A 55,706-nucleotide genomic window follows, 5' to 3' on the forward strand; every position below is an offset into this window, starting at 1 on the left:
CGGCGACCTCGCTGCAGGCGTCGGGCACCTGGCAGGCCGGCAGCTCGTCCGGGGACTTCGCCTGGTCGTATCCGATGCGGGTGCCGCCGGCGATCGGCGGGCCGGCCCCGGCGCTGGGCCTGGCGTACTCCTCGCAGAGCGTCGACGGGCGCAACGAGGCCAGTAACAACCAGCCGTCCTGGGTCGGCGAGGGCTTCGAGACGACCGTCGGCGGCTTCATCGAGCGGCGGTACCGCGCCTGCGCCGACGACATGGGCAGCGGCGCCAACAACGCCGACGAGACCGGCGACCAGTGCTGGGCGACGGACAACGCGACGCTGTCACTGTCCGGGCACGCCGGGGAGCTGCTCTACAACAGCGGTGACGGCACCTGGCACCTGCGCAAGGACGACGGCACCCGGGTCGTGAAGCTCACCGGCGCCGCCGGCACCGACAACGGCACGTACAACCGCGAGTACTGGAAGGTCACCACCCTCGACGGCACGCAGTACTTCTTCGGCCTCAACCGGATCCCCGGCTGGACCGCGGGGCGGCCGGAGACGAACTCCGCCGCGACCGTGCCGGTGGCCGGCAACAACGCCGGCGAGCCCTGTCACGCCAGTGCGTTCAAAAGCTCATTCTGCCAGCAGGGGTACCGCTGGAGCCTGGACTATGTCAAGGACATCCACGGCAACTCGATGTCGTACTGGTACACGAAGGAGACGAACCAGTACGCGAAGGCCGCCGATCCCGATGTGCTCGCCTCCTACGACCGCGGCGTGTTCCTCAACCGGGCCGACTACGGCACCCGCGGCGACGCCGAGTTCGGGACCGCGCCGTTCCAGGTCCGCTTCGACCACGCCGACCGCTGCGAGTCGAACTGCGCCACGCACGACGGCGATCACTGGACGGACACGCCGTGGGACATGGAGTGCACCGCGACGCCGTGCCACGTCGGGTCGCCCACGTTCTGGTCGACCCAGCGCCTGTCCGCGGTGACGACCAGCGTGTGGGGCGGCTCCGCGTATCGGGACGTCGACTCGTGGACGCTGCACCAGACCTACCCGGACCCCGGCGACCACACCCGGGCCGGGCTCTGGCTGTCCGCGATCACGCACAGCGGCCTCGTCGGCGGCACCAAGACCCTGCCGGACGTGAAGTTCGCCGGCATCCAGCTCAACAACCGCGTCGACACCAGCTCCGACGGCAAGCCGGCGATGAACTGGTGGCGCGTGCACACGATCACCAACGAGTCCGGCGGTGACGTCACCGTGGACTACTCCGACCGGGAGTGCGTCACCGGCAGCCACATGCCGGCCTCGCCGGACACCAACACGATGCGCTGCATGCCGGTCAAGGGCGACTTCCCGGGCCAGCCGGACCGCATCGACTGGTTCCACAAGTACGTCGTCACCGCGGTGATCGAGACCGACCACAGCGGGGCGAGCAAGCAGCACATCGTCAGCAAGTACAAGTACACCGGCACCGCGGCCTGGCACTTCGCCGACGACGACGGCCTCGTCAAGCCCAAGGACAAGACGTGGTCGGTGTGGCGCGGCTATGACCGGGTGCAGGTGCTGCGCGGCGACGCCGTGCTCGACCCGGGCCGCCAGACCCTGGTGGAGACCCTGTTCTACCAGGGCATGGACGGCGACCGGCGGGCCGACGACACCACCCGCCACGTCAGCGTGCAGGCCTCCGAGGGCCCGGCCGTCCCGGACTCCGACTGGTATGCCGGCATGCCCCGCGAGACGCTGTCCTACGACACCGTCACCAACACCGTCGTCGGGGGCAGCATCCAGGACGCCTGGGTGTCGAACCCGACCGCGACACGCACCATCAACGGCTTCACCGTCGACTCCCGGTTCGTCAACACCAGCGGCGTGCGCACCCGCATCCTGCTCGACGGCAACCGGGGCTGGATGCGCGGCGAGGCCAAGACGACGTTCAACGACTACGGCCTGCCGGTCACCATGGAGAACACCGGCGACCAGGCGGTCGCCGACGACACCCGGTGCACCCGATACACGTACACGCCGAACACCGACCCGAACGTCTGGCTGCTGGCCACGCTGTCCGAGGTCCGCATCGACGCGCTGGCCTGCTCGAGCCAGCCGGCGAGCGCCGCCGACGTCATCGACGACACCCGCAGCGTCTACGACGAGCAGGCGTTCGGGGCGACGCCGACCAAGGGCGACAAGACCTCCGAGCAGATCCTGTCGAAGTGGCAGTCCGGCGGCTCCCCGGAGTACTTCACCACCGGCGTCTGGAAGTACGACGGCTACGGCCGCGTCGTGGAGAGCACGGACTCGCTGCAGCACAAGACGACCACGGAGTACACCCCGAAGGTCGGCGGCCCGGTCACCCAGATCAAGACGATCGACCCGAAGCTGTTCACCACCACGGTCACCAGCGAGCCGGCCTGGGGCCAGCCGCTGACCACGCTCGACGCCAACGACAAGCAGACCGACGTCACCTACGACCCGCTGGGCCGGATCGCACAGGGCTGGCAGCCGGGCTATTCGAAGGCCGCCCACCCGACGCAGCCCAACGCGTCGTTCGACTACGACTACCACACCGACAAGCCGACGGTCGTCACCAGCCGCAAGCTCAACGCGGCCGGCAACTACGTCACGGCGTACACCTTCTACGACTCGTTCCTGCGCGAGCGGCAGACCCAGTCGACGTCGCCCGTCGCGACCGGCGGCCGGATCATCGCCGACACGTTCTACGACTCGCTGGGCCGGGCGAACCTGACCTACGGCGCCTACTACAACTCGGCCGCGGCCGGGCCCGCCCTGGTCGAGCCGGCCGACGCGGCGCTCGTGCCGACCCAGACGGCCACCATCTACGACGGCGCGGGCCGCCCGACGGCCTCGGTCTTCCAGCCCGGGGGCGTGGAACGGTTCCGCTCCACCACGAAGTACGGCGGCGACCGCACCGACTACCTGCCGCCGCTCGGCACCTCGGCCCACTCGGTCGTCACCGACATCGGCGGACGCACGGTCGCGCTGCGGCAGTACCACGGCAACACGATCAGCGGCTCGCCCGACGTCACGCTCTACGGGTACAACCGCCAAGGTCTTCTGGAAAAGGTCACGGACCCGTCGGGCAACATCTGGAAGACGGTCTACGACGTCCGCGGCCGGGTCAGCGAGACCCAGGACCCCGACAAGGGCAAGACGACGTTCGGCTACGACGACGGCGACGAGCTGACCAGGGTCACGCTCGGCGTGGACACCACCGGGCAGAAGAGCCTCGCCTACAAGTACGACGAGCTCGGCCGGGTCACCGGCGTCTACGACGGTGTGGACACCACCGGCCACCAGCGCGCCGGCTGGACCTACGACACCCTGGCGAAGGGCCAGCTCACCTCCTCGTCGCGCTTCGACGACAACAACAACGAGTACAAGTCCGCCGTCACCGGCCTCAACGACCAGTACCAGCCGACCGGCACCGCGGTGACGATCCCATCGGTCGAGGGGGCCAAGCTCGCCGGCACCTACTCCTTCGCGGCCAGCTACAACGGCATCGACGGCAGCCCGGCCTCGGTCAGCTACCCCAGCGCCGGCGGGCTGGGCGCGGAGACCGTCCAGTTCACCTACGACACCGCGCTGGGCGTGCCGAAGACGACCAAGACCACCTACGGCGGCGTCGCCAGCACCTACGTCGCCGACACCACCTACTCCGAGCTCGGCCGGCTGCTGCAGGTCAAGCTCTCCACCGGCACCGGCGGCTCGCTCTACGAGTCCTACACCTACGAGACCGACACCGGCCGGCTGCAGAACGCGAAGGTCCTGCGCACTCAGGTCAGCCCGAACACGATCACCGACACCACATACAAGTACGACGACTCCGGCAACGTCATCAAGCTCGTCGACGCCCCGGCCGGCGGCACCACCGACACCCAATGCTTCCAGCAGGACTATCTGGGCCGCCTGACCGAGGCGTGGACCCCGGCGTCGGGCAACTGCACCACCGCACCGTCGGCCACCGCCCTCGGCGGCCCGGCCCCGTACTGGCAGTCGTTCGAGTACTACCTCAGCGGCGACCGGAAGAAGCGCACCGACCACGCCCCGACCGGCACGGTCACCACGACGAACTACACGGTCAAGGGCCCCGGTGCCGCCCACCCGCACGAGCTGACCTCGACGTCGACCACGCAGACCGGCAGCAGCACCACCCAGACCGCCAACTACGGCTACGACGACCTGGGCAACCTGACCAGCCGCCCCGGCACCACGGCCGGCAGCACGCAGAACCTCACCTGGGACGTCGAGGGCCACCTCACCCAGGTCTCCGAGCCGGGCAAGACGACCAGCTTCGTGTACGACGCCAGCGGCAACCGCCTGGTCCGCCGCGACGGCACCGCCACGACGCTGTACCTCGGCTCGATGGAGCTGCGCCTGGACAAGGCCACCGACACGGTCAGCTGCACCCGTTACTACGCCGGCCCCAACGGCGCCGTCGCGGTCCGCACGAAGGCCGGCCTGACCTGGATCGCCACCGACCCCGCCGGCACGAGCTACGTCCAGGTCAACGCCACGACCCAGCAGGCGAAGGTCCAGCGCCGCACCCCGTTCGGGGCCCCCCGCGGCAGCGCCCTGTCGGGCTGGATCGGCGAGAAGAGCTTCGTCGGCGGCGACGACGACGCCGCGACGGGCCTGGAACACGTCGGCGCCCGCTACTACGACGCCAACCTGGGCCGGTTCATCTCGGTCGACCCGGTGCTGGACATCGGCGACCCCCAGCAGATGAACGGCTACGCCTACGCCGGCAACAACCCGATCAACCGGGCCGACCCCACCGGCCTGCGTGACTGGAACGCGATCTTCCACGAGATCGAAGTCTTCACGTTCATGCTGATGGTCTTCGGCGTCTGCGAGGCCGCCGTCGGCGCGGCGGGCGGCATCTTCGGCGCCATGGTCTGCGGCGGCGTGGCGCAGGTCGCCGTGTACATGGCCGAGGTCCTGGCCGGCAACAAGAAGTTCAGCATGGACGACCTCATGAAGGAATTCTTCACGGGGATGATGTGGGCCCTGGGCGGCGAGATCGCGGGCCAGTTCATCGGCATGGCGCTGCGCTACGGGGCCCGGCTGATCCGGTGGATCGGCAGCAAATGCTTCGGTAAAGGCGCCGAGGCTATCGCCGATGACATGGGGAAGCTCGCCAAGGAGAAAGACCCGTACGGCGGCGACCCCGCAGGTGAAGGTGGCGGGTCGACCGCCGACGAGTATCAGAAGAACAAACGCACGGGCGGCTCCGATCCGAACGCCAAACCCGGCGACCCCGTCACCACCGAGATCCCGGCCGAAACTCAGTCCGGCGGCTCGGCCGAGACGAGCGTCGGTGGGGACGGCGTCCGCGGCGGGACCGGTGGCGCCAACGGCGACGTCACGTACAAGTTGCCGCGGACACCCAGACAACGGGCGCAGATCAACCCGAACGGCTACCGGAACAACTGCGGGCAGTCGTCGCTCGCTGGAGAAAGTCGCTGGGCCGGCAACGAGTCCGCGACGGCCAAGGGTCGCGGCGCCATGACGGTCTCCGACATGGAACGCGCTACCGGCTGGAAGGCCCCGAGACGCCGGAGTACCTTCGACGCCGTCCTGGATGAAGTGAAGTCGTGGGGCGACGGGGGGCGCGGCATCATCGGCGGATTCCCCGACGAAGGCATGGGCCACTGGTTCAATGTGCGGAACCAGGGCGGGGTGGTGTGGTTCTACGACTTCCAGATAGGCTCGGCGGCGGGGCATGCCACGACCTGGGACAAATACACGATCTTTAGGATGAAATAGATGCTGGACCGTGCGGAAGCCCTGAAAATCGCCGCCGCGTTCTTGGAGCGGGATGCGCAGGAGTGGACCACGAAACATGAGGTTCGCACGATTCCCGACAGTGCGTTCACCGACGGTCCGTTCCTGATCGTGCCCTACAACTCGGTGGCGCTGCTCGACCATGGGGACCGCAGCGCCCAGCTCGCCGGCAACGCGCCGATCCGGGTGGATCTTGCCACCGGCGAGTGCGACCTGCTCGACGTCATCGAGGTGATCGGCTACCGCAAGCGCGGCTTCAAGGTGTGAGACCGGCCCCGCCTGACCGCCTGGCTCTGTCCGCGGTCAGGCGGGGTCGGTTCAGATGACCTTGCACGTGATGCCGACGTCGTCGACGTGGATGCCGACCACGCCGAACTCCTGGCCGACGAGCACGAAGCGGACGACCACGTCGCGTGTCCCAGGGGTCCAGGCGCCGGTCGAGTAGCGGTGCCACGTGCCGACCTGGCTCAGATCGGTCAGCTGGAACGTCTTGAGGGTCTCGTACGTCCAGCCGTCGACCCGGATCACCTCAAGGTTCATGGTCACCGGGGTGCTCCGGGCGTAGTCGACGTTGATCCAGGCGCCCATCGTGCACTGGGCCGCGCCGGCCGTGAGACGGACCTGGCGGCCGAGGGACAGCCAGTTGGCGCCGTATCCGGAGTTGTTGAGTATCGAGGCGTACCCGCTGCCGCGGTAGGCCTGGTCCGCGTCGTCGACGACCTCGGCGGGGTTGCAGGTGCGGTAGCGCGGGCAGTCCTGCGGACCGTCGCCGTCGTCGTACCACAGGGACGCCGTGGTTTCGAAGCCGTCGCTGAAGGACCAGGTGGTGGCCGCCTCGGCGGGGGCGCCGGGGCCGAGGACGACGGCGCCGACGGTCAGGAGCGCCACCAGTGCTTGCCGGAGACCGTGGCTCATGGACGCGGACGGTAGGCAGCGGGGCGTGTCGGCGGCAACGTGTGAGGGGCGCGCGGACGGGGCGACCTGCGCACTGCCCGTGAAACTTCCGGCGCGGGCGGTGATCAGGTGAGGTCGGGGCAGACGTTGTGGATGGTGGCGTGGATCAATGTGATGGTTTTGAAGCCCGTCGCACTGACCTCCACGCGGGTGAGGCCGTTGATGGCGTAGATGCCGCGGGGGAGGTTGCTGGTGTCCGCGCGGACCAGGGCGATGACGGGCCCGACCGTGTGGATGGTCCGGGAGCCGTCGGTGTCGTGGTCGGTGACGGCGGTGTCGCTGGTGTCGACCACGGTACTGCGGCCGGTGTCCGGGTTGGTGAGCCGCAGGAACAGGGCGCCGGTGGCGAGTTCGCGTTTGGGTGAGCCGTCGGGATAGGCCTGCACGACCTTGGTCATCGCCCGGTTGACGATGGCGTCGTAGTGCACGGGGACGTCGCACAGGACGCCGGCGGGGGCGTCGAACGGCGGGATGGGGACCGGTGTCCAACCGGCCGGGGTGGCGGCGGCCGGGGTCGCGGTGGTGGCGAGTACTGCGGCTGCGGCGGCGGCGATCGTGACGGTGCGGCGCACGGCTGGTCCCTTCGCGCGTAGGTGACGGTCCGCTACCTGGGCGTTCCACGCATAAATACGGCCTCAACAAGTACCCACATATCTGGATCTTTCGACGAGATCGTCCGCTCGCCGTGCGGTGTCGTTCAAACCGGTTTAGGGTCCGATCAAACCGGTTTAGCGATGCTCGGGGAGGAAGTGCGATGACCAAGATCGGACGGCCTACGATCCGGGATGTCGCGGCCGCCGCGGGGGTCTCCAAAGGCACCGTGTCGTTCACGTTGAACGGGCGGCCGGGAGTGGCCGAGGAGACCCGGCTGCGGGTGCTCGAGGCGGCCGAGGCGCTCGGCTGGACGCCCAGCCACAAGGCCCGTGCGCTGTCGGCCTCGCGGGCGTTCGCCGTCGGGCTGGTGCTCGCCCGGGAGCCCGAACTGCTCGGCGCCGACCCGTTCTTCCCCGCCTTCATCGCCGGCGTCGAGCGTGCGCTGTCCGACGTCGGCCAGGCGCTCGTGCTGCAGGTCGTGCCGGACGCCGAGGAGGAGGCCGGCTACCGGCGGCTGGCCGCCGACGGGCGGGTCGACGGGGTGTTCCTGCTCGACCTGCGGGTCGGTGAGCCCCGGATCGCGCTGCTGCGCGAGCTCATGCTGCCGGCCGTCACGATCGCGCGGCCGGACGTGCCCAGCGGTTTTCCGGCGGTGCTCGTCGACGACCGGCCGGGCATCGCCGCCGCCGTGCGGCACCTCGTCGAGCTCGGGCACCGCCGCATCGCCCACATCGCCGGACCGGGCCGGTTCCTGCACGGCGCGAGCCGCCGCCAGGCGTTCGAGGACGTCCTGGCCGCGGAAGGCCTGACCGCCACCGCCGTGGTGGAGGCCGACTTCTCCGCCGCCGGTGGCGCGCGGGCCACCCGGGAGCTGCTGGATCTGGCCGAGCCTCCGACCGCCATCGTCTGCGCCAACGACCTGATGGCCATCGCCGGGCTGTCCGTCGCGCTGGAGTACGGCATCGCCGTGCCGTCGCAGCTGTCGTTCACCGGCTTCGACAACACCGAACTGTCCGGATACATCGCCCCGCCGCTCACCACCGTCAGCACGGACCCCTACCTGTGGGGCCGGCTGGCGGCCGACACCCTGTTGAGTTCCATCGCCGGTGAACCGGTCGACGACGTGGCCGTTCCGCCGGCCGCGCTCGTCGTCCGGGGCTCGACCGCGCCGGCACCTTCCGCACGTTGAACGGAGTCGCAATGAAGCGCATCCTCCCCGCCGCCGTCATACCACTCGCGCTCGTCCTCGCCGCCGGCTGTGACGGCCAGGGCGGCGGCGACGCCTCCCAGGCCAACGCGGCCAAGGGTGAGATCAATATCTGGCTGTCCAACAATCCGGACGAGCTGGCCTGGGGCAAGGCCATGGTCGAGCAGTGGAACGGGGCCCACGCCGATCAGAAGATCACCGCCCAGGAGATCCCGGCCGGCAAGACCTCCGAAGAGGTCATCGGGGCCGCGATCACGGCCGGCAACGCACCGTGCCTGATCTTCAACACATCGCCGGCCGCCGTGCCGGGCTTTCAAAAACAAGGTGGTCTGGTACCGCTCGACACGTTCGACGGCGCCGCGAAGTACATCAGCGATCGCACCGGGGCCACGGCCGACCAGTACAAGTCGCCCGACGGCAAGTTCTATCAGCTGCCGTGGAAATCCAACCCGGTCATGATCTTCTACAACAAGGACCTCTTCGCCAAGGCCGGCCTGGACCCGGAGAAGCCCGCGCTGGCCACCTACGACGACTTCCTCGCGGCCGCCCGGAAGATCAAGTCCAGCGGGGCCGCCCCGGCCGCCATCTACCCCGCGCCGTCGAGCGAGTTCTTCCAGCCGTGGTTCGACTTCTACCCGCTCTTCGCCGCCGAGACCGGTGGCAAGCAACTGGTGGAGAACGGCAAGGCCCAGTTCAACAGCCCGGAGGGGCAGAAGGTCGCCGCGTTCTGGAAGACCCTCTACGACGAGGGCCTGGCGCCGAAGGAGACCTACAACGGCGACTCGTTCGCCGACCAGAAGGCGGCCATGGCGATCGTCGGCCCCTGGGCGATTCCGGTCTACAAGGACAAGGTGAAGTGGGGCGCGGTGCCGGTGCCGACGTCCACCGGCAAGCCGGCCGAGCAGATCAAGACCTTCAGTGACGCCAAGAACGTCGCCATGTACAGCGCCTGCAAGAACCGGGCCACCGCGTGGGAGGTCATGAAGTTCGCCACCAGCAAGGAGCAGGACGGCGAGCTGCTGAACAAAACCGGTCAGATGCCGCTGCGCAGCGACCTGCAGGCGGCCTACCCGGACTACTTCACCAAGAACCCGGCCTACACCCAGTTCGCCGCGCAGGCCAGCCGCACCGTCGAGGTGCCGAACGTGCCCAACTCCGTCGCGATCTGGCAGGCGTTCCGCGACGCCTACTCCAACGCGGTGATCTTCGGCAAGCAGCCGGTGAACGACGCGCTGTCCGGCGCCGAGTCCAAGGTCAACCAGCTGGCCAGCGGGTCATGACGACCGCCGCCCGCGCCGACGGTGTCGCGGGCGGCAAGGTTCGTAGCCCCGGCAACCGGGTGGCGACCGTCCTCGGCCGCCACCCGGTGGGCATGATCCTGGCCGCACCGTACGCCGTCTACATCGTCGTCATCTTCGCCTACCCGCTCGGGTTCGCGATCTGGATGAGCTTCCACGACTACTTCTTCGCCGCCCCCGGCGCCGTCGTCGACACCCCGTTCGTCGGCCTCGACAACTACCGGGCCGTGCTCAGCGACCCGGGCGTGCGCAAGGCGTTCTGGAACATCCTGGTCTTCTGGGTCATCAACGTGCCGCTCACCACCGCGCTCGCGCTGATCCTGGCCAACGCCCTGAACCGGGTCGTGCACGCCCGCACGTTCCTGCGGATCGCGTTCTACGTGCCGTACGTGACGGCCAGCGTCGCCGTCGTCGGCGTGTGGCTGTTCCTGTTCAACTCCGGCGGCCTGGTCAACAAGGTCCTCGGCCCGCTCGCCCCGGACCCGTCGTGGCTGGTCAACGAGCGCCTGGCGATGCCGGTCATCGCCGTGTTCGTGACCTGGAAGCAGCTCGGCTTCTTCATCCTGCTGTACCTCGCCGCGCTGCAGAACGTGCCGAAGGAGCTCTACGAGGCGGCCTCCGTCGACGGCGCCTCGGCCTGGCAGCGATTCTGGTCGGTGACCGTCCCGGCGGTCCGCCCGGCCACGGCCCTCGTGGTGATCCTGGCCATCATCACCGGCGGCAACCTCTTCACCGAGCCCTACCTGCTCACCGGCGGCGGCGGCCCGGACGGGGCGTCGGCGTCACCGGTCCTGGTGATGTATCAGCGCGGACTCCAGCAAGGCGAACCCGACTTCGCCGCCGCACTCGGCGTGCTGCTGGTCATCGGCGTGCTGCTGGTCTCCTGGATCAGCCGGCGATTCATCGAGAGGGACTGACATGACCAGGGCAAGTGCATTTCTCCGGTACGGCCTGCTGCTGCTCGGCGCTCTGGTGTTCCTGTTCCCGTTCTACTACATGCTCATCGGCTCCCTGCAGTCCGAGCCGGACACCTCGGTCGCCGGCGCGTTCCCGTCGTCCGGGCTGACACTGCACAACTACGCCGACATCAACTCCCGGGTCGACCTGCTGCGCTCGCTGCTCAACTCCGGCATCTTCACCGGCGGCGTGCTGCTCGGCACGGTCGTCTTCGGTGTCCTCGCCGGCTACGCCCTCGCGCGCCTGCAGTTCCGGGGCCGCGGGGCGCTGTTCGGTCTCGTCCTGCTGATCCAGGTGATCCCGTTCCAGCTGCTGCTGATCCCGCTCTACGTGCTCATCGTGCGCGGCTACGGGCTGGCCGACTCCTACCTGGGCATGATCCTGCCGTTCGCCATCAACACCACCGCGGTGTTCATCTTCCGCCAGTTCTTCCTCCAGCTGCCCGACGACCTGTTCGCCGCCGCCCGCCTCGACGGCGCCGGCGAGCTGCGGATCCTCTGGTCGGTCGCCCTGCCCCTGGTGCGCCCGGCCCTGCTGACCGCGGTCCTGCTCACGTTCATCGGGCCGTGGAACGAGTTCCTCTGGCCGTTCCTGATCACCAAGGACGCGACCATGCAGCCCCTGGCGGTCTCCCTCGCGAACTACATCAGCAACGTGTCGGCCCGGGCGGCGAACCCGTTCGGCGCCATCCTCGCCGGCGCCTGTGTGCTGGCCGCCCCGGCGGTCGGCCTGTTCATCGCCTTCCAGCGCCAGTTCGTCTCCACCGACATCAGCTCCGGGGTGAAAGGTTGACATGGTTCCATACACGATGACCCGGCTCGGCATGGTGATGGCCCCCGATCCCGGCGAACCGCTCGAGGCCGAGGGTGTGCTCAACCCGGCCAGCGGGCGGACACCGGACGGTCGGCTGCACCTGCTGCCGCGCATGGTCGCCACCGGCAACGTCTCGCGGGTCGGCCTGGCCGAGGTCGAGGTGCGCGACGGTGTCCCGGCCGGGGTACGCCGCCAGGGTGTCGTCCTGGCCCCGGACGAGGGCTGGGAGCGCGGCCTGCACAACGCCGGCGTCGAGGACCCGCGCACGACCTGGGTGCCGAGCCTGGGCCGGCACCTGATGACGTACGTCGCGTTCGGCCCGCTCGGCCCGCGCCTGGCCCTGGCCGTCTCGGCCGACCTGCGCACGTGGCAGCGCCTCGGGCCGGTCCAGTTCGCCTACCAGCCGGGCCTGGACACCGACCTGAACCTGTTTCCCAACAAGGACGCGGTCTTCTTCCCCGAGCCGGTCCCGGGACCGGACGGGCGGCCGAGCTACGCGATGCTGCACCGGCCGATGTGGGACCTCGGCTGGTTCCGCCCGGGCGAGGGAGTACACCTGCCGGCTGGGTTGTCCGATGAGCGGCCCGGGATCTGGATCTCCTATGTCCCGGCCGATGAGGCTCAGGCTGATCTCGGCGCGCTGGCCCGGCCGCGCGAGCACCGGTGCGTGGCCCTGCCGCGGTTCGAGTGGGAGGCCCTGAAGATCGGGGCCGGTCCGCCGCCGCTGCGGGTGCCGGAGGGCTGGCTGCTCATCCATCACGGGGTCAGCGGATACATCCCGCCCGGGTTCGATCCGGAGGGGCAGCGGGCCACCTACGCCGCCGGTGCGATGCTCCTCGACCTCGCGGACCCGGCGCGGGTGATTGACCGTACCCCCGAACCGATCTTTGTCCCGGAAACCCACGACGAACGGCACGGGACGGTGTCGAACGTGGTTTTTCCCACCGCCATCGAGGAGGTCGACGGCGTCCGCTATGTCTTCTACGGCATGGCCGACGCCCGGATCGGCGTCGCTCGGCTGGATCGAGTCACCGAAGGAGTGAGCCATGAAGCGACGGTCCGTATTGGTCGGCAGCGGTCTGGCGATGACCGCGCCGCTGCTGACCTCAACGCCGGCTGAGGCCCGCCCGGCCCGGCTGACCAACCTCGCGCACCTCGACTTCCTGCGCGATACCGTGACGGTCGGCGGCACGGAGCTCGGCGTGCTGTGGACCTACGCCGAGCCGAATCCGGACGGGACGTACCGGCGGATCGGGGGCGGGTCCTATGACCCGGCCACCGACACCTACGGGCAGGGCGCGTTCAACTCCGACGACATCGCCCGGGCGGCGGTCGTGTACCTGCGCCACTGGCGCCAGACCGGCTCCGCGAGCAGCCGGGCCGCGTCCCACGACCTGCTGCGCGGCCTGACCTACTTCCAGACCACGACCGGCCCCAACGCCGGCAACATGATCCTCTGGATGCAGCCCGGCGGCACCCTCAACCCGAGCGCCGATCCGCCGGACGCCCCGGATCCGTCGGACAGCGGCCCGTCGTACTGGCTCGCCCGCACCGTGTGGGCACTGGGCGAGGCCTACGCCGTCTGGCGCACCGCCGACCGGGCCTTCGCGCAGTTCCTGCGGCAGCGCCTCGACCTCGCCATCGCCGCTCTGGACCGGCAGGTGCTGCGGCGGTACGGCACGTGGCAGACCGTCGACGGGCGGCGCACGCCGGCCTGGCTCATCGTCGACGGCGCCGACGCCACCGCCGAAGCGGTCCTGGGACTGGCCGCCTACGTCGAAGCCGGCGGGGGAGAACCGGCCCGCCGGGCGCTGCGGCAGTTCGCGGAGGGCATCGCGGCGCTGTCCGACGGCGACGCCCGGACGTGGCCGTTCGGCGCCGTCCGGCCGTGGGCGCTGTCGCTGTCGGACTGGCACGCCTGGGCCTCGCAGATGCCGGCCGCCCTGGCCCGGGCGAGCAAGGTCCTCGGCGACGCCCGGCTGGCCGGCCCGGCCGTGACCGACGCGGCCACGTTCACGCCGTGGCTGCTCACCTCCGGCGGTCCGGACAACGGCCGCCTGCCCGCCCGCATCGACCGCAGCCAGATCGCCTACGGCGTCGACTCGCGGCTGCAGTCACTGCTCGCCGTGGCCGCCACGACCGGCCGCGACGGCTTCCGCCTGGTGGCCGGGGTGCTGGCCGCCTGGTACTTCGGGGCCAACGCGGCGGGTGTCGCGGCGTACGACCCCGCGACGGGCCGCACCGTCGACGGCATCGCCGGGGACGGCACGGTGAACCACAACGCGGGCGCCGAGTCGACCATCCACGGGCTGCTGAGCATGCTGGCTCTGGACGCCGACCCGCAGGTGGCCGCCCTGGCTCGACAGGGTCACATCGCGGACCGGGTCGGCTCGACGACGGTGGAGGCCGAGCAGTCCACAGTGGCCGGTGGCGCCACCGTGGTCACGCCACCGTCGGCGTGGACCGGCGAGTCGCAGTACAGCAACGGCAGCTACGTCCAGCTCGTGGACCATTCGTCGGTGCGGTTCTCGCTGCCTTCGTTCGACCAGCCGCAATTGGTACTGCCGATCGTCCTGCTCCAGCCCGGCAGTGCGACGGTGACGAGGTGGTCGAGCGCGAACCGGGTCCTGGGAACCGTGCAGCACGGCCGGATCGGGCCGCAGGGCACCTCACCCGCACCCGGCACGCTGCTCCCGGTCACTCTGGACGGCGAACTGCCGGCGGGGCGTACCGACCTCGTGGCCACGGCTTCGGGCGGCGCTGCGGTGCTCGACGCGGTGCTGCTCGAACCGCTGGTCTCCCGGTACGTCATCGACGGTGGCGGGCACGCGACGGTACTGCTGCGAAGTGCGGCCCGCACGGCGCAGACGGTGACGGTCGCGGTGCCCGGCTCCGGCCCCGCCGTGCTCGAGACCTACGACGACACCGGCATACGCCGCCGCCGCGACACCGCGTCGGGCTCCACCGTGCGGGCACTCGTGTTGCCCGGCGGCTTCACCGTCGTGCGGCGGTAAGCCCGAGCCGCACCGACCACAGCGCCACGAGCCCGGCCGCGGCCACCAGCCAACCGGCGGCCCGGGTGAGGATCGTCTCGGCTCCGACCGGGGCGAACCACCCGTGCCGCGAGGCCAGCACCGGCACCGTGTCGCCGACCCGCGGTCGCTCGAGACCGAGGAACCCGATGCGCCCCAGGGGTTCCTCGGTCGCCGGGTCGGCCACTTCGACCTGCGACTGCCGGTTGCCTTCCGAACCGCCGTACCTGAACCCGGTGATGGTGGCGTCCACTCGCCGCCCATCGACGGCGAGGTAACAGGGCGCCGCGCCGAGCAGCAGCAGGACCCCGACGGTGGCGTAGGCGACGAGCAACCCGAACGCCTCGAGCTCGAACGACGCCTCGGCGGCGAGCATGGCCACGAAGCAGGTCAGAGCGAGCAGCCCGAACCCGCCGAGCGACCAGAACCCACCGCCCCCGGCGACCAGCCCGGCCAGCGTCCCGCCGGCGACCATGACGACGGCGCCCACGATGCTCGCCCTCAACTCGCGCGGCACACATGCACGATAGTCGAGGACCCGAAAGCCCGCCGCCGGAGCGACGTTCCACGTGTGGTGGTGCCGCAAGCAGGCCCGCGTTCGGCGTGCGGGCATTCGCTACCGTGCATGCCATGAACGATCCGTTGCGGCCGAACCTGTTGACGAAGATGCGTGCCTCACTGGCCGGGGAGCGTGACGCCGCGGTTCTCGAGGCGCTGCGTGCGGCCGGCAAGATCGCCTACGACGAGCTGCTCGCGGCGGAGAAGGCGCGGGACCAGCTGGCGGCCGCGGGCACCAATCTGTGGGACGCGCCGCCGGCGGTCGGGAGTCAGCTGCTGGCCGCGTGGAACGCGTTCGTGCTGCAGACGTTGGGCGAGCAGTTCCTCGACGCGGACTACTCGGCGAATCCGCGGACGGTCGGGTTCGTCCCGGCGGTCACGTCCGACCAGGTCTCGGCGTGGTTCAGTGCCGTCGAAGGGTGGATCTCCCGCGGCCGGCAGGCGCGGGTCAACCCCGACTACGACATCACGGCCGAGCTGGCCCTGCCGGCCGGTCTCCCGGCGTGGGCGGAGGTGGAGCCGTGCCCGCAGGAGCACCTGGCGGCGCTGCTGGCCGCGATCCCACCGGTGCGCGAGCACGTCGATGTGGCGCTGTACTCGCTGGAACGCGCCGGTGTCCCCGCCGACCGGCAGGCGGCGGTGAACCGGCTCAAGCAGCTCGCGGCGGAGGCGGCCGCGGCGGCGGACTACGCGGTCGGGCTGCGCAGCGTGCGGCACAACGCGACGCTGCACGAGCTGGTCGAGAACAATCTCAAGCAGGCTCTCGAGCTGTGGTTCCACGCGGGCCAGCTGGCGGCCATGCCGCGCCTGCTCGACACCTATCGGGCCATCCGCCCGGCCGGTAGGCCCGACCCGGCGACCCTGCCCGGCGGGTCCCGGTTCGACCCGTGGTGCCTCACCGACCCGCTCACGCTCAAGCGCTGGCAGAAGGACAAGAAGGCGAAGCAGGCGATCGCGGAGCTGTGGCAGTACGACCCGGACCCGGCCGCGACCCTGGCCCTCAAGGCGCAGATCGACGCGCTGGTGGCCGCCGGCGACGTAGCGGTCCTGCGGACCCGTGACGGCAGCAGCTGCTACTACGAGTGCCCGTGGTCGGCGCTGTACGAGGTCCGGCGCCCGGTCCGGGTAGCCGGGCGGGACCTGCGGGTGTTGCAGCAGTTCGCGTTGCAGGCGGCGGCCGACGACGTGCTGCGCGGCAAGCCCTTCCAGCGCGGCGTCATCGTGGGGCCGTTCCAGACGACCGACGAGGTCGAGTACTGCGACCCCGACGGCCTGCACTGAGCCGATGGTGGGCGCGGCCGCGGTCGCGCCCGTCCGGCTTGTGTGGAGAAGGTACCGTGATGACACATGCGTGATTGCGCATAAGTCGAGTCGGGAGGGCCGCTCGTCATGAGCAGCAGCGACACCGGGCACCAGGACCATGACCATGACCACGGCGAGCACGGGCATGAGGAGCACGCCGGGCACGGTCACGCCGGGCACGGCCACGGTGTCTCGGCGGACGCCGACCGGCGCTGGCTCACCCTGGCCCTGAGCCTGATCGGCGTCTTCATGGCCGGTGAGGTCGTCGTCGGCCTGATCGCGCGCTCACTGGCCCTGCTTTCCGACGCGGCGCACATGCTCACCGACGCCGGAGCGATCGTGCTCGCGCTGGTGGCGATGCGACTGGCGGCGCGGCCCCCGAAGGGTGGGTTCACCTTCGGCCTGAAGCGGGCCGAGATCCTGTCGGCGCAGGCTAACGGGCTGACGATGATCCTGCTCGGACTGTGGCTCGGCGTCGAGGCGGTGCGCCGGCTCGTCGACCCGCCGGAGGTCGCCGGCGGGCTGGTGTTGGTCACGGCATTGGCCGGCATCGTCGTCAACCTGGCCGCGGCCTGGGCGATGTCCAAGGCCAACCGGTCCAGCCTCAACGTCGAGGGCGCGTTCCAGCACATCCTCAACGACCTGTTCGCGTTCGTCGCCACCGCCGTCGCCGGCGTCATCATGGTGCTGACCGGCTTTACCCGGGCCGACCCCATCGCCACGCTGGTCGTCGTCGCGCTGATGTTCAAGGCCGGCTACGAACTGATCCGGGCGTCCGGGCGGATCTTCCTCGAGGCGGCCCCGACCGGCATCGACCCGCCCGCGCTCGGGACCCGGCTGGCCGGGATGCCGGACGTGGTCGAGGTGCACGACCTGCACGTCTGGGAGATCACGTCGGGTCAGCCGGCGATGTCGGCCCACGTGCTCGTCGCCGAGGGGCGCGACTGCCACGCCGTGCGCGCCGGGATCGAAGAACTGCTGCGGCGGGAGTACAAGATCACGCACAGCACCCTGCAGGTCGACCACGCCGACACCGACCCCACCGTTTCCACCGGCTACGAGGTGAGCCTGGACGGCCCCGATCCGCACTGCGAGGACTCGCACGGGGCCTCATACCGGCCGTCGGCCGCACCGGCCGCGCCGGGCGCCTGACCTACATCGCCGGCCGCGTCCGGGGCCCAGGGAGCGTATCGGTCAGTCAAGCCGGCCGTGCTCAGCGACCGACTCTCCGCGTTTGCTCGACGTCTTGGCTCCACTGCCAGCGGACGCGGTAACAGTGGTACAACTTCGGTAGATCCTGCTGAATCGTCAGCCGCCCGTCCGCGTCGAACTCACAGTCGACGGTCGTGAACGGGTGCGGCGCGTCAACCGATCGGAGTACCTCGAGCCAGGCCTGCCGCCCCCGGCGCAACGACTGCGGGATGACCACCTCGAACGAGATGCGATACGTAGGATCGTGGGTGGTCGAGGACAGGAACGGGCTCGAATGCCGCCAGTCGAGCATCGGCGGCATTGTGGCCCGGCTGTGGCCTCAGGTCCTTGTCTTTCCGCTCCAGGAGAAGCAGTCGGCGTAGCTGACGAGATGGTCCTGCATCGCGCGCACCCGGTAGCGGCGCGAGTACTGCAGTTCGCCGTGCTCGGTGACCTGACACCCATTGATTCGCGAGAGGACCTCGAATTTCGGGTCGGACGGTGGGTATGACGAATCGTAGAGAGCGCCGGCGTGAGGCGCCTTCCGCCCCACCGCGAGTCGCCGGAACGCCAGCGTGCAGGCCAGGCCGGCCAAGGCGGTGAAGGGTCAGCGGCTGTAGCCCAGCCGTTGCGACCCTATCGATTCGGATATCGATCGTCGTACGTCGCAGGCTGGTTCTTAGTATCCGCCGAGAATTCGGTGCGCACGCATGTAAATACCGTCACGTGAGTCGAGTGAATGACGCTTCCAAGTGTCGTTTCGGCATGGCCCGGACGGTATGCCACGGGCCATGCCGCACTTCACGGCGATCAATCACCCATAACGGACTCCAATAACAATAAATTGTCTTATATCTGGAATCGCGACGACTGTAGCAGTGCGGCACGGATCATTGATGGCCGGGCGCACTTGTTCAGTTCACTGGCCCTGGTCGCGCACGGCCGGGCGCCGGTGCGGGTGGCCGGCCCGGGCCGCGCGGCGCAGCACGACGGCCGCCGCCAGCACGCACAGGGCCAGCGCGATCAGGCTCGCCTCCGGGCCGAACGTTCCGCCCGTCAGGGCCGTCGGCCCGGAGGCCAGCGTGGTGTGCAGCAGCCCCGTGTCGGTACCGCCGATGCTGCTGGAAGTGGGCAGCCCGAAGATGCCGATGTGCGCGAAATCCCAGGCGAAGTGCAGCCCGATCGGCAGCCACAGGGACCGGGACAGCAGGTAGCAGGCGGCGGTCAGCGTGCCGCCTTCGATGCCCAGCGCCAGCGTTCCCCAGAGGGTGGCGCGGTCATTGGTGAGGTGCGTCAGGCCGAAGATCAGCGATGACGCCACGACGGCGGTCGCGCTGCCGAACCGTTCGTCCAGGACCCGGAACACGACGCCGCGGAACAGGAGCTCCTCGTTGACCGCGATGCTGGCCACCGCGCCGATGCTGGCGGCGAACCCGCCGATCGACCCCCAGCCGACCTGTTCCCAGCCGCCGAAGACGGCGATGAGCAGCATCATCGTGGTGAACAGGGCGAGGCCGAGCACGGCGCCCCGGGCCATGCCGCGCCACCGGCCGGTCCGGGCCAGCTCCGGGACCGTCTCGCGGGCCTCGACCCGGCGCGACAGCCAGTGATAGACGCCCAGGGCCGCCGCCGCGGTGGCGAGGCCGACGGGGAGCGCGAGGAACGCGCTGCCGTCCGCGAGCACGTTGATAGCTCGAGTCGCCACGAGTACCGCGAGGAGCGCGACGATCAGCACGGGGACCCGGAACCGCCGCAGTCGGCGCCGCGCCGGCGTGAGATCGGTGAGGTGGCTCGGCTGCATCGGATCCTCCGAAGTGACATCGAGGTATGTGACTCGATCGACACTAGGTTCGGCGGATCCGCGTTCCATCACCCTCGGGTGGGCAGTGCCGTGTAGCTCAGGCGGGGGACAGCTGGGCCCGGTTGCCCACCGGGACCCGCCCGGCGAGGAGGCCGGTGGGCGGGATCGAGTACACCGGCACGGGCGCGACGCCGTATGCCGCGAAGACGGCGTTCACCGCCAGCGCCGCGGACGTGGCGGCCCGCTCCATCAGCGCCGTCGGGATGGGCATGCGCACCCAGTCGCCGGCCAGGTACAGCCCCGGCGTGCCGGTGACCGGTCCGGGGCGGGTGGCGTCGCTGCCGACATTGAACGCGGGCGCGTCGGCGGACACCCGCTCGTCGACGTCGAGGACCGTCAGGTCGCGCGCCTCCGGCCACAGCGCGCCGAGCTCATCGCGCATCCGGCGGCCCAGCTCGTCGGCGGGGACGTCCGGGTCGGCCGCGTACGCGTGCAGCTCGATGACGGCACCGCCGGAGCGCCGCGACCACTGCCCGGCGGGCCGGGTCAGGCGGTGGTAGAGGGTCACCGAGTCGAGCGTCGCCTCGCGGGAGACGCCGGTGAAGACGGAGCGGCTCGCGGCGACGTCGCGGTCCGTCCAGATGCGGCTGACCGCGTACGGCGCGGTGGTGCGGATCGCCGCGAGCTGCTCGGCCAGGGGTGCGGGCAGGCCGTCCGACGCGGCCGCGATGCGCCGGGTCGAGGCCGGGTCGGCGGCCAGGACGACGTGGTCGGCGGTCAGCTGCTCGCCGCCGGTGAGGGTGACCGTCCAGCCCGGTGCGACGCGGTCGACCGCCGTGCCGGTGCGGATGTCCGCGCCCAGGGCCCGCAGTTGCGCCGCGAGCGGTGACCAGATGCCGGTCTCGTAGTCCTGGTCCGGGGCGTCCATGTCGAGGCCCTCGGGGTTGCGCAGGAAGTAGAAGTGGAACTGCATGAGCATCTCGGCGGCGGACATGTCGCGCTCGTGGTTGAAGAAGGAGTGCGCGAAGACGTCGAACAGCATGGCCCGGGCCCGGTCGGGCAGTCCGAGCGAGTCGAGCAGCGCGCTCGCCGGCATGGTGTCGTACTCCCGGTAGGTCGACTCCCGCGAGTAGCTCAGCAGCGGCAGGGCGGCATTGCGGTCCATGCCGCGCAGGTCCCGCAGGCGCAGGCTCGGTGAGCGCAGCAGCAGCGCCAGCAGGTTGATCGGCGGTGTGCCGGGCAGTCCGGTGAAGTTCTCCTCCGGCCAGCGGCGCGACACGATCGGGTAGCGGCCGACCGGGCGCAGGAACGTCAGGCGGTTGTCGACGCGCCGCAGGATGTTGCGCCAGTTGTAGTATTGCCGGAAGAAGCCGTGGAACCCATGGTCGACCATGTGGGTCGTGCCGTCGGCGATCCGCCGGGGCCAGGCGTTGAGCCGGCCGCCGAGCTGGGCCTGGCGCTCCAGCAGCGTCACGGCGACGCCCCGCTCGGCCAGCAGCAGCGCCGCGCTCACGCCCGCGATGCCACCGCCGACCACGATCGCGCGGACGCCGTCGGGCACCCGGCGGGGCAGGTCGGGCCGGCTGCGGACGAATCGGTGCGGGCGGTTGCCGAAGAGCGGATGCACGGACTCCGTTGTACCTGGCCATCTGACATCAACGCGAAATTCGACGCAGCCGCTCGTGGGGCCGATTCGCCTCCCGGGAGCGCGGTGGCGGCGTAGCGTTGGAAACGACGCAGCAATCGACGCAACCTCGGCAGGGAGATATGTCATGCTTCTGACCCAGGAGGCGGTCCGGGTAGCGGTTCCCGCCATGTCCGCGTACGAGCATCTGGTCCACTTCGAGCAGTACCCGCGGTTCATGTCCGGGGTGCTCGCCTGCACCCCGGCGAATGACTCCAGCGCACACCTCACCCTGGACGCGGGCGGCTGCCGCGTCGACCTCGACGCCGTGCTCGCCGAGGTCCGGCCGGGCGCGTTCGTGCGCTGGGAGAGCGCGGCGATGACCGAGTCGTTCTGGCTCGAGGAAACCCCCGACGGGCACACGGACGTGGCCGCCGCCGTGGAGTTCGACGACCCGCGGGTGCGGCTGTACAGCGAGGTGCCGGAGCACGTCCTGCGCAGCCGGCTGCGGATGGACCTGAAGGGCTTCAAGCGCCTGTGCGAGGAGTCCGGCGCGGCCCACTGACCATGCCGCCGGTCCGCGTCCGGACAGCCCGGAGCTTCACGCGTCGGCGGGCTCGGGCGGGGCGCCGTGTTCTCGCCCGGCCCGAGCGGCGCACGGCGGCGACCGGTGTCACGCGATGGCGGCTCGGTCAATGCTCGTCGTGACTTCGCCGTCCGGTCGGGCGCGCGCGGCGGCGAGCACGGTGATCAGCAGCGCGATCGCCAGCAGGGTGCCGAGCATGAGGAGGCCGACCGGGTCGACGAGCCGGTGCGGGCCGACCGGGCCGACCGGCGTCGGCGGCGCGGCGCTGGTGACCCAGCGGCCCAGGTGCGGCAGGCCGACGTCGATCAGTTCGCCGGCGAGCAGCGCGACGGTGACGGCGGCGAGGAGGCCGGCCGCGGCGGCGTGGGCCGGCGACATGTGTCGCAGCCCGGTCCACTGCACGGCGGCCAGCGCGGCCAACGCGAGCGCAAGCACGGTGGGTGCGTTGGACTGCGGGACGTCGGGCTGCATCAGGCACAGCAGCGCCCACAGCGCGAACGCGGCCAGGCCCGCGAGCCCGCCGGCGGCCACCGCGGCCGACGGCACCCGGACGCGGCGCGCGGTGATCGCCAGGATGGCCAGGAGCTGCGCCGACAGCATCACTGTCCACACGATCGACACCGCCGGGTCGATGCTGTCAGGGTGCGGCTCCGCCCGCGCCGCCTCGATGTCGCCGACCACGTCGAGGGCCACCGCGGCGCAGGCGGCGGCGCGCAGCCCGGCGCCGAGGCGGCCGGCGGCGGCGCCGAGCGCGATCGGGAGCCACGCCAGCACGGCCACCGCCGTCAGCGCCAGCACCATGGCGTAGGCCTGGTGGCGCAGCGAGGCGCCCGGGATCCGGGCCGCGTCGAGCAGTCCGGCGACCGCGAGCACGACGGCCGCCACCGGGACCAACAATCGCTTCATAGCCAAACTCTATCTATACAGAGTTACGCGCCGGATCGGTCGAACGTCTATGTCTGCCGCGCGCCGGCCCGAGTTCGCGCAGCCGCAGCCTCCCTGACCGTCGCCGAATGCCATCAGCTCACCTCAGAGCGGTCGACGGTGAAAGCCAAGGGCGACGGAGTGGCTGGTCGGACGATGCCCACAACGTTCTCTACGTAGATAGAGTTGTCGGGTGGCTCCTGGCGGGCGTGATAGCGCGGACCGGTTGATGGCGGTCGCGGTGCGGCTCGAACCGGCGGCCCCCAGACCTGGTCGAGCCGGTCGTCACCAGCTCCCTGGTTCTCTCGTTGCCGGCGCTGCCGTCGACGGTAGCGACAGCGTGACCCTGTGGCGACTCGACCAGCGGAATGGAGCTGTGCGTTGACGCGAGGCCGACGGCCGTCGCCGCAGACCATAGCCGTGCTGCAGGCGCTGGCGGCCGACCCGAGCCGCTCGCGCTACGGCTACGAACTGGGCCAGGAGGTCGGGCTGAAGGCCGGCTCGCTGTACCCGATCCTGATCCGGCTGACCGACCGCGGCCTGCTCGACGCGTCATGGGAGACCGATCCGCCGGCGGGTCGTCCGCCGCGGCACTTGTACCGGTTGACCGACGCCGGCGTCGCGGCGGCGGCGGAGCTCGCACGGACGGCGGCCAAGCCCGTCCAGGCGACCCGCACCGAACTGCGCGGTGCCTGGTGAGCCGCGCGCGCCGCGACGGCCCGGGCCGGCTGCTGGCGCTGGCGACGTGGCTGCTGCCGGCCGGTCGCCGCGACTGGGGTCTGGCCATGTGCGCCGAGTCCGCGGCCATCCAGCCCGCCCGGGAACGATGGCGGCATGCGCTGGGCTGCATGCGCGTGGTGCTGGTCCAGCCGGCCGTGTTGCGGACGATCGGCTACCCGTTGCTGGCCGTCGCTGCGTTCGGCGGTGCGCTGCGCTGGTCGGCCGGCATCGCCTACGCGCCGCTGCGCTGGGGCGTCGTGGCCGTCGTGACGCTGCTGCTGGGCATAGCCTGGTGGGGTCGCCACCGCGGCGTGCTGGGCCCGGTCGGCGCCGGCCCGGTCGCGCGGGCGCTTCGGGCCGGCGGTGCGGCCCTGGTCGGCGCGCTGGCCGCCACGTTCGCGTCCGCCGCCGGCTCGCACGGCCCACCCCAGGAACAAGCCACGGTCGGGCTTCCGGTGTTCGGGGTCATCCTGACGGTCTGTCTGCTGGCGGTGCTGGCGGTGACCGCCGAACGTACGGATCTGTCCGGGCCGGCGCTGCGCACCGGCGCGGCGGCCTCGGTCGCGGCGGCCGGCTGGTGGCTGACCGCCCAGCTCGTGGCCCCGCCCATCCCGGGGAGCGCCGGCGGTGCGGTGGTCGTGACCGGATTCGGCGTCGCGGCGGCGGTCTTCCTCGGTGCGCGGCGCCAGGACCGGGTCCGAGCGATCTGGCTGGTTGCGTTGTGCGTGGCCGCCCTGACCCCGTTGCTGCTTTTCGCGGAGGTGCTCGTGCTGTCGACGTACGGCCCGGCCCGGCTGATCCCGGATCTGGTGCCGATGGCGCTCAGCCCGGCCGACGACCTCGCCAACAGCCGGATCGAGGTGCAGGACCCCTATGTCGCCCTGCTGTTCCTCGCCGGGCTCGCCGCGCTCGTGCTGGTCGTCGTGGCCGCCGCGGGTCGCCGGCCGGCCGCGCACGAAGTCCGTACGATCGCAGAGGTCCGTAACGACTGAACGCCGCGCGCCGTGGTGCACGCACGCAGTGACCGGCCGCCCGCCCGGTACCCGAATCCGGACACAATTCCTTATGCACGGTTCGCGGAGACTGTAGCGGTGCGGAACATGCGGCGGTACGCGCCCGGCGTCGTGCCCATCGCGTCGCGGAAGCGGCGGCGCAGGTTGACCGCCGTCGACAGGCCCACGCGGGTGGCGACCGTCTCGACCGGCAGGTCGGTCGCCTCCAGCAGGGCGCGGGTCCAGGCGATGCGCTGGTCCAGCACCCATCGCCCCGGCGAGGTGCCCAGCTGCTCCAGGAAATGCCGGTTCAGGCTGCGCGGCGACAGCCCGGAGCGCGCGGCCAGCTCTGGGATGGTCAGGGGCCGGTCGAGGTTGGCGATGGCCCAGTCGAGCAGCGGGGCCAGGGAGCCGGGGCCGGCGCCGAGCGCGGCCGGCGCGGGGCCCTGCCGCTGGCAGCCCTCACGGGGCGGGGCCGCGGCGAGCTGGCGGCCGATCCGGATCGCCAGGGCTTCGCCGTGCTCGCGCCGGATCTGGTTGAGGCACAGGTCGACGGCGGTGGCGGACGCGCCGGCGGTGGCCACGTCGCCGTGGTCGATGTACAGCACGGTGCCGTCGGCGTTGACCTGCGGGTAGCGGCGGGCCAGGTCGTCGGTGGCCTCCCAGTGCGCGGCGGCCCGGCGGCCGTCCAGCAGCCCCAGCGCGGCCGGCACATACACGCCGCCGAGCACGCCGACGATCCGGGCGCCCCGGGCGTGCGCGGCCAGCACGGCGGTGCGCAGCTCCGGTGACAGGTCGGGGCTCGGGCACCAGCCGGCGATGAGGATCGTCCCGGCGTCCTCGAGCGCCTCGAGGCCCTCCCGGACCATGATCTCCGCGCCGATGGTGGTCGGCACCGGACCGGGCCGCTCGGTGCACAGCCGGAAGTCGTAGTACTGCGGGATGTCGGGCCCGTGATAGCCGAACACCGCGGCCGCGCACGTCACCGGGTACAGCTCGAGCACCGGCCCGACCAGCGCCACCACTTTCGCACGTCCCATGGCACAAAAGTACCCAACGTCGGCCGAGCCGGCGCCTGTGCCGGTGCGGCGGCCCCGGCAAGCTCACGATCGTGCTTTGGAACCGCGATTTTTCGTTGTACTGCTCCGCCCGCACGGTCTCCCTGCTCGGCGACGCGATGCTGCCCGTCGCGGCCGCGCTCGCCGTCGGCGGCGTCTACGGCGTGGCCGGCGTCGGGTATGTTCTTGCCATCTGGACCGGCCCGTTCGTGCTCCTCATCGTCTTCGGCGGCGTCTTCTCCGACCGGGTCGGCGCCCGCACCATGATGATCGGCTCCGACGCGGTCCGCACGGTCACGCAGGGTGTGGTGGCGATTGCCTTCTTCACCGGCACGCCACCGCTGTGGCTGCTCCTGGTGTGCTCGGCCCTGAGCGGCACGGCGGCCGCCATGTTCCAGCCCGGCGTCAACGGCATGGTGCCGCTGGTCGCGACCGACCCGCAGCGCGCCAACGGGGTGCTGAAGATCGCCGACGCGGTGACCCAGCTCGGCGGCCCGGTCCTCGCCGGCGTGCTGGTCGTCGCGGCCGGCGCCGGCCCGGTCTACGCCGTCGACGCCGGAACCTTCCTGATCAGCGGCGTCTGCCTGGCCCTGATCCGGCCGGCGCCCGCCACCACCGCCCGCGCGGCCGCGACGCTGCTGCGCGACCTGCGCCGAGGCTGGACCGAGTTCCGCGCCCGGACCTGGATGTGGTCGGTGATCCTGCTGTGGATGGGCTTCGGCCTGTGCGCGTTCGGCCCGTACATTCCCCTCGCCTCCCAGCTCATCAGCGCCCGGCTGGGGGCGGAGGCCTACGGCTGGACCATCGCCGCGCTCGGCACCGGCACGATGCTCGGGGGCTTCGTCGCGATCCGCTTCCGAGCGGAGCACCCGCTCGCCGCCGGCGCCGTGGCCCTGATCGGCTTCGTCGCCGTACCCCTGACAGTTGCTTTGGCGGCTCCGCTGCCGATCCTCATCGCCGGCCACATCACCGGCGGCGCGGCCATCGCGTTCTGGTCGGTGCAGTGGGCCACGAGCGTGCAGACCCTCGTCCCGGCCGACGTGCTCAACCGCGTCACCGCCTACGAGGTGGCCGGCTCGGTCAGCGGCATCGCCGCCGGCCAGGCCCTGGCCGGCCCGGTCACCGCCGTCATCGCCCCGCGCGACGTCCTGCTGGCCGCGGCCGCGGTGACCGTCGCCGTGATCGCGGCCCTGCTGATCATCCGCCCGACCCGCACCCTGCGGCGGCGTCAGGACGGCCCCGCCGCTCAGCCCTCCATGGCCGTTCGCTGAGCGGCGACGGTGCCGGCGCGGCGGCGGGGAGCGTGGGCGCGGTACCACTCGCGGCACAGGGTGGCGATGAGGACGGCGTCGATGAGGTCGCCGCCGTAGTACATGAGCTGGGCGCCGGTCCGGGCGTCGGCGGGCAGCACGCCGGCCGGTGGGTGGCCGTACAGGTACTTGGCGAGGATCGCGTGCGCCGCGACGAAGCCGACCAGGACGGCGGCCCGGGTCCGCCGGCCCGGGCGGTGGCGGGCGGGGTCGACGGCGATCACGGCCGCGGTGAACAGGTAGCCGGCGACGAACATGTGCGTGTGGACCAGTACGTGCAGCCAGGCGTGTTCGCGCATCGCCCGGTCGAGGCCGGTGGTGTACAGCGCCCACAGGCCGCCGGCGTCGAGCGCCGCGGCCGTCACCGGATGGGTGAGCACGCGCAGCGGGGCACTGCCGAGCACCCGCGCCAGCGCCCGGGCCGGACCGACCGGCAACGCCCGCAGGACCAGGGTCACCGGGGCGGCGAACACCAGCAGCAGCGGTGCGACCATGCCGAGCAGCAGGTGGACCGTCATGTGCGCGGTGAAGTCGTGATGAGCCGCCGCCGGGATCGGCCCGGTCAGCGCGGCCGCGGCGGCCCCCACACCGGCGACACAGCAGGCGGCGCGTTCGACCGGCCGCAGCCGGCCCCGGCGGTGCATGTCAGGCGGGCCGGCGGCGAGCGCGCAGCAGGAGCGCCGCGCCGGCGAGGACCAGCGCGACGGCGATGACGTTCCAGATCCAGTCGTACGCCGTGACGTCGACGCCGTAGCGGATCTGATGCAGCCGCATCACCTTGTGCTGGACGGTGCCGTCATAGAGCTGGAAACCGCCGGCGCCGAGCAGCAGGCCGCCCCACCACGCCGATGCGTCGACCGCCCGGCGCCGTCGAAGGTCGGCAAACACAAACAACGCGGCGATGGTACTGAACCAGCTGAACGCGTGGAATACGCCGTCCGACACCAGCCCGGCCCCCGGCGTCGACTTGTCGTAGAAGTGGTGCCAGTGCAGCAGCTGGTGGAAGACCGTCTCGTCCACGAACGCCGCCACACCCACACCGAGCAGCACCCCGGCCAGCACGCTGCGGCCGCGCGCCACCGGCGACCCCGTCCGCCCGGCGGCCGCGGCGGGAACAGTCGACATCGAGCACCTCCGACCCGTGAATTGCCAACGCCGCTACCCCGGCCCGAATGCGTCAAACGAAACGGCCTTCCCGCAATTCCGCGAAAATGCGTTATGCCGCTCCGGCCGAAAAGGTCAAGCGCATCGCTTCCTTGACAAGCTCCCGGGCGATATGCCGAGATGGACCTCCGGCTCCCTCGACCGCGACGGCCCCCGCACAGCCGTCGCGTCCTCGGTGGAGGCGCTCAACGGGTCGGTGATGGGCATTGGGAACGAAGACGGGTGACACGTCGCTGGTCGTCGCGGCGAAGGCCGGGGACGGGCGGGCGCTCGACGAGCTCCTCGCGGCGCACCTGCCGCTGGTCTACACGATCGTGCGGCGGGCCCTCGCCGGGCATCCGAACGCGGTCGACGACGTCGTCCAGGACACGATGCTGCGGGCGCTGCGGCGGCTGTCGGCGCTGCGGGAGCCGGAGAGCTTCCGGGCCTGGCTGGCCGCGATCGCCGTCCGGCAGGTCGGGACCTACCTGCAGCGGGAACGCGTCACGGCCGGCCGACGGGCGCCGCTGGAGGTGCTCACGGACGCGCCCGACGCCGACGACTTCGAGGATCTCACCGTGCTGCGCGTGGAGCTGTCCGGGCAGCGGCGGCAGGTCGGGCAGGCCGTCGGCTGGCTCGACCCGGGCGACCGGGTGCTGTGGTCGCTGTGGTGGCTGGAGATCGGCGAAGAGCTGACTAGGGCCGAGCTTGCGGCCGCGCTGGGCGTCAGCGTCGTGCACGCCGGGGTCCGCGTCCAGCGCATGCGCAACCGGCTCGAGCAGGCGCGGGTGCTCGTCGCCGCCCTGGAGGCCCGGCCCCGCTGCCCCTGGCTGGAGACCCTCATCGCCGACTGGGACGGCATCCCCAGCCCGCTGTGGCGCAAGCGGATCACCCGGCACACAAGCTCGTGCGTGGCCTGCACCCGGGCCGCCGAGGGGGCCGTCGACACCGAGCGGCTGCTCACCGGGTTCGCCCTGCTGCCGGTGCCGGCCGTGCTCAGCACCGCGCTGGCCGCACACGACACCGCCGTCAGCGCCGGCCCGGTGTCCCCGGTGGTCGCGAAGGCCGTAGCGAGCGGTCCGGCGACGGCCGCAGTGACCGGTTCGGCTACGGCCGGGCTGCCGGTCGCGAAGCTCGTCGTCGCCGGGTCGCTGGTCGCCGGGGTCGCGGCCACCGTCGCCTTCTGGCCGTCCCACGAGCCGCCGCCGCCCGCCGCGACCGCTTCCACGGCCCCGTCGGCGCTGACACTGCCGTCGTCGGCCGCACCGTCGTCGCCCCCGTCGCTGCGGCCGGGGCCGGTGTCGCTGGAGTTCGTCGCCGCGCCCGGGCGCTACCTCGGCACCGACGGCCAGGTCGGCATCCTCGTCACGCCCGGCACCGCGGCGGCGCGGCAGCGGGCCACGTTCGAGGCGGTGCCGGGGCTGGCCAACGCCAGCTGCTACTCGTTCCGGGCGGCCGACGGGCAGTACCTGCGCCACGCCTCCTGGCGGCTGCGCCTCAACCGCAGCGAGGACAACGGCCTGTTCCGCGGCGACGCCACCTTCTGCCCGCTCGGCACCGGCAACGGCGACGTGATGCTCGAAGCCTCGAACTATCGGGGGTACTTCATCCACCGCGACGGCGACCAGCTGTGGGTCCGCCAGGCCGACGGCACCGTCGCCTTCCACACCGACAGCACGTTCCGGGTCCGGCCCGCCCTGGGCTGAGCCGGCCCCGGAACCGCTGTGGGCACCGTCAGCGATAGCCGGCGGCCACGATGTTCGCCTGCACCGCGCTGTCGGTGGCGTCGGACGGGTACCCGGAAACCATCGCGCCCTCATAGAACGTGCCGGCGCTCTGATTCGTGTTCGTCGCGCAGCAGTCGCCGCCGCTGCCCAGGACGATGGCGCCCTGTTTGCGCATGGGGCTGTAGCCGCGGGGCAGCGCGCCGTCCCACAGCGTCGTCAGGCTCCCGGACTGGGCGTTGCTGCCCTTGATCGCGAACCGGGAGGTGCCGTTGTTCTTCAGCATCGCGGTCACGAATTTATTCGCGAATGCCCGCTGGTTCGGGTTCCACGAGGAGCTGCCGCCCGGGTAGAGGCCGTACTCGAGGTCGGCCTGCACCCACGGGCCGGAGCCCGAGCAGCCGCCGAACCAGCAGCTCGTGCCGAAGTAGATGGCGTCCATCGCCCCGGCCCCGTCGGCGCGGCGGGTGGTCTCGCTATTGCCGTAGTCGAAGCAGCAGCCGCTGTTGACGTGCGTACCACTGGTGATCATGTACATGCCCTCGGGCGCGCTGCCGGTCGGTACCCCGGAGCCGGACCCGTTGCGCCAGTAGCTGTTGCCGGCGTTGATGTAGAGCGAATAGGCCTTGCTGCCGCCGACGGTCAGCGATTCGCGGGTCGCGCTCGCGGGGGTGTCCTGGCCGCCGGCGCCCCCCGGCCCCTGGTACGCGAGGTCGTTGCCGTGCCCGGACTGGTCGAACAGGATCGTCACCACGCAGGCGGTCCCCGCACAGAACGAGTCCTGCGCGGCCGCGTTGGCGGCGCCGCCCCGGCTCAGCACGCCGATGTTGCGCGTTGTGCTGTCGGAGGAGCGGCGGATTTGGTACAGATTGCCGGTGTACGACCCGTAAAGTGCGCGGACCGTGCTGTGCGCCGCGATGCAGGGCGTGCCACCGGCGGCGTAGATGTCGCACGGCCCGCTCGTGGCCGGCGGCGGCGTCGAGGTGCTCGGCGTCGGGCTGGCGCCGCCGCTCGGGGTGGGGCTGCCGCCGCCGGTCGTGGGCGTCGGGCTGCCGGTGGACGCGCTGCCGGTACACGTGACGCCGTTCAGCGCGAATGTGGTCGGGGACGGATTCGTGCCGGTAGAGCTGCCGTTGAAACCGACATTCGCGGTCGCGCCGGTGGCGATGGTGGCGTTGTAGGCGGCGTTCGTGACCGTCACCGCGCCACCGGACTGGGCGGCGGTGCCGTTCCACAGCTGGGTGATCGTCTGCCCGGCGGTGAACGTCCAGGTCAGCCGCCAGCCGTTGACCGGGTCGCCGAGATTGGTGACGTCGACGGCCGCGCCGAACCCACCGGGCCAGGAGTTGGTGACCGTGTAGGTGACCCGGCAGCCGGCCGTCGCGGCCGAAGCCGACCCGGTGCCGGCCGCGACGGCCCCGGCGGCGAGCAGCAGCAGCGCGGCGATGAGCGCGACCAGCGGCCGGCGATGCCGGTGCGGAGGTCTGGGTTGATCCATGAGCGTGCCCTTTCCGAAGGCGGGGATAGGACATTCGCGAATGTATTCGGGAGTGTTAGCGCTCACTTTCCGCATGTCAACCGGGGTCCGGGGCGACCACGGCGGGGCTGCGGGCATAACGTTTTTCGCCGTACACTCCGCGATGTGACCCAGAGGCAGACGTCGGCCCCCCGCGGACGCTGGCGCGGCGACCTGCCGGTCGCCGAGATCGCGCAGCTCGCCGGGGTGTCGCAGCCGACCGTCTCCAAGGTCCTCAACGGCCGGACGGGCGTCGGCGAGACCACCCGCCGCCGGGTCGAGTCGCTGCTGCGTGAGCACGGCTACCGGCGACCGGTGCGCACCCTCGGGGCGGCCGGCATCGAGGTGCTCATGTCCGGCATGCTGGGCGCCATCGCGATCGAGGTCGTCCGCGGCGTCGAGGACGTCGCCGCCGCCCAGGACCTGACCGTGTGCCTCACCGACATCGGGCGCCGCACGGCGGTCGGCCGGCCGTGGATCGAGCCGCTGCTGCTGCGCCGGCCGGTCGGGGTCATCGCCGCGTTCGCCGGGTTCACCAGCGAACACCTCCAGCTGCTCGAGGCCAACCAGATCCCGGTCGTGACCCTCGACCCGATGGGCGACCTGCACCCGACGCCCTCCGTCGGGTCCAACAACTGGAGCGGCGCCCTGGCCGCCACCCGCCACCTGCTCGCCCTGGGCCACCGCCGGATCGCCGTGATCACCGGCCCGGTCCGCGACCTCGCCGCCCGGGCCCGCCTCGACGGCTTCCGGGCCGGCCTCGACGCCGCCGACGTGCCGTTCGACGAGGACCTGCGCCGCAGCGGCGTGTTCACCTTCGAGGACGGCCGTGACCTGGGCCTCGAGCTGCTCCGCCACCCCGACCCGCCGACGGCCGTGGTCTGCGGCGACGACCTGCAGGCCCTCGGCGTCTACGAGGCGGCCCGGATCAGCGGCCTGCGCATCCCGGACGACCTGAGCGTCGTCGGCTTCGACGACATCGACCACTGCGCCTGGGCCGGCCCGCCGATGACGACCGTCCGCCAGCCCTTCGCGGAGATGGGCGCGGCCGCCGCCGAGCTGGTCCTCGACCTGGCCGCCGGCGACCGACCGGCGCAGACCCGGGTCGAGCTCGGCGCCGCCCTGATCGTCCGCGGCAGCACCGCCCCACCACCCGCCGCTGGCTGAAACGTTCACCTCGGCCGCCACGCCATTCGCGAATCCCGATCGGCGACCGACAGCCTCATTCGCCGCCGCGAGACCCGCCCCCAGCTGCCGGCGGGGCCCGGCGTGCCATCGGCACCGGCTGCCTCTCGCTGACCGGCGCCGGCGCGCGATCGGGTGCGGGCCGGCGAGCCCGACCCCGCGGGCCTGGACTGCTGCGGGATGCTCAAGATCATCGTCTTCGCCGTGGTGAGCGCGCTGTCGTTCGTGGCGGTGATGCAGGCCGGCGGTCGAGTCGGCGCCGCGATGGTCCGCGCGCCTTGGTTCGCGTGGCCGCAGGGGTCTGGTCGGCGTCACCGCACATTCTTGGTCCGCGTGGCCGCACGGCTCGGCCGCCGGGGCGTGACGCTCCCTGAGGTGTCACCGGGCGGCGGCGGTCGCTGAAACTTTCAGGATCGGCCGCCTATTCGCGAATACTTTTCCGCCGGGTCGGCGCGCTGGTCGAAACGCTGATCGAACGCACTCGGTGCAGCTGCCTGGCGGATTGGCCGTCCATTGACGTCTTCGAGTGAGCGATAACATTCGCGAATTCATTCGTCCGATTCGTGGCGCCCGCCGATGCGCCCCCGCCGGACGACGTTCAGACCCGGAAGGGATGCACCCCCATGACCCGAACCATCCGAGGCGGACGTCTCCGCCTCGCTGTCACGCTCGCCGCGGTGAGCGCCGTGGCCGCGGGCGCCGCCATCACCCTCGCCGCCGGCGCGGCGGAAGCCGGCACCACGCTCGGCGCCTCGGCCGCGGAGAAGGGGCGGTACTTCGGCACCGCGGTCGCCGCCGGGAAGCTCAGCAACAGCCAGTACACCGGCATTCTCGACCGTGAGTTCAACATGATCACGCCCGAGAACGAGATGAAGTGGGACGCCACGGAGCCGACCCAGGGTCAGTTCCGCTACACGTCCGCCGATCAGATCGTGTCCCACGCCCAGTCCCATGGGCAGCGGATGCGCGGCCACGCCCTGCTCTGGTACCAGCAGGAGCCCGGCTGGGCCCAGAACATGTCCGGCTCCGCGCTGCGCAGCGCGATGATGAACCACGTCACCACCGTCGCCGCCCACTACAAGGGCAAGATCTACGCCTGGGACGTGGTGAACGAGGCCTTCGCCGACGGCGGGGGCGGCGGGCGGCGCGACTCCAACCTGCAGCGCACCGGCAACGACTGGATCGAGGTCGCGTTCCGCACCGCGCGGGCCGCCGACCCGGGCGCGAAGCTCTGCTACAACGACTACAACACCGACGGCATCAACGCGAAGAGCACCGGCATCTACAACATGGTGAAGGACTTCAAGTCCCGCGGCGTGCCGATCGACTGCGTCGGCTTCCAGTCGCACCTCGGCGGCCTGCCGCCGTCGGACTACCAGGCCAACCTGCAGCGCTTCGCCGACCTCGGCGTCGAGGTGCAGATCACCGAGCTCGACATCTCCGGCTCCAACCAGGCGACCGCCTACGCGAACGTCGTCAAGGCGTGCCTGAACGTGTCGCGGTGCGCGGGCATCACGACCTGGGGTATCCGCGACAGCGACTCGTGGCGCTCCGGCGAGAACCCGCTGCTGTTCGACGCCAACGGCAACAAGAAGGCGGCGTACACCTCCACGCTGAACGCGCTCAACGGGCCGGGCAGCACGGTGTCCACCCCGCCGGTGTCGACCCCGCCGGTCAGCTCGCCGCCGGCCAGCACCTCGCCGTCGTCGACGCCCGGTGGTGGCACGGGCACTGGCTGTACCGCCACCGTGTCGCTCAATCAATGGCAGGGCGGCTTCGTCGCCACCGTCCGGGTGACCGCCGGTAGCAGTGCCGTCAACGGCTGGACCGTGACCCTCACGCTGCCGTCGGGCGCGGCCATCACCGGCATCTGGAGTGCGAACCGCAGCGGTGACAGTGGCCAGGTCCGCTTCACCAACGTCAGCTACAACGGGCAGGTCGCCGCCGGGCAGTACACGGAGTTCGGCTTCCAGGCCACCGGTAGCGCCTCGGGCATCACCCCGACCTGCTCCGCGGGCTGACGCTCGATCCGCCACAGCCGGTGGCCTCGCCACCGGCTGTGCGGCGGGACACGGGCAATTTTACCAAACGTTCGGTAATATGACGCGGAGAGGACGGTACAGGGAGGACGCGCATGCCGGATTCCGGGGTGTTCCATTGGGGCGAGCTGGCGGCGCAGACCCGGGCCGGCTACACCGAGCGGGCCGCGGCCGTCTCCCGGCTGGTCCGGCCGGTGCTGCCGAACGGGGCCGAGGACTTCCTGGCCGAGCAGCGGCTGCTCGTCGTCGGGGCGCAGGGCGAGGACGGCCGGCTGTGGGCTTCGCTGTTCGCCGGGCCGCGCGGCTTCGTCAGCGCCCTCGACGACGAGTCGGTGCTGGTGCGGGCCCGGCTCGCCGCCGACGATCCGGCCGAGCCGATGACCCGGCGCCCGGGCCGGCTCGGGCTGCTGGCCATCGACCTGCAGACCCGCATCCGGCTCCGGGTGAACGGCACGTCGACGCCGCTGCCGGGCGGGCTCCTGCTCGCCGTCGAGCAGAGCTTCCCCAACTGCCCGAAGTACATCCAGCGGCGAAGCGCGGCCGAGCCGGACGACGCGGGAGCGGGGGAGCCGGGGCCGGGCGCGGGTGCGGCGGTGTCCGCGTTGACCGGGACGATGCGGGAGCTGGTCGCCCACGCCGACACGTTCTTCGTCGCCTCGGCGTCCGCGGCCGGTGACCCCGACGTGTCGCACCGGGGTGGCAACCCGGGCTTCGTCGAGGTGTTGTCACCGACCCGGCTGCGCTGGCCCGACTACGTGGGCAACAGCATGCTCATGACGCTGGGCAACATGATCGAGAACCCGCGGGCCGGGCTGACCTTCGTCGACTGGGCGAGCGGGTCGACGCTGCAGCTGACCGGCCGCGCCGAGGTCCGCTGGCCGGAGGGCGCGGGTGCGGCCACGAGCGGCCCGCGCTTGGTGGAGTTCGAGGTCGAGGCGGCCGTCCACCGGCCGGGTGCCCTGGCGCTGCGCTGGTCGCCGCCGTCTCTGTCGCGCTTCAACCCGCCGCTGGCGGCCTGACCCCCGGCGCGTGCGGTGGCGTGACCGGTCAGTCAACTGTCGTCCGGGCCGGCGGTGAGGATCGCGGGGAGCTCGGACAGCACCCGCCGGAACTCGGCCGGATCGTCCAGCACCCGGGCGACGACGAGCGCCCCCTCGATGCTGACGAGCGCGGTCCTGGCCCGGCGCTTCGCCTGCGGCGCGGTCGCGCCGGAGCGCCGGGCGACGTCGGCCATCGCCGTGAGCCAGGCCGTCGCCAGGTGCGCGGCCCGGGCGCGGACGTCGTCCGGCGCGCCCCGCAGCGTCATCGTGTCCAGGACGCAGGCGAGCCGGCCGTCGGCGTAGAAGGCGCCGACGCGCCGGGCCATCGCCTTGACGGCGGTCCGCGGGTCGCTCTCGGCCGTCAGCGGCGCGAGGATGTCGCCGAACGCGCGCTCCACGGAGTCCAGGACGGCGACGGCCATGCCGTGTTTGCCGTCGGGGAACCGGTGATAGAGGCTCGCCCGTTGCAGGCCCGACGCGGACGACAGCGCGGTGAGCGACGCGCCCTCGTAGCCCGAGTGGCGGAACACCTCGGCGAGCTGGCTGAGCAGCGTCTCGTCATCGACGCTCGGTGTGCGGCCCACCGTCCCATATTACCGAACATCCGGTAAACGCCTACTGCTTGAGTCGACGACTGCCGGCGTGCCAGTCCTCGACCTTGCCCGCCCGCGTCGCCGGGACGCCGAACGACGGCAGCTGCGGCTGCTCGCGCAGGCTGCGCTTGAGCTCGGCGAAGCCGGGGAACCGGGCGAGGGCGACCACGTGGTCCCACAGGACCGCGGCCTGCTCCTCGTCCGGCAGCCGGCTGATCACCGGGCCGAAGAACGCGACACCGTCCGGGGGCTCGAAGTGCACGATCGGCGTGCCGACGTCCTTGCCCGTCAGTGCCAGCGCCTCGTCCGACTCCGCCTGGATCTCCGCGTCGCGGGCCGTGTCGTCGAGGAAGTCGGCGAGCGCGGTCGGCAGGCCGGCCTCGGCGAGCGCGTCCGCGGCGAGTGCCGGCGTGCCCGGCCAGCCGGGCGCCCGGTTCTCCTCGGGCGCGGTCTCCAGGATGCGGGCGCCGAACGCGGCGTAGAGGGGGCCGATCGCCGCGCGGCCGTGCTGTTCCCGGGCCGCCGACGCCACCCGCAGCAGCCGCAGGCCCGCGGTGTGCTGCGCCTCGTACTCCGGCGGGAAGTGGCTGTCGTAGTCGAGGTGCGCGTTGATCAGGCGCAGCGAGATGAAGCGCCAGTCGACGGTGTAGTCACGCTGGGCCTGCACGATGCGGATCCACTTGCTCGTCATCCACGCGAACGGGCAGATCGGGTCGAAGTAGAAGTTGATGTCGGTCGTGGCGGTCGCTGCCATGCTGTGCCGTCCTCCGCTCGGGAAGCTCCCCTTAGTGGTGCCGTAGTACCGCGGTACTACCGCGGGCCGGGAAGGTCCAGACCCGGGTACCACGAAACGGCCCTCTGCCGAATCTAGCGTTCTTCGTGAGACGCGGAGGATTCGAGGGGGATTCGATGATCGAAGCACGAAAGCTGACGAAGCGGTACGGCGACAAGACGGCCGTCGACGGGGTGGACTTCACGGTCCGGCCGGGCGCCGTGACGGGCTTTCTCGGGCCGAACGGCGCCGGCAAGTCCACGACGATGCGCATGATCATCGGGCTGGACGCGCCGACGAGCGGCTCGGTGACCGTGAACGGCCGGCGGTATGCCCGGCACGCGGCACCGCTGCACGAGGTCGGCGCGCTGCTGGAGGCCCGGTCGATCCACCCTGGCCGGTCCGCGTTCGACCACCTGATGGCGCTCGCCCTCACCCACGGTATCCCGCGCCGCCGGGTGGCCGAGGTGATCGAGCTGACCGGCCTGCAGTCCGTGGCCCGCAAGCGCGCCGGGGCGTTCTCCCTGGGCATGGGGCAGCGGCTCGGCATCGCCGCCGCGCTGCTCGGCGACCCGCAGACGATCATGCTCGACGAGCCGGTCAACGGGCTCGACCCCGAGGGCGTGCTGTGGATCCGCAACCTGCTGACCGACCTCGCGGCGGCCGGGCGCACAGTGTTCGTCTCCTCGCACCTGATGAGTGAGATGGCCCTCGTCGCCGACCACCTCATCGTCGTCGGCCGCGGGCGGGTCCTGGCCGACACCACCGTGCAGGACCTGGTGCGCACGGCCGGGGGCGACACCGTCGTGGTGTCCACCGCCGACCCGGCCCAGCTGCGCCGGGTGCTGTCCGGCCCCGGCGTCGAGGTGACCGGCCAGCCGGGCTCGGAGCGGCTGAGCGTGACCGGCCTGTCGCCGCGGGCCATCGGCCTGGCCGCCGCCGAGCACGGCATCGCCCTGTTCGAGCTGACGGCCAAGGCGGTCTCGCTGGAGGAGGCCTTCATGGAACTGACCAAGGACGCCGTCGAATACCACGCCACGACTACCGCTATGAGGGCCGCCGCATGAGCACCGTCACCGAAACCCGTCCGGCGTCGCCCGCGGCGCCCCGCACCGCCGCCCCGGTCCGCACGGTGACCGGCGCGCGGGTGCTGCGCTCCGAGTGGTACAAGCAGTGGTCGCTGCGCTCGACCTGGATCACGCTCGGGCTGGGGCTGCTGTTCCTGCTCGCGTTCGGCACGATCGCGGCGCTGCGATACAAGTCGATGACCGGGGCCGGCCAGCAGATGGACCCCGACTTCGCCGACGCCACGACCTACAGTCTCGCGCTGTTCGGTACCACGTTCGCGACGCTCGCGCTCGGGGTGCTCGGGGTGTTGTCGACCTCAGGGGAGTACACCACCGGCATGGTGCGTTCGACGCTGGCCGCCGTCCCGCGCCGGCTGCCGGTGCTGTGGTCCAAGGCGGCCGTGTACGGCGTCGTCGCGTGCGTCGTCGGCGCGCTCGGGGCGTTCGGCGCGTTCCTGATCAGCAGCGGCGTGCTGTCCGGCACCGGCAAGGCGATGAGTATCTCGGCCGGCGGCGTCGTGACCGGGCTGCTGGGTGTCGGTGTCTACCTGGGCCTGGCCGGCGTCATCGGGGTGGCGCTCGGCGCGCTGCTGCGCTCCACCGCCGGCGGCATCTCGGCCTTCGTCGGGCTGTTCCTGCTGGTGCCGGGTCTGATGTCGCTGCTGCCGAAGTCGTGGCGGGCGGACATCACGCCGTATCTGCCCAGCAACGCCGGTGAGTCGATCTACGCGCTGCATCACGCGGCCGGGACGCTCACCGCCGGCAACGGGCTGCTGGTGCTGCTCGCCTGGACGGCCGTCCTGCTGGCCGGGGCCGCGGTACGGCTCGTCCGTTCCGACGCCTGAAACGCACGACGGCGGGAGAGAATGGGGCCGTGGGCACGGAGGAGAGCGCGGCCGGGCTGATCCGCCTCGGGCAGCGGATGCGCCAGTGGGACGCCCGGCACCGGTGGGCCCTGGACACCGCCGGCGTGCTCGTGCTCTTCCTCCTGTTCGGCCTGCCCGACCTCAGCCCCGGCCGGGAGCACCCCGACGGGCCGATCACCCTCACCCAGCGGCCGGTGCCGCAGATGCTGCTGCTGCAGGCGGCGCTGCTCGTCCCGCTCTGGTGGCGCCGCCGGTTCCCGCTGCTGACGTTCTCCGCCGTGGTCGCGGTCTTCATCGCCGAGTGGGCCGCCGGTGTCATGCTGCGGGCCGACGTCGCCCTGCTCGTCGCCGTCTACAGCCTCGTGCTGCACGGCCGACTGCGCCGGCTGCCGTGGGCGATACCGGCGCTGCTGGCCGCGTCCGCGCTGGTGGTCACCCGCGTCTCCGGGATCGTGTCGGCGTGGGACGCGCTGTTCTTCGTCGCCGTCGTCGGGACCGCGGCGGTCGCGCTCGGGTTCGCGATCCGGGTCCGCCGGGCCCAGCTGGAGGCGCTGCGTGACCGCGCGGTCCAGCTCGAGATCGAACGCGACCAGCGCAGCCGCCTCGCCGCCGCGACCGAGCGCACCCGGGTGGCCCGCGAGATGCACGACATCCTCGGCCACAGCCTGTCCGTCATCGTCACCCTCGCCGACGGCGGCGCCTACGCCGCGGACGTCGCCCCCGAGCGCGGCAAGGAGGCGCTGCGGCACATCGGCGACACCGGCCGCCGCTCCCTCGCCGACCTGCGCCGCATGCTCGGTGTCCTGCGCGAGCAGTCCGACGGCCTGAGTCCGCAGCCGGGCCTCGCCGACGTCGAGGCGCTGTGCCGGCGCGTCCGCGCGGCCGGCCCGGAAGTCGAGTACCAGAGCGGCGGGGACCTGGCGGCGCTCGACCTCGGCGTCCAGCTGGCGGCCTACCGCATCGTGCAGGAGGCCCTCACCAACACGCTCAAGCACGCCGGCTCGCACACGAAGGTCCACCTGGCGCTGCGGGTGGAGGGGCCTCGGCTGCGGATCGTGGTGCGCGACACCGGGCCGTCCTCCGGCGGCGGGGACCGTACCGCCCGTAGCGGCGGGCCCGGGCACGGCCTGATCGGCATGCGGGAGCGGGCGGCGCTCTACGGCGGTTCGGTCGAGGCCGGCCCGGCCCCCGGCGGAGGATGGAGCGTGACGGCCGACCTGGACCTGACCCCGCCGCCCCCGATCGGAGGTGACCTCGCTTGATCACCGTCCTCATCGTCGACGACCAGCCCCTGCAGCGGCTCGGCTTCCGCATGCTGCTGGAGAGCAGCCCCGACACAGAGGTCGTCGGCGAGGCCCAGAACGGCGCGGACGCGGTCCGGCGGGCCGCCGAACTGCACCCGGACGTCATCCTGATGGACGTGCGGATGCCCGGCACGGACGGCATCGAGGCGACCCGCCGCATCGTCGAGTCCGGTGGCCGCTCCCGGGTCCTGATGCTCACGACGTTCGACCTGGACGAGTACGTGCACGCCGCCCTGCGGGCCGGGGCCAGCGGATTCCTGCTCAAGGACGCCTACCCGGAGGAACTGCTGGCCGGCATCCGCGCGGTCGCGGGCGGCGACGCGGTCATCGCCCCCGCCCTCACCCGCCGGTTGCTGGACGCGTTCGCCCACCACCTCGGCGGCGGCCCGCCGGCGGCGAGCGACCCGCGCCTGGAGACGCTGACCGACCGGGAACGCGAGATCCTGGTGGCGATCGGCAACGGCTGGACCAACGGCGAGATCGCCGAGCGCCTGGTCGTGTCCGAGTCGACGGTGAAGACGCACGTCGGCCGGGTCCTGGCCAAGATCGGCGCGCGGGACCGCGTGCAGGCCGTCATCATCGCCTACGACCTGGGCCTCACCCGGCCCCACTGATCGGCCGCGCCGAGGCCCACGCCGATCGGACGGCCGCGTCGAGGGTGCGCCCGGCCCGCCAGCCGAGTTCGGCGCCGATGCGGGTGACGTCGGCGACGACGGAAGCGGGGTCGCCGGGCCGCGGCGGGCCGGGCCGCCACGGCACCGGTCGGCCGGTGACGTGTTCGACGGCACCGATGAGGTCGAGGACCGAGTGGCCGGTGCCGGTCCCGGCGTTGTAGACGCGGGCCCGGCGCCCCGTGGTGACGGCGGCGGCGGCGGCGAGGTGGGCGGCGGCGATGTCGGCGACGTGTACGTAGTCGCGAACGGCCGTGCCGTCCGGGGTGGGGCGGTCGGTGCCGGTGACGGAGAGGGGTTCGCCGGTGGCCGCGGCGCGCAGGACGCGGGGGAGGAGGTTCGTGGTGCCGTGGTCGGCGAGGTGCTCTTCGGTGGCGCCGATCGCGTTGAAGTATCGCAGCGCGATCCAGGAGAGGCCGGGGGAGCCGGCGACGGCCCGTTCGGCGTCGAGCTTGCTGTGCCCGTACGGGTTGAGCGGCCGGGTGGGCGCGTCCTCGCCGACGGTGCGCGACTCGGGTGGCCCGTAGACGGCGGCCGAGGACGAGAACACGAGCCGGGTCACGCCGGCCTCGGCCATGGCGTCGAGGACGTTCTCGACGACCGTGACATTTTGGCGGCGGTACCATTGCGGCCGTTCGAACGACTCGGGACCGACTTGCTCCCCGCGAGGTGCATGACGCCCGACACTTCGTGATGGTGCAGCGCGTCGCGGACCGTCGCTGGGTCACCGGCGTCGCCGAGCAGGAACGGGACGCCGGCCGGGACGCGCTGCGGGGCGCCGGTGGAGAGGTCGTCGAGGACCACGACCCGTTCGCCGGCGGCGAGGAGCGCGGCGGTGACGTGCCCGCCGATGTAGCCGGCGCCGCCCGTGACGAGCCAGGTCATCGCCCGGCCACCGCGTGCTCGGCGAGCGGTCCGACGGCGAGCCCGCGCTCCCGGGCCCACTCCAGCAGGGCGGGGAGGGCATCGACGGTGCGCCGCCAGGAGCCGGGGGCCGAGGTGATGTCGGTGTCGTGGAGCAGTACCGTGCCGCCGCCCGCCAGCCGCCGGGTCACGGTCCGCACGATGGAGTCGGGGGTGGCGCCGGCCTCCCAGTCGCGGCCCCATGCGGTCCACAGGACGGGGGTGAGCCCGAGGCGCCGGCAGGTCCGCAGCGCGGCCAGGGTGAGCACGCCGTAGGGCGGGCGGTACCAGCGCGGCACCTGCCCGGTGACACTCGCCACGAGCATCCGGGCCCGGGTGATGTCACGGTCGGTGGCGGCCGGCCCGCGGCGCAGCAGGCAGCGGTGATGCCACCCGTGGACGGCGACCTCGTGCCCGGCGTCGGCGAGCTCCCGGCCCAGCTGCGGGTCCTCGGCGAGCATCGAGCCAAGGACGAAGAACGAGGCGCGGATATGGTACTGGTCCAGCACGCGCAGAATCTGTGGAGTGGACCGGCGGTCAGGTCCGTCGTCGAACGTCAGCGCCACATGCCCGGCCCGCCCGACCCCGGCCAGCCGCGGCATGTACACCCGCCGCAGCGGCGTGATCGCGGTCAACGCCGGGGCCAGGGTGGCCGCGAACTCCACAGTGGATGATTTCATGCCGCCAGCTCCGCGACGACGTCCTCGGGCCGCCCGGGTGCCGGCGCGAACCGCGGCGGGTCCGTCAGCGCCCGCCGCAGCCCGTCCGCGAGCTCGCCCCGGTCCCGGATCCACGGCACCCACCCGATCCGGTCCAGGACCGCGGCGTTGGTGCGGCCGTGCCCCGGGATGCACCGGTAGGTCAGCACCGGCAGCCCCGCGCTCAGCGCTTCGAGGGACGACAGCCCACCGGCGTTCTGGACCACGACGTGCCCGGTGCGCAGCAGCGCGGGCATGTCGTCCACCCAGCCCGTTTTCCGGTGGCCGACGCGCCGCCGGAGTCGTTCGTTGCGCCCGCAGAGCACGACCGGGTCGGCCACGCCGGTGGCCGCGATGTCGGCGGCCGCGCGCTCGACCGCGCCGATGCCCCAGGCCCCCGCGACGATGAGCGCCCGGGGCCGGCCCGCGGCGGTGGGGCCGGGCGTGAACCCGGGGGCGACGGCTGGGGCCGTGACGCGCACGTCGGTGGCGCCCAGCTCCTTCGCCTGCCGGGCGGTGTCGTCATGGAGTCCGATGTGGACGTCGACGCCCGGATGGATCCACAAGGGGTGGACGGACAGGTCGGTGAGGTAGGTGCAGACCGGGATGTGCAGGCGGCCCTGTTCGCGCAGCCGGCCCAGCGCCTGGCTGGCCAGCGGGTAGGTGGACACCACCGCGGTCGTGTCCGGCCCGATCGCGGCGAGCAGCGCCTGATCGGTCATGGCGGTCAGCCGGGCCGCGGTGCTCGCGCCCGCTCCGGCCGCGGCGAGCAGCCAGCCCCAGGTCCGCGGGGCGGTGGTGAGCTGGCGGTGGTAGCCCGCGCGGAGCAGCCGGCCGAGGTGCCCCGGGACGAGGTCGACGAAGTCGTGCCGCCGGACGTCGAAGCCGCGACCGGTCAGCCGCCGGGCCAGTTCGGCCGCGGCGCCGTCGTGCCCGGACCCGAAGCTGGCGGAGATCACCGCGATGCGCTGCTGCATGCGCCGAATGGTCGAGCGCCGTCGCTGAAAGCAACCTGAAGGTGCGTTCGGCGTGTCCGTTTCATACCTTTTGCGCACGCTCCTACAAAATGTAGGCATGAGATGGACAACAATGCTGCTGGCCGTCGGGCTGCCCGTGCTGGCCGCCCCGGTCGCCCTCGCCGGGCCGGTCGCTCCCGCTGGGCCGGTCGCTCCCGCTGGGCCGGTCGCTCCCGCCGGGCCGCCGCCGAGGCCGGATCACGTCGTGGTCGTGGTCATGGAGAACAAGCGGTACGACGCCGTCATCGGCCACCGCAAGACGCCCTACATCTCCGCGCTGGCCCGGCGGGGCGCCAACTTCACCGCGGCCTACGGTGAAACCCACCCGAGCCAGCCCAACTACCTGGCCCTGTTCTCCGGCTCGACCCAGGGCGTGACCGACAACCGCTGCATCCGGGGCACCTTCGACACGGCGAACCTCGGCCGCCAGCTGCTCGACGCCGGCCTCAGCTTCACCGGCTACGCCGAGGCGCTGCCGGCCGCCGGGTTCCCGGGCTGCTCGGCCGGCACCTACGTGCGCCGGCACAACCCCTGGGTCGACTTCGCGAACGTCCCGCCGCCGCTCAACCGCCCACTGCGCGACCTTCCGGCGAGCTGGGACCAACTGCCGACGGTAGCGTTCGTCACGCCCGACCTCTGCCACGACATGCACGACTGCCCGAAGGGCGACGCCGACGCCTGGCTCCAGCGCACCCTCGGCTCCTACATCGACTGGGCCGAGACGCACAACAGCCTGCTGATCCTCACGTTCGACGAGGACAACCGCACAGACGGCAACCACATCCCGACCGTCGTCGCCGGCGCCGGCGTGGCGCCCGGCGACCGGCCGGAGCGCATCGACCACTACGCGATCCTGCGCACCATCGAGGACCTGTACGGCCTCCCGCCGCTCGGCGCCGCCGCCTCCGCGGCGCCTCTCAAGCTTTCTTCAGGAATGGCTGGGTAACGTCTGGTCGTACGTTACCTACAACGTGTCGGAGGGTGGTTCCGCCGTGCATTTCGCCGGACCGCTCGTCGTCGCGATCCTCGTCGTGTTCCTGAGCCGGACGGGGCGCCGGGACCGGTTCGCGGCCGTCGGCTACGGTGTGCTCGCCGCCATCCCGGCGACGGCGGCGGCCTGGATCGCCGCCGCCGGGCGGCCCCGGCTGTTCGAGGCCATCGCCGCGCTCGCCGCGGTCGTGGGCATCGCCGTGCTCCTGCTGTGGCTGCGCCGGACCGTGCGGATACTGCGTGGCGAACTCACCGGCCGGCTCGAGGACGCGCTCGGCGTGCACGGCTGGGCGGTGGCCGCGATCGCATTCCTCGCCGCGTTGAGCACCGGGGCGAGCGTCAACTCGTTGCTCGGCGCGGCCGCGGCGGCCGGGCTCGGCTGGGCCGCGTCGACGGCCACCGCCGGCACCGACCCCCGCCACCTCCTGACCTGGGCCGGCGCCCTGCTCATCCCGGTGGCCGCGGGCCTGCTGGCACGCGGTGTGCACGGCTTGCAGCGCGTGGGCATACTGCCCGGCGCCGATCGGATCGCGTCCGGCCTCGGTGGCGCGACCGTGCTCGAGGCCGTCACGGGCCTCGCGTTCATCATGGTCATGACGGCGGTGTACTTCCGGCCCGTCCACCCCGCGTCACCCCCGCACGGCCACGCCGTCGTGATCCTCGCCGCGGTCGCGGTCGTCGCCTCGTCCTGCGGCGGGTCGGCACCGAAGGCCGACGCCGGGGCCATCGCCGTCACCGCCACCGCCACCGAATGCCGGCTCAGCGCCGACCACACCGTCGCCGGTCCGCGCGTCTTCGATGTGCGCAACCAGGGCGCCGAGGTCACCGAGTTCTACGTGTACGCGGGCGGCGACCGTGTCATCGGTGAGGTCGAGAACATCGCACCCGGCGTCAGCCGCACCCTGCACGTCGACCTGCCCGCCGGCACATATACGACCTCATGCCGCCCCGGCATGACGGGCACCGGCATCCGCGCCGCGTTCACCGTTTCCGAATCCGGCGGGGGTACTGCCGGTGCCCCCTCGGCCGACCCCGCGCTCACGGCGGCCGCGGCGACCTACCAGGACTACGTGCGCCAGCAGGCGGCCGCGTTCGTGGACCGCACCGGCGCGTTCGTCGCCGCCGTGAAAGCCGGCGACCGGGCCAAGGCCCAGGTCCTCTACGCACCGGCCCGGGCCCCGTACGAGCGGATCGAGACCGTCGCGGAGACCTTCGGCGACCTCGACCCGAAGATCGACGCCCGCGACGGTGACCTCGACCCCGGCACCTCCTGGACCGGCTACCACCGCATCGAGCAGCAGCTGTGGACCGGCGCCGACCTGGCCGCCGTCGCCGTGGCCGCCGACCAGCTCCTCGCCGACGTCAACGAGTTGCGCACCCGCCTCGACGGTGCCACCCTGACGGCCCTGGAGATCGCCAACGGCGCCAAGAGCCTCCTCGACGAGGTGGCCACCAAGAAGGTCACCGGCGAGGAGGACCGCTACTCGCACACCGACCTGTGGGACTTCGCCGCCAACCTGGAGGGCTGCCGGGCCGTGATCGCCGCCCTCAAGCCGGCCTACGACGCCCGCCTCGACGACCAGTTCGCCGCCGTGGACACCGAGCTCGCGCAGTACAAGGAGGGGGAGGGCTTCGTGCCGTACGACACCTTGCGACCGAACCAGGTCCAGCGCCTCGCGGCCGTGGTCAACGCGCTCGCCGAGCGGGTCAGTGCCGTACCCGCCGCCGTCGCCCACCGATAAGAGATTGGTTCGGTCGTGCATCTGCTGAATCCGGAGTACCTCATCTCGACGTTCGGCCTGATCGGCATTCTCGCGATCGTGTTCGCCGAGTCCGGCCTGCTGATCGGGTTCTTCCTGCCCGGCGACTCGCTGCTGTTCACCACCGGCCTGCTGGTCGCCTCCGGCACGTATCTGCACCAGCCGCTGTGGCTCGTCTGTCCGCTCGTATCGATCGCCGCGATCGCCGGGGACCAGGTCGGGTATCTCTTCGGCCGCCGCGTCGGGCCGGCGCTGTTCCGCCGCCCGGACGCCCGGCTGTTCAAGCAGTCGAACCTGACCAAAGCGCAGGAGTTCTTCGACCGGTACGGCCCGCGTTCGATCGTGCTGGCCCGGTTCGTGCCGATCGTGCGCACCTTCACCCCGATCGTCGCGGGCGCGAGCCACATGCGCTACCGCACCTTCGTGCTGTACAACATCATCGGCGGCGCGCTCTGGTCCTGCGGGGTGACCGTCCTCGGATACTTCCTCGGCCGGATCGCCTTCGTCCGCGACAATATCGAGTTCATCCTGATCGGCATCGTCGTGGTGTCGGTCGTGCCGATCGCGATCGAGCTGCTGCGGGCCCGGGCCCGGGCCCGCTCACGGGCGAAGTAGTTGCCGGGGCCGGCGGCAGACGTACGTCAGCGCGGGTGGGGTGTTGCGCCAGATGCCCCGGCTGGTGATGACCTCGTCGAAGGACTCGTGCAGCAGCCGGCGCAGCCGCCGGGCGCCCGGCAGGGGCAGGGCGTGCAGGTAGGCGAAGGTGGTGAAGGCGGCGCCGGGGCCGAGCAGCCGCCCGACGTCGGACAGGATGCGGCCCTGGCGGTCGGCCGGGATCAGCGACCACGGCAGACCGCTGACCACCGCGTCGACCTGCTCGATTCCGCGGGCGGTCAGGATGGCGCCCACGTCGGCGGCGTCACCGACGACGATCTCGAGGTGCGGCCGGCGCGCGCGCAGGCGGGCGGCCAGCCGCTCGTCGATCTCGACGGCGATGTGCCGGGAGCCGGGTCGCAGCCGGCGGCCGATCGCGTCGCTCACCACCCCGGTGCCCGCGCCGAGTTCGACCACCGTCACCGGGCGGGTGGCCGGCACGACCAGGGCCAGGCGCCGGCAGAGCGGCCCGGCGCTCGGCGCGATCGCACCGACGACCTTCGGGTTGCGGGCCGCGGCGCTGAGGAAGGTGAGCAGGTCACTCGATGTCGTCGTCACGCCGACCAGCCTGGTGGCGACGGCGGCCGGGCACCTCGTCGCCGGGAACCTTTCCGGGCCGCCGCCCGGAGGAGCGGGCTCCTCCCAAAGCATGATCCGGCCGGCCGGCGCGGACCCTACTGTCGGGGGGTGCTCCGACGTCTTCCCAGGTCCGCGTACCTGCGGCTGCTGCCCGTCGTGTTCGCCGTGTGCTACCTGTCGCTGGCCGACCGGCCCGGCAATCCGGTGAACGGTTGGTCGTGGGCGGCCGGGCTGACCGCGGTCGCGCTGACCGTGGCCGGGCGGCGGGCGCCGACGGTGGCGGTCTGCGGCCAGGCGGTGCTGCTGGTCGTCACCGACCGGGTCGGCACCCACGCGGACGTGGTGGTCCTCCTGTCGATCATGATCAGCCTGGTCGACCTGGCCCTGGTCCGGCGGGGCTGGCGGCGGGCCGCCGGGATCGGGTCGGCGGCCGTGGGCATGTTCGTCTCGTTCGTCGACGTGCCGCTGGCCACCCTCCCGGCCCCGTTCTTCCCGATCGTCGCCGCGGTGATCGGCTGTCTGACCGGCGCGCCGGTTCTGCTCGGCCTGCGCCTGGCCGCGGCCCGCCGGATCGCGGACGAGGCGGCCGAACGCGTGCGGGAGTCGGAGCGCCGGCGCGCGGCGGAGACGGCCGCGGCCCGTGCCGTCGAACGGGCCACGATCGCCCGCGAGCTGCATGACATCGTCGTGCACCACGTGGCGTCGATCGTGCTGCGCGTCGGTGTCGCCCGGCACCTCGGCGGCGGCGAGAGCGCGGAGACCAAGGCGGTCCTCGACGACGTCCACACCACCGGCACCGCCGTGCTCGACGATCTGCGCCACCTCGTCGCGGTGCTGCGGGAGCCGCCCGCGCCCGGCGAAGACCCGCCGGCGCCGGTCCTCGACCCGGCCGACCTGCACGGCGTCCTCGAGCAGACGGTCGGCCGCATCCGGCAGGCGGGTCTGCGCGTCGCCCTCGTCGCGGATCCGGCGATGTCGCGGCTGGACGCCGTGCGAGGGCTCGCGGTGCTCCGAGTCGCCCAGGAGGGCCTGATCAACGTCCTCAAACACGCCGGGCCGGACGCGACCGCCACACTGCGGGTCGCCGTCACGGCGGATGACGAGGTGTGCGTGGAGATCACCGACGGCGGCGGTACGAAGCGGGCGGCGCTGCCTCAGGGCGGCGGGCACGGCCTGCTCGGCCTGCGTGAGCGGGTGACGCTGCTCGGCGGCCGGTTCGAGGCCGGTCCCGGCTCGGGCGGCTGGCGGGTCCGGGCGGTCCTGCCGGCCCGGGCGAGCGTCGCGTGAGCATCCGGGTGCTCCTCGTCGACGACCAGCGACTCGTCCGGGCCGGGCTGCGGGCGCTGTGCGCGGCCGAGGCCGACATCGACGTGGTCGGGGAGGCGGGCGACGGGCACGAGGCCGTGCGCCTCGCCGAGCGGCTCGTCCCTGACGTCGTGCTGATGGACCTGCGGATGCCCCGGATGGACGGCATCGCCGCCACGACGGCCATCCTGGCCCACCGCCCCGCCGTCCGGGTCCTGGTGCTGACCACGTTCGACGACGACGACCACCTGTTCCCGGCCCTGGCCGTGGGCGCGTGCGGCTTCCTGGTGAAGGACGCCTCACCCGCGCAGCTGCTCGACGGCATCCGGCGTGCGGCCCGCGACGGGCATCCGTTCAGCCCCGACGTGCTGCGCCGGGTGGTCGACCGGGCCCTCGCGGCCAACCGCGATCCGCAGCCGGCCGCCGCCCTCGTCGACGCCACCGAGCGGGAACGGGATGTGCTCGCCCTGCTCGGCGCCGGCCTGTCCAACGCCGAGATCGGCGAACGCCTGCGCCTGGCGGTCACCACCGTGAAGACCCACGTCGGCAACCTGATGACGAAGACCGGCAGCACCAATCGGGTCCAGCTGGCCGTGCTGGCGGTCCGGATGGGGCTCACGGACGGCTGAGAACGGGGGCGGCAAGGACCGCCGCGGCGACCGGTAGGCTGCCGGTATGGGTCGACGATCGCACTGGGAGGGCCGGTGAGTCCGGACCGGCGGGCCTGGGGCTCGCTCGAGTCCGACGTGATGGCGGTGCTGTGGGCCGCGAGCGCGCCGCTGTCGCCGTCGCAGGTGCAGCAGCAGCTCGGACGCGACCTCGCCTACAACACCGTGCAGACAATCCTGCACCGGCTGATGGAGAAGGGCCAGGTGCGCCGGCGGACCAACCTGGCCGGCGGCCGCGGCCACGAGTACTTCCCGACTGAAACGCACACCGCCGCCGCCGCGAAGTGGATGCTCGCCGCCCTCGACGGCCCTCGCGACCGGCAGGCCGTGCTGCGCCAGTTCACCGCCGAGCTCGAACCGGGCGACGCCGAGGTGCTCCGGGCCCTCCTGCGCGACCCGGACGCGGGCGAGACGCCGGCTTGATCCGGGCCGGCCGGCCGCCGTCAGCGGGCCGTGCTGCGCAGGTCCTGGCCGGCCTGCAGGGCGACCGCGGCCAGCAGGACCAGCGCGGCCGCCGCGATCAGCGCGCCGCCGAACAGGCTCTGACCGGCCGCCAAGGCGGTGCCGGCCCCGACGAGCAGCAGGGCACCGCGCAGCCGGCGGCGGGTCGGCGCGGTGCCGAGGCGCAGGAGCCGGGCCGTGAACGCGCACACGCCCAGGGCGACGTACGCGAGCGTCGCCCAGTAGTACCCGACCAGCAGCATGCGCAGCGGCCCCTGCGGGTGCTCGACGAGCCCGCTGTTGGCCAGCAGGAACATGGTCGCTCCGGCGGCGGCGGGCACGGTCAGCGTGCGCACGGCCGCGGCGGCGATCCGCGTCAGCACCGGGCGGCGCGGTGGCGGGAGTGGAGCGGCGAGGAGGGCGCCGGCGAGGATCGGGGCCAGCCACCAGCCCGCCGGCGGTCCGGAGGCCCGCAGCAGCAGCGCTACCGCGGCCGTGACGGCGAACAGCGCCGCCGCCAGGACCCGGCGGGTCTGCCCGGCCGCGGTCTCGGGCCAGTCGCTCGGATGCAGCCACAGCCGCACGGCGCCGCCGATCGCGTCCGCCCAGGAGCGGACGCCCCGCTCGGCCACCTCGAGGCCGATGTCGGCGCCCCAACGCTCGCGGACCGCGGGCGGATACAGCGCGACGATGAGCGTTGCGGCGCTCATGCCGGAAGCACCCCGAGGGCCCGCAGGCCGGCCTGGGCGACGCGGGCGAGCTGCTCGAGCTCGGTGCGCAGCGTGTCGCGGCCGGTGTCGGTGATCCGCATGGTGCGCTGCCGGTCCGCACCGTCGGCTTCGGTGGCCACGGGCTCGATCAGGCCGCGGCCCTCGAGGCGGGTGAGCGCGCCGTAGAGGCTGCCCGGGCCGAGGCGGCGGCCGGTGAGCTCCTCGATCGCGGTGTTGATGGCATAGCCGTGCCGAGGGCCGTCCGCGAGCACGGTGAGCACGACCATCTGGGCGTCGGTGCTGTGCATTTTTCGATGGTACTACAATCCGCGTACTACTTGACGCGTAGTACGTGGTGCGTAGTATGGGCGTCATGAAGCTCTCCGCGCTCTGGACGGCTCCCGTGATCGCGGCCGTGTTCGAGGCGATGGCGCTCGTCGTCACGCAGGACAAGGCCGTGCGGGCAACGAGTCCATGGCAAGACGATCCGTACAACGTGGTGGTGTCGTTCGCGCTGTTCGCAGTACCAATGCTGGCTCTGGCTCTGCTCGTGCGACGGCCGGCCTGGCGGGCTCCCGGGGGCGCCGACCGGGTGCGGCAGGCGGCGCGGGCGGCGGGTGCCCTGCTCGCCGTGATCGGCGCGACCCTGGCCACGGCCTGGGCCGCCGTCATCGCCCGCGGATCGGGTCCGGCGGCGTTGCTCGGCGGGCTGGTGGTGCTGTCCGTGCTGGTCGCCGCCGACGCCGCCGGACTGTGGTGGCAGCGGGCGCCGCGCGGTGCCGCCCGCGGGTGGAGGCACGACTGGCTCGGCGACGTCCCGCTGCTCGGACGGTGGTTTCCCGGGCTCGCGGATCGGGTCCGGGCCCACGCGACCGCCGTGTTCGCCGGGCTGAGCCTGCTCGCGGCCGCGGGGATCGTCGGCGCGCAGGCGGTCGGGGAGCGCTGGACGGACCCGGTACTCATCGGCTGGGCCCTGCTCGTCGAGACGGCCCTCAACTTCGCCTTCTGCGTCGTGGCCAACGCGGTCGCCGGGTTCATCGCCCGCCCGGCCCGGTCCCGCGCCGCCCGGGTGACCGAGAGCGCGGTCCTCGCCGGCGCCGCCGGGCTGGTGGCCATGACCGCGTTCCGCGATCCACTGTGGACGGCGGTGGCCGGCGCGCCGGTGGCCGCGGTGCCGACCCTGGTCGCGCTGACCGTCGGGACCGGACTCACCGTGGCCGCGGCCACGGCGGCGGTCCAGCTGTGGAGGACGGCCGCATGATCCGCGTCGAGTCGCTGTCGAAGCGCTACGGCCGCCACACCGCCGTCGACGGCCTCAGCTTCACCGTCGCGCCCGGGCAGGTCTGCGCCCTGCTCGGCCCGAACGGCGCCGGGAAAACCTCCACGATGCGCGTCCTCGTCGGCCTGTCCACGCCCAGCGCGGGCCGGGTCGCCATCCTCGGCGAGCCCGTCGGCCTCGGCGCGGCCGTGCTGCGCCGCGTCGGCGTCCTCATCGACGGGCCGGCGTTCGTGCCGCACCTGAGCGGGCTGACCAACCTGCGCCTGCTGTGGTCGGCGACCCGGCGCGCCTGGCCGCCACCGGCGCTCGACGAGGCCCTCACCCTCGCCGGGCTCGGCGCGCACCTCGGACGCAAGGTGCGCAAGTACTCGATGGGGATGCGGCAGCGGCTCACCCTCGCGCAGGCGCTGATGCGCGACCCGGACGTGCTCATCCTCGACGAGCCCGCCAACGGGCTCGACCCGGCCGAGGTCCGGAACCTGCGCGAGCACCTCGCGGCCCGGGCCGGCCGGGGCGGGACGGTCCTGGTGTCCAGCCACCAGCTCGCCGAGGTGCAGCAGGTCGCCACCCACGCCGTCGTCATGGACCACGGCCGGCTCGTCACCGCCAGCCCCCTGGCCGAACTGCTCGCCGGCCGGTCGCTCGAGGACGCGTTCCTGGCCATCACCGAAGGGAGCCCCGATGCTGCGGGTTGAGCTCACCACCCAGCTGCTGCGGCTGCGCACGCTCATCGCGCTCGGCGGCCTCGCCGCCCTGCCGGTCGTCGCCGCGCTCGCCACCGCGTCGTCCGCCGGGCACCGGCTGCACGGGCAGGACGGGCTGTTCGGGGCCGCACCGTATTCGGCGCTCAACCACGCCATGGCCAGCCTCGAGTTCGTCGGGCCGCTGCTGCTGCCGATCGTGGTGGCGCTGCTGGGCGCCGCCATCGGGTCCGCCGACCGCGACTGGGGGATCCTGCGGTACCTCTACGTCGCCCCCATCACCCGGAGCCGGCTGCTGGCGGGCAAGCTCGCGGCCGTCGTCGTCGCCACGGCGGCCGCGGTCGCCGCCGTCGTGGCCGCGGGCGTGCTCGCCGGGCTGGCCGTCTTCGGCTGGCACCCGTTCCACGTCCTCGGCGCGGCGAACCTGTCCACGGCCGCCGCGCTCGGCCGCATCCTCGCCGCGACCGGCTACCTGACGCTGTGCATGCTCAGCATCGCGGCGATCGCGTTCGCCCTCGGGCTGCTGCTGCCACGCGGGGCGGAGGCCGTCGCGGCCGCGATCGCCTTCGTGGTCGTCGCCAGCATCCTCAACGGCCAGGCGACCCCGCGCACCGGCCTGCCGCACGCCGTCGCGGTGGCGCTGCCGGTGCACTACTGGCAGGACTGGACCGCGCTGTTCACCCCGGGCGCCGCGGCCCACCTCGGGCCGGGCGTCGCGGTCCAGGCCGCCACCGTCTCCGTGGCCGCGGCCGCCGCGGTGCTGGTCCTGCGCCAGCGGGACCCCGCGGCCTGAGCGACATTCTCAGCGCAGGGTGAGCCAGGCCAGGCTGAGCAGCCCGGCGGCGACGCAGTACAGCGCGAACGGGGTCAGCGTGCGGTGCTCGAAGTAGCGGGTGAGAAACCGGACGGCCAGGTAGGCGGCGGCGAAGGAGGCCACGCTGCCGGCGAGGACCTGGCCGTGGATGCCGGCGCCGAGCGGGCCGAACAGGTCCGGCAGCTTCAGCACGCCGGCGGCCAGGATCACCGGGGTGGCGAGCAGGAACGAGAAGCGGGCCGCGTCCTCGTGGGAGAGGCCCTTGAGCAGTCCGGCGCCCATCGTCGCGCCGGACCGGCTGATGCCCGGCAGCAGGGCCAGGACCTGCGCCGAGCCGATCTGCACGGCCCGGGCGAAGGGGCCGGACGCCAGGCGCTCGTCGGGGTCGCCGGCGGTGCGGTCCACCACGGCCGCGCGGCGGCGGAGCCGTTCGGAGCCGAGCAGGATGAGGCCGTTGACGGTGAGGAAGATCGCGGCCGGGATCGGGCGGCCCAGCACGGTGCGGAAGGTGTGCTCCAGCAGCAGGCCGGTGATGCCGACCGGGATGGTGGCCACGATGATCATCCAGGCCAGGCGCTCCTCCGGAGTGGCGATGCGGCGGTACCGCACCGACGACGCGAACCCGCCGATGATCCGCAGCCAGTCCCGCCAGAAGAACACCAGCAGCGCCAGCGCCGTCGCCACGTGCAGACCGACCACGAAGGCCAGGTACGGCGACTCCGGCGCGGACACGCTCAGATCCCGGGCCCACCGGCCGCCGATCAGCGCGGGCAGCAGCACGCTGTGCCCGAGGCTCGACACCGGGAACAGCTCGGTCACGCCCTGCAGGAGGCCGACGACGATCGCCTCCGGGTAGGTCAACTGGTGCATAGGGCGCGATGGTGACGGCCCGATCCTGAGAGCAGCTTGAATTCAGGCCACTTTCAGCTACTCGCCCGTAGCGTTCGGTAGGTGCGGAGATACGCGGAGCGGATACGGCAGCGGCTCGGGGTGCGGATGCGCTCCGCGCTGGCCGCATCGGCCGTGGTGGCGGTCGCGTCGGTGCTCACGGGGGTGGCGTTCGTCCTCGCCGCCCGGTTCTTCCTGACCGGCAACGTCGACCAGAGCGCCGGTGACCGGGCCGCCCAGGTCGCGGACGCCCTCGACGACGAGGAGGCCCTGGCCGCGGTGATCCAGCCGTCGCTGCGGGACCGCACGGTGGTGCAGGTCCTCGGCACCGACGGCCGGGTGCTGCGCTCCTCGGCGCTGCTCAACGGGGCCCAGCCGATCTCGGCGCTACGCCCGGCGGCCGGGGAGATCCAGCGCGAGCAGCGACGCCTCGCGGTCGCGCACGACGACACGTTCCGGATCACCGCGCTGGGCGTGGCGACCGCCGTCGGGCCGCGCACCGTCCTCGTCGGCCAGTCCCTGGACGAGATCAACGACGGGACCGAGGCCGCGGTCGGGGCCCTCGCCATCGGCCTGCCGCTGCTGACGGTGACCGTCGGCGTGGCGACGTTCCTGTTCGTCGGGCGTTCGCTGCGCCCGGTGGACGCGATGCGCCGCCAGGCCGAGACGATCACCGGGCGCAACCTGCACACCCGGCTGCCGGTACCGCCCAGCGCCGACGAGATCGCGGCGCTCGCCGTGACCATGAACGGCATGCTCGACCGGATCGAGGCGGCGAACGAGGCCCAGCGCCGGTTCGTGGCCGACGCCTCGCACGAGCTGCGCAGTCCCCTGTCAACGGTGGTGGCCGGCCTGGACCTGGTCGGTGACGGGCCGCACGTCGACCGGATGCGGCGGGAGAGCGACCGGATGGCCCGCCTCATCGCCGACCTGCTGCTGCTGGCCCGGGTCGACGAGAACGGGCTGCAACTGCGCCGCTCCGACGTCGACCTCGACGACCTGGTGTACCTGGAGCGCGAACGCCTCGCGGCCGAGCACGCCGGGCTGAAGGTGACCGCCCGGACGGCACCGGTGCGGCTCAGCGGCGACCCGCACCACCTGCAGCGGGTCCTGCGCAACCTGGTGGACAACGCGGCCCGGTACGCGAGGCACAGCGTCGAGGTGACGCTGGAGGCTCATGACGGTACCGCCGAGATCACCGTCGCCGACGACGGGCCGGGCATCGACCCGGCCCACCGCGACCGGGTGTTCGACCGGTTCGTCCGGCTCGACGAGGACCGGTCCCGGGCCGGCGGCGGGACGGGTCTGGGGCTGCCGATCGCCCGCGACATCGTGACCGCGCACGGCGGCTCGCTGACGGCCGAGGAGGCCCCGGCCGGCGGTGCGCTGCTGCGCCTATGTCTCCCGCTCACCCGGTGACGACGCCGCGCGGACGCCGCTGATGAGACCGACGGCGACGAGCACGGACCCCGCGAGGAGCCAGCCGCCGATGACATCCGTCGGCCAGTGCGCGGTGAGGGCCACCCGGCTGACGCCCACGAGTGCGGCCCACAGCGCGGCCAGGGTGACGACGACGGCTCGGGCCGCGCGGCCGCGCAGCAGTGGCCACAACAGGACGACGACGATCCCGGCCGCGATGCTCGCCGACGTCGTGTGCCCGGACG

General features: G+C 72.5%; 54 protein-coding genes and 1 pseudogene (2 of these 55 cut by a window edge). 33 read left to right on the forward strand and 22 right to left on the reverse strand.

Annotated elements, in window-relative coordinates:
- Together ACIA8L_RS29390 and ACIA8L_RS29395 are read left to right on the forward strand one after the other, a co-directional pair.
- Positions 1-5,777: the 3' portion of an RHS repeat domain-containing protein gene (locus ACIA8L_RS29390; RefSeq protein WP_395909769.1), read on the forward strand. The gene continues 841 nt to the left of window position 1, outside the view; the window shows 5,777 of its 6,618 coding nt (coding positions 842-6,618); the start codon falls outside the window, past its left edge; the stop codon is at positions 5,775-5,777.
- A complete protein-coding gene (locus tag ACIA8L_RS29395) occupies positions 5,778-6,062 on the forward strand; it encodes a hypothetical protein (protein ID WP_395909770.1) in 285 nt (94 codons plus the stop codon).
- A 51-nt stretch (positions 6,063-6,113) separates the two neighbouring features.
- Here ACIA8L_RS29395 and ACIA8L_RS29400 read toward each other — a convergent pair whose 3' ends face one another.
- Positions 6,114-6,710 (reverse strand): hypothetical protein, encoded by a 597-nt coding sequence (locus ACIA8L_RS29400; protein WP_395909771.1) that lies wholly within the window; start codon positions 6,708-6,710, stop codon positions 6,114-6,116.
- 104 nt (positions 6,711-6,814) lie between these two features.
- Entirely contained in the window at positions 6,815-7,321 is a 507-nt protein-coding gene (locus ACIA8L_RS29405; protein WP_395909772.1) for a hypothetical protein, read from the reverse strand.
- A 182-nt stretch (positions 7,322-7,503) separates the two neighbouring features.
- Here ACIA8L_RS29405 and ACIA8L_RS29410 point away from each other — a divergent pair, with 182 nt between their 5' ends.
- Genes ACIA8L_RS29410 through ACIA8L_RS29435 form a run of 6 tightly spaced genes read left to right on the forward strand, consistent with a single transcriptional unit; the run spans position 7,504 to position 14,632 of the window.
- Positions 7,504-8,532, forward strand: coding sequence for a LacI family DNA-binding transcriptional regulator (locus tag ACIA8L_RS29410; protein WP_395909773.1), 1,029 nt, complete (start codon positions 7,504-7,506; stop codon positions 8,530-8,532).
- A gap of 11 nt (positions 8,533-8,543) precedes the next feature.
- The gene (locus tag ACIA8L_RS29415; RefSeq protein WP_395909774.1) at positions 8,544-9,830 is read left to right on the forward strand and encodes an ABC transporter substrate-binding protein; all 1,287 of its coding nucleotides are present in this window, start codon (positions 8,544-8,546) and stop codon (positions 9,828-9,830) included.
- Positions 9,827-10,765 carry a carbohydrate ABC transporter permease gene (locus tag ACIA8L_RS29420; protein WP_395909775.1) on the forward strand — a complete coding sequence of 313 codons (939 nt, stop codon included), beginning with the start codon at positions 9,827-9,829 and terminating at the stop codon, positions 10,763-10,765. The genes ACIA8L_RS29415 and ACIA8L_RS29420 overlap by 4 nt, the downstream gene beginning before the upstream one ends.
- Before the next feature lies 1 nt (position 10,766).
- The gene (locus tag ACIA8L_RS29425; protein WP_395909776.1) at positions 10,767-11,597 is read left to right on the forward strand and encodes a carbohydrate ABC transporter permease; all 831 of its coding nucleotides are present in this window, start codon (positions 10,767-10,769) and stop codon (positions 11,595-11,597) included.
- A 1-nt stretch (position 11,598) separates the two neighbouring features.
- Positions 11,599-12,738: a hypothetical protein gene (locus tag ACIA8L_RS29430; RefSeq protein ID WP_395909777.1), complete on the forward strand. Its 1,140-nt coding sequence runs from the start codon at positions 11,599-11,601 to the stop codon at positions 12,736-12,738.
- Positions 12,665-14,632 (forward strand): hypothetical protein, encoded by a 1,968-nt coding sequence (locus ACIA8L_RS29435; RefSeq protein WP_395909778.1) that lies wholly within the window; start codon positions 12,665-12,667, stop codon positions 14,630-14,632. Before ACIA8L_RS29430 ends, ACIA8L_RS29435 begins: the two co-directional genes overlap by 74 nt.
- On the opposite strand, the gene ACIA8L_RS29440 is transcribed toward ACIA8L_RS29435, so the two are convergent.
- Positions 14,613-15,167 carry a hypothetical protein gene (locus ACIA8L_RS29440; protein ID WP_395909779.1) on the reverse strand — a complete coding sequence of 185 codons (555 nt, stop codon included), beginning with the start codon at positions 15,165-15,167 and terminating at the stop codon, positions 14,613-14,615. The two genes, ACIA8L_RS29435 and ACIA8L_RS29440, sit on opposite strands and share 20 nt — an antisense overlap.
- 113 nt (positions 15,168-15,280) lie before the next feature.
- On the opposite strand from ACIA8L_RS29440, the gene ACIA8L_RS29445 reads away from it, so the two are divergent.
- Both ACIA8L_RS29445 and ACIA8L_RS29450 read left to right on the forward strand, forming a co-directional pair.
- Positions 15,281-16,489: a hypothetical protein gene (locus ACIA8L_RS29445; RefSeq protein ID WP_395909780.1), complete on the forward strand. Its 1,209-nt coding sequence runs from the start codon at positions 15,281-15,283 to the stop codon at positions 16,487-16,489.
- 108 nt (positions 16,490-16,597) lie between these two features.
- Positions 16,598-17,662 (forward strand): cation diffusion facilitator family transporter, encoded by a 1,065-nt coding sequence (locus ACIA8L_RS29450; RefSeq protein WP_395909781.1) that lies wholly within the window; start codon positions 16,598-16,600, stop codon positions 17,660-17,662.
- Positions 17,663-17,723: 61 nt separating this feature from the next.
- Here the strand turns inward: ACIA8L_RS29450 and ACIA8L_RS29455 are convergent, their stop codons facing one another.
- From ACIA8L_RS29455 to ACIA8L_RS29470, 4 genes are all read right to left on the reverse strand, one after another.
- Positions 17,724-18,014 carry a hypothetical protein gene (locus tag ACIA8L_RS29455; RefSeq protein WP_395909782.1) on the reverse strand — a complete coding sequence of 97 codons (291 nt, stop codon included), beginning with the start codon at positions 18,012-18,014 and terminating at the stop codon, positions 17,724-17,726.
- 27 nt (positions 18,015-18,041) lie between these two features.
- Positions 18,042-18,296 (reverse strand): hypothetical protein, encoded by a 255-nt coding sequence (locus ACIA8L_RS29460; RefSeq protein ID WP_395909783.1) that lies wholly within the window; start codon positions 18,294-18,296, stop codon positions 18,042-18,044.
- A 324-nt stretch (positions 18,297-18,620) separates the two neighbouring features.
- Positions 18,621-19,502 carry a lysostaphin resistance A-like protein gene (locus tag ACIA8L_RS29465; RefSeq protein WP_395909784.1) on the reverse strand — a complete coding sequence of 294 codons (882 nt, stop codon included), beginning with the start codon at positions 19,500-19,502 and terminating at the stop codon, positions 18,621-18,623.
- 97 nt (positions 19,503-19,599) lie between these two features.
- The gene (locus ACIA8L_RS29470; protein ID WP_395909785.1) at positions 19,600-21,129 is read right to left on the reverse strand and encodes an FAD-dependent oxidoreductase; all 1,530 of its coding nucleotides are present in this window, start codon (positions 21,127-21,129) and stop codon (positions 19,600-19,602) included.
- Between the two features lie 145 nt (positions 21,130-21,274).
- Between ACIA8L_RS29470 and ACIA8L_RS29475 the strand changes: the two genes are divergently transcribed.
- Positions 21,275-21,691, forward strand: coding sequence for an SRPBCC family protein (locus ACIA8L_RS29475; RefSeq protein ID WP_395909786.1), 417 nt, complete (start codon positions 21,275-21,277; stop codon positions 21,689-21,691).
- 108 nt (positions 21,692-21,799) lie between these two features.
- Here ACIA8L_RS29475 and ACIA8L_RS29480 read toward each other — a convergent pair whose 3' ends face one another.
- Positions 21,800-22,618, reverse strand: coding sequence for a hypothetical protein (locus tag ACIA8L_RS29480; protein ID WP_395909787.1), 819 nt, complete (start codon positions 22,616-22,618; stop codon positions 21,800-21,802).
- Between the two features lie 399 nt (positions 22,619-23,017).
- Between ACIA8L_RS29480 and ACIA8L_RS29485 the strand changes: the two genes are divergently transcribed.
- Positions 23,018-23,335, forward strand: coding sequence for a PadR family transcriptional regulator (locus tag ACIA8L_RS29485; protein ID WP_395909788.1), 318 nt, complete (start codon positions 23,018-23,020; stop codon positions 23,333-23,335).
- Entirely contained in the window at positions 23,332-24,348 is a 1,017-nt protein-coding gene (locus ACIA8L_RS29490) for a hypothetical protein (protein ID WP_395909789.1), read from the forward strand. The genes ACIA8L_RS29485 and ACIA8L_RS29490 overlap by 4 nt, the downstream gene beginning before the upstream one ends.
- A 71-nt stretch (positions 24,349-24,419) precedes the next feature.
- Here the strand turns inward: ACIA8L_RS29490 and ACIA8L_RS29495 are convergent, their stop codons facing one another.
- Positions 24,420-25,388 (reverse strand): GlxA family transcriptional regulator, encoded by a 969-nt coding sequence (locus tag ACIA8L_RS29495; RefSeq protein ID WP_395909790.1) that lies wholly within the window; start codon positions 25,386-25,388, stop codon positions 24,420-24,422.
- Positions 25,389-25,459: 71 nt separating this feature from the next.
- Between ACIA8L_RS29495 and ACIA8L_RS29500 the strand changes: the two genes are divergently transcribed.
- Complete coding sequence (locus ACIA8L_RS29500; protein WP_395909791.1) at positions 25,460-26,677, forward strand: MFS transporter; 1,218 nt, start codon at positions 25,460-25,462, stop codon at positions 26,675-26,677.
- Here ACIA8L_RS29500 and ACIA8L_RS29505 read toward each other — a convergent pair.
- The gene (locus ACIA8L_RS29505; protein ID WP_395909792.1) at positions 26,653-27,360 is read right to left on the reverse strand and encodes a cytochrome c oxidase assembly protein; all 708 of its coding nucleotides are present in this window, start codon (positions 27,358-27,360) and stop codon (positions 26,653-26,655) included. The genes ACIA8L_RS29500 and ACIA8L_RS29505 overlap by 25 nt on opposite strands.
- Position 27,361: 1 nt before the next feature.
- The gene (locus ACIA8L_RS29510) at positions 27,362-27,841 is read right to left on the reverse strand and encodes a DUF2243 domain-containing protein (RefSeq protein WP_395909793.1); all 480 of its coding nucleotides are present in this window, start codon (positions 27,839-27,841) and stop codon (positions 27,362-27,364) included.
- 245 nt (positions 27,842-28,086) lie between these two features.
- Between ACIA8L_RS29510 and ACIA8L_RS29515 the strand changes: the two genes are divergently transcribed.
- Positions 28,087-29,565, forward strand: coding sequence for a sigma-70 family RNA polymerase sigma factor (locus tag ACIA8L_RS29515; RefSeq protein WP_395909794.1), 1,479 nt, complete (start codon positions 28,087-28,089; stop codon positions 29,563-29,565).
- Positions 29,566-29,593: 28 nt separating this feature from the next.
- On the opposite strand, the gene ACIA8L_RS29520 is transcribed toward ACIA8L_RS29515, so the two are convergent.
- Entirely contained in the window at positions 29,594-31,081 is a 1,488-nt protein-coding gene (locus tag ACIA8L_RS29520) for an arabinofuranosidase catalytic domain-containing protein (RefSeq protein ID WP_395909795.1), read from the reverse strand.
- A gap of 144 nt (positions 31,082-31,225) precedes the next feature.
- Between ACIA8L_RS29520 and ACIA8L_RS29525 the strand changes: the two genes are divergently transcribed.
- The 4 genes from ACIA8L_RS29525 (at position 31,226) to ACIA8L_RS29540 (ending at position 35,342) form a co-directional block, all read left to right on the forward strand.
- Positions 31,226-32,266 (forward strand): LacI family DNA-binding transcriptional regulator, encoded by a 1,041-nt coding sequence (locus ACIA8L_RS29525; protein ID WP_395909796.1) that lies wholly within the window; start codon positions 31,226-31,228, stop codon positions 32,264-32,266.
- A gap of 198 nt (positions 32,267-32,464) precedes the next feature.
- Positions 32,465-32,686, forward strand: a complete 222-nt coding sequence (locus tag ACIA8L_RS29530; RefSeq protein WP_395909797.1) for a hypothetical protein — start codon at positions 32,465-32,467, stop codon at positions 32,684-32,686.
- Between the two features lie 221 nt (positions 32,687-32,907).
- Entirely contained in the window at positions 32,908-34,305 is a 1,398-nt protein-coding gene (locus tag ACIA8L_RS29535; protein WP_395909798.1) for an endo-1,4-beta-xylanase, read from the forward strand.
- A gap of 113 nt (positions 34,306-34,418) precedes the next feature.
- Complete coding sequence (locus ACIA8L_RS29540; RefSeq protein WP_395909799.1) at positions 34,419-35,342, forward strand: pyridoxamine 5'-phosphate oxidase family protein; 924 nt, start codon at positions 34,419-34,421, stop codon at positions 35,340-35,342.
- Between the two features lie 32 nt (positions 35,343-35,374).
- Here the strand turns inward: ACIA8L_RS29540 and ACIA8L_RS29545 are convergent, their stop codons facing one another.
- Both ACIA8L_RS29545 and ACIA8L_RS29550 read right to left on the reverse strand, forming a co-directional pair.
- On the reverse strand, positions 35,375-35,947 hold the full coding sequence (locus ACIA8L_RS29545) for a TetR/AcrR family transcriptional regulator (RefSeq protein WP_395909800.1): 573 nt from the start codon (positions 35,945-35,947) through the stop codon (positions 35,375-35,377).
- Between the two features lie 31 nt (positions 35,948-35,978).
- A complete protein-coding gene (locus tag ACIA8L_RS29550; RefSeq protein ID WP_395909801.1) occupies positions 35,979-36,710 on the reverse strand; it encodes a hypothetical protein in 732 nt (243 codons plus the stop codon).
- A gap of 155 nt (positions 36,711-36,865) precedes the next feature.
- Between ACIA8L_RS29550 and ACIA8L_RS29555 the strand changes: the two genes are divergently transcribed.
- Genes ACIA8L_RS29555 through ACIA8L_RS29570 form a run of 4 tightly spaced genes read left to right on the forward strand, consistent with a single transcriptional unit; the run spans position 36,866 to position 40,579 of the window.
- On the forward strand, positions 36,866-37,795 hold the full coding sequence (locus ACIA8L_RS29555; protein ID WP_395909802.1) for an ATP-binding cassette domain-containing protein: 930 nt from the start codon (positions 36,866-36,868) through the stop codon (positions 37,793-37,795).
- On the forward strand, positions 37,792-38,640 hold the full coding sequence (locus tag ACIA8L_RS29560) for an ABC transporter permease (RefSeq protein WP_395909803.1): 849 nt from the start codon (positions 37,792-37,794) through the stop codon (positions 38,638-38,640). The genes ACIA8L_RS29555 and ACIA8L_RS29560 overlap by 4 nt, the downstream gene beginning before the upstream one ends.
- 29 nt (positions 38,641-38,669) lie before the next feature.
- The gene (locus ACIA8L_RS29565; RefSeq protein WP_395909804.1) at positions 38,670-39,923 is read left to right on the forward strand and encodes a sensor histidine kinase; all 1,254 of its coding nucleotides are present in this window, start codon (positions 38,670-38,672) and stop codon (positions 39,921-39,923) included.
- On the forward strand, positions 39,920-40,579 hold the full coding sequence (locus tag ACIA8L_RS29570; RefSeq protein ID WP_395909805.1) for a response regulator: 660 nt from the start codon (positions 39,920-39,922) through the stop codon (positions 40,577-40,579). The genes ACIA8L_RS29565 and ACIA8L_RS29570 overlap by 4 nt, the downstream gene beginning before the upstream one ends.
- Here ACIA8L_RS29570 and galE read toward each other — a convergent pair.
- From galE to ACIA8L_RS29585, 3 genes and pseudogenes are all read right to left on the reverse strand, one after another.
- Positions 40,563-41,521 (reverse strand): annotated as a pseudogene (gene galE, locus ACIA8L_RS29575) (UDP-glucose 4-epimerase GalE). The gene ACIA8L_RS29570 and the pseudogene galE overlap by 17 nt on opposite strands.
- Complete coding sequence (locus ACIA8L_RS29580; protein ID WP_395909806.1) at positions 41,518-42,219, reverse strand: polysaccharide deacetylase family protein; 702 nt, start codon at positions 42,217-42,219, stop codon at positions 41,518-41,520. The pseudogene galE and the gene ACIA8L_RS29580 overlap by 4 nt, the downstream one beginning before the upstream one ends.
- Entirely contained in the window at positions 42,216-43,214 is a 999-nt protein-coding gene (locus ACIA8L_RS29585) for a hypothetical protein (RefSeq protein WP_395909807.1), read from the reverse strand. The genes ACIA8L_RS29580 and ACIA8L_RS29585 overlap by 4 nt, the downstream gene beginning before the upstream one ends.
- Before the next feature lie 97 nt (positions 43,215-43,311).
- On the opposite strand from ACIA8L_RS29585, the gene ACIA8L_RS29590 reads away from it, so the two are divergent.
- Genes ACIA8L_RS29590 through ACIA8L_RS29600 form a run of 3 tightly spaced genes read left to right on the forward strand, consistent with a single transcriptional unit; the run spans position 43,312 to position 46,618 of the window.
- A complete protein-coding gene (locus ACIA8L_RS29590) occupies positions 43,312-44,199 on the forward strand; it encodes an alkaline phosphatase family protein (protein WP_395909808.1) in 888 nt (295 codons plus the stop codon).
- 46 nt (positions 44,200-44,245) lie between these two features.
- Positions 44,246-45,985 carry an iron uptake system protein EfeO gene (gene efeO, locus ACIA8L_RS29595; RefSeq protein ID WP_395909809.1) on the forward strand — a complete coding sequence of 580 codons (1,740 nt, stop codon included), beginning with the start codon at positions 44,246-44,248 and terminating at the stop codon, positions 45,983-45,985.
- Between the two features lie 15 nt (positions 45,986-46,000).
- Positions 46,001-46,618 carry a DedA family protein gene (locus tag ACIA8L_RS29600; RefSeq protein ID WP_395909810.1) on the forward strand — a complete coding sequence of 206 codons (618 nt, stop codon included), beginning with the start codon at positions 46,001-46,003 and terminating at the stop codon, positions 46,616-46,618.
- Here the strand turns inward: ACIA8L_RS29600 and ACIA8L_RS29605 are convergent.
- A complete protein-coding gene (locus ACIA8L_RS29605) occupies positions 46,604-47,215 on the reverse strand; it encodes a class I SAM-dependent methyltransferase (protein WP_395909811.1) in 612 nt (203 codons plus the stop codon). The genes ACIA8L_RS29600 and ACIA8L_RS29605 overlap by 15 nt on opposite strands.
- Before the next feature lie 129 nt (positions 47,216-47,344).
- Here ACIA8L_RS29605 and ACIA8L_RS29610 point away from each other — a divergent pair, with 129 nt between their 5' ends.
- From ACIA8L_RS29610 to ACIA8L_RS29620, 3 genes are all read left to right on the forward strand, one after another.
- Positions 47,345-48,523 (forward strand): sensor histidine kinase, encoded by a 1,179-nt coding sequence (locus tag ACIA8L_RS29610; protein ID WP_395909812.1) that lies wholly within the window; start codon positions 47,345-47,347, stop codon positions 48,521-48,523.
- Positions 48,520-49,170: a response regulator gene (locus tag ACIA8L_RS29615; RefSeq protein ID WP_395909813.1), complete on the forward strand. Its 651-nt coding sequence runs from the start codon at positions 48,520-48,522 to the stop codon at positions 49,168-49,170. Before ACIA8L_RS29610 ends, ACIA8L_RS29615 begins: the two co-directional genes overlap by 4 nt.
- Positions 49,171-49,245: 75 nt before the next feature.
- Positions 49,246-49,632 (forward strand): BlaI/MecI/CopY family transcriptional regulator, encoded by a 387-nt coding sequence (locus ACIA8L_RS29620; RefSeq protein ID WP_395909814.1) that lies wholly within the window; start codon positions 49,246-49,248, stop codon positions 49,630-49,632.
- A 20-nt stretch (positions 49,633-49,652) separates the two neighbouring features.
- On the opposite strand, the gene ACIA8L_RS29625 is transcribed toward ACIA8L_RS29620, so the two are convergent.
- Both ACIA8L_RS29625 and ACIA8L_RS29630 read right to left on the reverse strand, forming a co-directional pair.
- Positions 49,653-50,360, reverse strand: a complete 708-nt coding sequence (locus ACIA8L_RS29625) for a hypothetical protein (protein WP_395909815.1) — start codon at positions 50,358-50,360, stop codon at positions 49,653-49,655.
- Positions 50,357-50,668 carry a PadR family transcriptional regulator gene (locus ACIA8L_RS29630; protein WP_395909816.1) on the reverse strand — a complete coding sequence of 104 codons (312 nt, stop codon included), beginning with the start codon at positions 50,666-50,668 and terminating at the stop codon, positions 50,357-50,359. The genes ACIA8L_RS29625 and ACIA8L_RS29630 overlap by 4 nt, the downstream gene beginning before the upstream one ends.
- 65 nt (positions 50,669-50,733) lie before the next feature.
- Between ACIA8L_RS29630 and ACIA8L_RS29635 the strand changes: the two genes are divergently transcribed.
- Genes ACIA8L_RS29635 through ACIA8L_RS29645 form a run of 3 tightly spaced genes read left to right on the forward strand, consistent with a single transcriptional unit; the run spans position 50,734 to position 53,133 of the window.
- Positions 50,734-51,621 carry a hypothetical protein gene (locus ACIA8L_RS29635; RefSeq protein WP_395909817.1) on the forward strand — a complete coding sequence of 296 codons (888 nt, stop codon included), beginning with the start codon at positions 50,734-50,736 and terminating at the stop codon, positions 51,619-51,621.
- The gene (locus ACIA8L_RS29640; protein ID WP_395909818.1) at positions 51,618-52,334 is read left to right on the forward strand and encodes an ABC transporter ATP-binding protein; all 717 of its coding nucleotides are present in this window, start codon (positions 51,618-51,620) and stop codon (positions 52,332-52,334) included. Before ACIA8L_RS29635 ends, ACIA8L_RS29640 begins: the two co-directional genes overlap by 4 nt.
- Positions 52,321-53,133 carry an ABC transporter permease subunit gene (locus tag ACIA8L_RS29645; protein WP_395909819.1) on the forward strand — a complete coding sequence of 271 codons (813 nt, stop codon included), beginning with the start codon at positions 52,321-52,323 and terminating at the stop codon, positions 53,131-53,133. Before ACIA8L_RS29640 ends, ACIA8L_RS29645 begins: the two co-directional genes overlap by 14 nt.
- Before the next feature lie 9 nt (positions 53,134-53,142).
- On the opposite strand, the gene ACIA8L_RS29650 is transcribed toward ACIA8L_RS29645, so the two are convergent.
- Entirely contained in the window at positions 53,143-54,024 is an 882-nt protein-coding gene (locus ACIA8L_RS29650; protein ID WP_395909820.1) for an undecaprenyl-diphosphate phosphatase, read from the reverse strand.
- An 81-nt stretch (positions 54,025-54,105) separates the two neighbouring features.
- On the opposite strand from ACIA8L_RS29650, the gene ACIA8L_RS29655 reads away from it, so the two are divergent.
- Positions 54,106-55,461, forward strand: coding sequence for a sensor histidine kinase (locus ACIA8L_RS29655; protein WP_395909821.1), 1,356 nt, complete (start codon positions 54,106-54,108; stop codon positions 55,459-55,461).
- Here ACIA8L_RS29655 and ACIA8L_RS29660 read toward each other — a convergent pair.
- Positions 55,438-55,706, reverse strand: partial view of a phosphatase PAP2 family protein gene (locus ACIA8L_RS29660; RefSeq protein ID WP_395909822.1) — the 3' portion only. The gene runs 373 nt beyond the window's last position; only the last 269 of its 642 coding nucleotides appear in the window; its start codon lies beyond the right edge, outside the window; it ends in the stop codon at positions 55,438-55,440. The two genes, ACIA8L_RS29655 and ACIA8L_RS29660, sit on opposite strands and share 24 nt — an antisense overlap.

The organism is Dactylosporangium sp. NPDC051541 (assembly GCF_044454505.1).
Classification (GTDB): domain Bacteria; phylum Actinomycetota; class Actinomycetes; order Mycobacteriales; family Micromonosporaceae; genus Dactylosporangium.

Excerpts from the sequence above, each read along its gene's own strand:
- ACIA8L_RS29395 (WP_395909770.1), top strand. The coding sequence starts at position 5,778 with ATGCTGGACCGTGCGGAAGCCCTGAAAATCGCCGCCGCGTTCTTGGAG.
- ACIA8L_RS29400 (WP_395909771.1), bottom strand. The coding sequence starts at position 6,710 with ATGAGCCACGGTCTCCGGCAAGCACTGGTGGCGCTCCTGACCGTCGGC.
- ACIA8L_RS29410 (WP_395909773.1), top strand. The coding sequence starts at position 7,504 with ATGACCAAGATCGGACGGCCTACGATCCGGGATGTCGCGGCCGCCGCG.
- ACIA8L_RS29415 (WP_395909774.1), top strand. The coding sequence starts at position 8,544 with ATGAAGCGCATCCTCCCCGCCGCCGTCATACCACTCGCGCTCGTCCTC.
- ACIA8L_RS29420 (WP_395909775.1), top strand. The coding sequence starts at position 9,827 with ATGACGACCGCCGCCCGCGCCGACGGTGTCGCGGGCGGCAAGGTTCGT.
- ACIA8L_RS29425 (WP_395909776.1), top strand. The coding sequence starts at position 10,767 with ATGACCAGGGCAAGTGCATTTCTCCGGTACGGCCTGCTGCTGCTCGGC.
- ACIA8L_RS29430 (WP_395909777.1), top strand. The coding sequence starts at position 11,599 with ATGGTTCCATACACGATGACCCGGCTCGGCATGGTGATGGCCCCCGAT.
- ACIA8L_RS29435 (WP_395909778.1), top strand. The coding sequence starts at position 12,665 with ATGAAGCGACGGTCCGTATTGGTCGGCAGCGGTCTGGCGATGACCGCG.
- ACIA8L_RS29445 (WP_395909780.1), top strand. The coding sequence starts at position 15,281 with ATGAACGATCCGTTGCGGCCGAACCTGTTGACGAAGATGCGTGCCTCA.
- ACIA8L_RS29450 (WP_395909781.1), top strand. The coding sequence starts at position 16,598 with ATGAGCAGCAGCGACACCGGGCACCAGGACCATGACCATGACCACGGC.
- ACIA8L_RS29455 (WP_395909782.1), bottom strand. The coding sequence starts at position 18,014 with ATGCTCGACTGGCGGCATTCGAGCCCGTTCCTGTCCTCGACCACCCAC.
- ACIA8L_RS29465 (WP_395909784.1), bottom strand. The coding sequence starts at position 19,502 with ATGCAGCCGAGCCACCTCACCGATCTCACGCCGGCGCGGCGCCGACTG.
- ACIA8L_RS29475 (WP_395909786.1), top strand. The coding sequence starts at position 21,275 with ATGCTTCTGACCCAGGAGGCGGTCCGGGTAGCGGTTCCCGCCATGTCC.
- ACIA8L_RS29480 (WP_395909787.1), bottom strand. The coding sequence starts at position 22,618 with ATGAAGCGATTGTTGGTCCCGGTGGCGGCCGTCGTGCTCGCGGTCGCC.
- ACIA8L_RS29495 (WP_395909790.1), bottom strand. The coding sequence starts at position 25,388 with ATGGGACGTGCGAAAGTGGTGGCGCTGGTCGGGCCGGTGCTCGAGCTG.
- ACIA8L_RS29505 (WP_395909792.1), bottom strand. The coding sequence starts at position 27,360 with ATGCACCGCCGGGGCCGGCTGCGGCCGGTCGAACGCGCCGCCTGCTGT.
- ACIA8L_RS29510 (WP_395909793.1), bottom strand. The coding sequence starts at position 27,841 with ATGTCGACTGTTCCCGCCGCGGCCGCCGGGCGGACGGGGTCGCCGGTG.
- ACIA8L_RS29520 (WP_395909795.1), bottom strand. The coding sequence starts at position 31,081 with ATGGATCAACCCAGACCTCCGCACCGGCATCGCCGGCCGCTGGTCGCG.
- ACIA8L_RS29530 (WP_395909797.1), top strand. The coding sequence starts at position 32,465 with ATGCTCAAGATCATCGTCTTCGCCGTGGTGAGCGCGCTGTCGTTCGTG.
- ACIA8L_RS29535 (WP_395909798.1), top strand. The coding sequence starts at position 32,908 with ATGACCCGAACCATCCGAGGCGGACGTCTCCGCCTCGCTGTCACGCTC.
- ACIA8L_RS29540 (WP_395909799.1), top strand. The coding sequence starts at position 34,419 with ATGCCGGATTCCGGGGTGTTCCATTGGGGCGAGCTGGCGGCGCAGACC.
- ACIA8L_RS29550 (WP_395909801.1), bottom strand. The coding sequence starts at position 36,710 with ATGGCAGCGACCGCCACGACCGACATCAACTTCTACTTCGACCCGATC.
- ACIA8L_RS29555 (WP_395909802.1), top strand. The coding sequence starts at position 36,866 with ATGATCGAAGCACGAAAGCTGACGAAGCGGTACGGCGACAAGACGGCC.
- ACIA8L_RS29560 (WP_395909803.1), top strand. The coding sequence starts at position 37,792 with ATGAGCACCGTCACCGAAACCCGTCCGGCGTCGCCCGCGGCGCCCCGC.
- ACIA8L_RS29580 (WP_395909806.1), bottom strand. The coding sequence starts at position 42,219 with ATGAAATCATCCACTGTGGAGTTCGCGGCCACCCTGGCCCCGGCGTTG.
- ACIA8L_RS29585 (WP_395909807.1), bottom strand. The coding sequence starts at position 43,214 with ATGCAGCAGCGCATCGCGGTGATCTCCGCCAGCTTCGGGTCCGGGCAC.
- ACIA8L_RS29590 (WP_395909808.1), top strand. The coding sequence starts at position 43,312 with ATGAGATGGACAACAATGCTGCTGGCCGTCGGGCTGCCCGTGCTGGCC.
- ACIA8L_RS29625 (WP_395909815.1), bottom strand. The coding sequence starts at position 50,360 with ATGAGCGCCGCAACGCTCATCGTCGCGCTGTATCCGCCCGCGGTCCGC.
- ACIA8L_RS29630 (WP_395909816.1), bottom strand. The coding sequence starts at position 50,668 with ATGCACAGCACCGACGCCCAGATGGTCGTGCTCACCGTGCTCGCGGAC.
- ACIA8L_RS29635 (WP_395909817.1), top strand. The coding sequence starts at position 50,734 with ATGAAGCTCTCCGCGCTCTGGACGGCTCCCGTGATCGCGGCCGTGTTC.
- ACIA8L_RS29640 (WP_395909818.1), top strand. The coding sequence starts at position 51,618 with ATGATCCGCGTCGAGTCGCTGTCGAAGCGCTACGGCCGCCACACCGCC.
- ACIA8L_RS29645 (WP_395909819.1), top strand. The coding sequence starts at position 52,321 with ATGCTGCGGGTTGAGCTCACCACCCAGCTGCTGCGGCTGCGCACGCTC.
- ACIA8L_RS29650 (WP_395909820.1), bottom strand. The coding sequence starts at position 54,024 with ATGCACCAGTTGACCTACCCGGAGGCGATCGTCGTCGGCCTCCTGCAG.